This is a genomic window from Muriventricola aceti, from assembly GCF_025567565.1.
Lineage (GTDB): Bacteria > Bacillota > Clostridia > Oscillospirales > Oscillospiraceae > Lawsonibacter > Lawsonibacter aceti.
The window spans coordinates 1-44,917 of sequence record NZ_JAOQKF010000018.1 but is presented as its reverse complement, the minus strand read 5'-3'; the positions used below and the strand labels follow the sequence as shown (position 1 = coordinate 44,917).

Annotated in this window: 40 protein-coding genes and 3 tRNA genes; 27 read left to right on the top strand and 16 right to left on the bottom strand. The window is 52.7% G+C overall.

Features of this window, described 5'->3' with window-relative positions:
- The first annotated feature begins 356 nt into the window (after positions 1-356).
- Both OCV64_RS15500 and OCV64_RS15495 read left to right on the top strand, forming a co-directional pair.
- Positions 357-2,018: a M20/M25/M40 family metallo-hydrolase gene (locus OCV64_RS15500; RefSeq protein WP_262670487.1), complete on the top strand. Its 1,662-nt coding sequence runs from the start codon at positions 357-359 to the stop codon at positions 2,016-2,018.
- A gap of 73 nt (positions 2,019-2,091) precedes the next feature.
- Positions 2,092-2,763 (top strand): GntR family transcriptional regulator, encoded by a 672-nt coding sequence (locus OCV64_RS15495; protein WP_147573400.1) that lies wholly within the window; start codon positions 2,092-2,094, stop codon positions 2,761-2,763.
- Positions 2,764-3,067: 304 nt separating this feature from the next.
- Here the strand turns inward: OCV64_RS15495 and OCV64_RS15490 are convergent, their stop codons facing one another.
- From OCV64_RS15490 to OCV64_RS15465, 6 genes are all read right to left on the bottom strand, one after another.
- Positions 3,068-3,883: a putative hydro-lyase gene (locus OCV64_RS15490; RefSeq protein WP_147573401.1), complete on the bottom strand. Its 816-nt coding sequence runs from the start codon at positions 3,881-3,883 to the stop codon at positions 3,068-3,070.
- A gap of 55 nt (positions 3,884-3,938) precedes the next feature.
- The gene (locus OCV64_RS15485) at positions 3,939-4,880 is read right to left on the bottom strand and encodes a 5-oxoprolinase subunit C family protein (RefSeq protein WP_147573402.1); all 942 of its coding nucleotides are present in this window, start codon (positions 4,878-4,880) and stop codon (positions 3,939-3,941) included.
- Positions 4,877-5,614, bottom strand: a complete 738-nt coding sequence (gene pxpB, locus OCV64_RS15480) for a 5-oxoprolinase subunit PxpB (RefSeq protein ID WP_147573403.1) — start codon at positions 5,612-5,614, stop codon at positions 4,877-4,879. Before pxpB ends, OCV64_RS15485 begins: the two co-directional genes overlap by 4 nt.
- A gap of 69 nt (positions 5,615-5,683) precedes the next feature.
- A complete protein-coding gene (locus OCV64_RS15475; protein WP_147573404.1) occupies positions 5,684-6,958 on the bottom strand; it encodes an NRAMP family divalent metal transporter in 1,275 nt (424 codons plus the stop codon).
- A 52-nt stretch (positions 6,959-7,010) separates the two neighbouring features.
- Positions 7,011-7,778 carry a LamB/YcsF family protein gene (locus OCV64_RS15470; protein ID WP_147573405.1) on the bottom strand — a complete coding sequence of 256 codons (768 nt, stop codon included), beginning with the start codon at positions 7,776-7,778 and terminating at the stop codon, positions 7,011-7,013.
- Between the two features lie 394 nt (positions 7,779-8,172).
- A tRNA-Val gene (locus OCV64_RS15465) sits at positions 8,173-8,248 on the bottom strand.
- Positions 8,249-8,421: 173 nt separating this feature from the next.
- On the opposite strand from OCV64_RS15465, the gene OCV64_RS15460 reads away from it, so the two are divergent.
- Positions 8,422-9,747 (top strand): glucose-6-phosphate isomerase, encoded by a 1,326-nt coding sequence (locus OCV64_RS15460; protein WP_262670486.1) that lies wholly within the window; start codon positions 8,422-8,424, stop codon positions 9,745-9,747.
- A 113-nt stretch (positions 9,748-9,860) separates the two neighbouring features.
- Positions 9,861-10,271, top strand: coding sequence for a hypothetical protein (locus OCV64_RS15455; RefSeq protein WP_147573407.1), 411 nt, complete (start codon positions 9,861-9,863; stop codon positions 10,269-10,271).
- 353 nt (positions 10,272-10,624) lie between these two features.
- On the opposite strand, the gene OCV64_RS15450 is transcribed toward OCV64_RS15455, so the two are convergent.
- A tRNA-Tyr gene (locus OCV64_RS15450) sits at positions 10,625-10,708 on the bottom strand.
- Positions 10,709-10,717: 9 nt separating this feature from the next.
- Positions 10,718-10,793 (bottom strand) — tRNA-Thr (locus OCV64_RS15445).
- Positions 10,794-11,116: 323 nt separating this feature from the next.
- Here OCV64_RS15445 and OCV64_RS15440 point away from each other — a divergent pair.
- The 8 genes from OCV64_RS15440 to OCV64_RS15405 all read left to right on the top strand — a co-directional run bounded on the left by OCV64_RS15440 (position 11,117) and on the right by OCV64_RS15405 (position 17,992).
- Positions 11,117-11,350, top strand: coding sequence for a hypothetical protein (locus OCV64_RS15440; RefSeq protein ID WP_262670485.1), 234 nt, complete (start codon positions 11,117-11,119; stop codon positions 11,348-11,350).
- Positions 11,331-11,654 (top strand): sigma-70 family RNA polymerase sigma factor, encoded by a 324-nt coding sequence (locus tag OCV64_RS15435; RefSeq protein WP_186853403.1) that lies wholly within the window; start codon positions 11,331-11,333, stop codon positions 11,652-11,654. Before OCV64_RS15440 ends, OCV64_RS15435 begins: the two co-directional genes overlap by 20 nt.
- Before the next feature lie 109 nt (positions 11,655-11,763).
- Complete coding sequence (locus OCV64_RS15430; protein ID WP_186853402.1) at positions 11,764-12,426, top strand: HAD family hydrolase; 663 nt, start codon at positions 11,764-11,766, stop codon at positions 12,424-12,426.
- Positions 12,427-12,554: 128 nt separating this feature from the next.
- A complete protein-coding gene (locus tag OCV64_RS15425; RefSeq protein ID WP_240286621.1) occupies positions 12,555-13,661 on the top strand; it encodes a DUF3048 domain-containing protein in 1,107 nt (368 codons plus the stop codon).
- Positions 13,662-13,933: 272 nt separating this feature from the next.
- A complete protein-coding gene (locus OCV64_RS15420) occupies positions 13,934-14,071 on the top strand; it encodes a hypothetical protein (RefSeq protein ID WP_186853400.1) in 138 nt (45 codons plus the stop codon).
- A gap of 168 nt (positions 14,072-14,239) precedes the next feature.
- Positions 14,240-15,610 (top strand): magnesium transporter, encoded by a 1,371-nt coding sequence (gene mgtE / locus OCV64_RS15415; RefSeq protein WP_147573412.1) that lies wholly within the window; start codon positions 14,240-14,242, stop codon positions 15,608-15,610.
- Between the two features lie 470 nt (positions 15,611-16,080).
- Positions 16,081-17,400, top strand: a complete 1,320-nt coding sequence (locus OCV64_RS15410) for a phosphoadenosine phosphosulfate reductase (RefSeq protein ID WP_147573413.1) — start codon at positions 16,081-16,083, stop codon at positions 17,398-17,400.
- Positions 17,390-17,992, top strand: a complete 603-nt coding sequence (locus OCV64_RS15405; protein ID WP_240286617.1) for an IbrB-like domain-containing protein — start codon at positions 17,390-17,392, stop codon at positions 17,990-17,992. The genes OCV64_RS15410 and OCV64_RS15405 overlap by 11 nt, the downstream gene beginning before the upstream one ends.
- Before the next feature lie 374 nt (positions 17,993-18,366).
- On the opposite strand, the gene OCV64_RS15400 is transcribed toward OCV64_RS15405, so the two are convergent.
- The 3 genes from OCV64_RS15400 to OCV64_RS15390 all read right to left on the bottom strand — a co-directional run bounded on the left by OCV64_RS15400 (position 18,367) and on the right by OCV64_RS15390 (position 22,666).
- Positions 18,367-20,280: an S-layer homology domain-containing protein gene (locus tag OCV64_RS15400; RefSeq protein WP_186853399.1), complete on the bottom strand. Its 1,914-nt coding sequence runs from the start codon at positions 20,278-20,280 to the stop codon at positions 18,367-18,369.
- A 290-nt stretch (positions 20,281-20,570) separates the two neighbouring features.
- Positions 20,571-21,920, bottom strand: a complete 1,350-nt coding sequence (locus OCV64_RS15395) for a sn-glycerol-1-phosphate dehydrogenase (RefSeq protein WP_262670484.1) — start codon at positions 21,918-21,920, stop codon at positions 20,571-20,573.
- A 23-nt stretch (positions 21,921-21,943) separates the two neighbouring features.
- Entirely contained in the window at positions 21,944-22,666 is a 723-nt protein-coding gene (locus tag OCV64_RS15390) for an HAD family hydrolase (protein WP_240286611.1), read from the bottom strand.
- Positions 22,667-22,797: 131 nt separating this feature from the next.
- Here OCV64_RS15390 and OCV64_RS15385 point away from each other — a divergent pair, with 131 nt between their 5' ends.
- Entirely contained in the window at positions 22,798-23,559 is a 762-nt protein-coding gene (locus tag OCV64_RS15385) for a DeoR/GlpR family DNA-binding transcription regulator (protein WP_186853397.1), read from the top strand.
- Between the two features lie 89 nt (positions 23,560-23,648).
- On the opposite strand, the gene OCV64_RS15380 is transcribed toward OCV64_RS15385, so the two are convergent.
- Positions 23,649-24,404, bottom strand: coding sequence for a DeoR/GlpR family DNA-binding transcription regulator (locus OCV64_RS15380; RefSeq protein ID WP_186853396.1), 756 nt, complete (start codon positions 24,402-24,404; stop codon positions 23,649-23,651).
- 220 nt (positions 24,405-24,624) lie between these two features.
- On the opposite strand from OCV64_RS15380, the gene OCV64_RS15375 reads away from it, so the two are divergent.
- From OCV64_RS15375 to OCV64_RS15345, 7 genes are all read left to right on the top strand, one after another.
- Positions 24,625-25,878, top strand: coding sequence for a sn-glycerol-1-phosphate dehydrogenase (locus OCV64_RS15375; protein WP_262670483.1), 1,254 nt, complete (start codon positions 24,625-24,627; stop codon positions 25,876-25,878).
- Between the two features lie 74 nt (positions 25,879-25,952).
- Positions 25,953-27,071 carry an ABC transporter ATP-binding protein gene (locus tag OCV64_RS15370; RefSeq protein WP_262670482.1) on the top strand — a complete coding sequence of 373 codons (1,119 nt, stop codon included), beginning with the start codon at positions 25,953-25,955 and terminating at the stop codon, positions 27,069-27,071.
- Positions 27,072-27,089: 18 nt separating this feature from the next.
- On the top strand, positions 27,090-28,742 hold the full coding sequence (locus OCV64_RS15365) for an ABC transporter permease (RefSeq protein WP_147573426.1): 1,653 nt from the start codon (positions 27,090-27,092) through the stop codon (positions 28,740-28,742).
- Positions 28,743-28,822: 80 nt separating this feature from the next.
- Positions 28,823-29,935 carry an extracellular solute-binding protein gene (locus OCV64_RS15360; protein ID WP_147573427.1) on the top strand — a complete coding sequence of 371 codons (1,113 nt, stop codon included), beginning with the start codon at positions 28,823-28,825 and terminating at the stop codon, positions 29,933-29,935.
- A 112-nt stretch (positions 29,936-30,047) separates the two neighbouring features.
- A complete protein-coding gene (locus tag OCV64_RS15355; protein ID WP_317246522.1) occupies positions 30,048-30,743 on the top strand; it encodes an L-ribulose-5-phosphate 4-epimerase in 696 nt (231 codons plus the stop codon).
- Positions 30,744-30,776: 33 nt separating this feature from the next.
- A complete protein-coding gene (locus OCV64_RS15350; RefSeq protein WP_240286607.1) occupies positions 30,777-31,487 on the top strand; it encodes an MgtC/SapB family protein in 711 nt (236 codons plus the stop codon).
- A gap of 14 nt (positions 31,488-31,501) precedes the next feature.
- Positions 31,502-32,194 carry an MgtC/SapB family protein gene (locus tag OCV64_RS15345; RefSeq protein ID WP_240286606.1) on the top strand — a complete coding sequence of 231 codons (693 nt, stop codon included), beginning with the start codon at positions 31,502-31,504 and terminating at the stop codon, positions 32,192-32,194.
- A gap of 223 nt (positions 32,195-32,417) precedes the next feature.
- On the opposite strand, the gene OCV64_RS15340 is transcribed toward OCV64_RS15345, so the two are convergent.
- Positions 32,418-34,214, bottom strand: coding sequence for a sigma-54-dependent Fis family transcriptional regulator (locus OCV64_RS15340; protein ID WP_240286603.1), 1,797 nt, complete (start codon positions 34,212-34,214; stop codon positions 32,418-32,420).
- 254 nt (positions 34,215-34,468) lie between these two features.
- Here OCV64_RS15340 and OCV64_RS15335 point away from each other — a divergent pair, with 254 nt between their 5' ends.
- The 4 genes from OCV64_RS15335 to OCV64_RS15320 are packed head-to-tail and all read left to right on the top strand — an operon-like array spanning position 34,469 to position 38,104.
- Positions 34,469-35,194 carry an N-acyl homoserine lactonase family protein gene (locus tag OCV64_RS15335; RefSeq protein ID WP_262670481.1) on the top strand — a complete coding sequence of 242 codons (726 nt, stop codon included), beginning with the start codon at positions 34,469-34,471 and terminating at the stop codon, positions 35,192-35,194.
- 24 nt (positions 35,195-35,218) lie between these two features.
- Positions 35,219-36,526 (top strand): GntP family permease, encoded by a 1,308-nt coding sequence (locus OCV64_RS15330; RefSeq protein WP_240286601.1) that lies wholly within the window; start codon positions 35,219-35,221, stop codon positions 36,524-36,526.
- Between the two features lie 60 nt (positions 36,527-36,586).
- Positions 36,587-36,859 (top strand): UxaA family hydrolase, encoded by a 273-nt coding sequence (locus OCV64_RS15325; RefSeq protein WP_240286599.1) that lies wholly within the window; start codon positions 36,587-36,589, stop codon positions 36,857-36,859.
- A gap of 15 nt (positions 36,860-36,874) precedes the next feature.
- Positions 36,875-38,104: a UxaA family hydrolase gene (locus OCV64_RS15320; RefSeq protein WP_186853389.1), complete on the top strand. Its 1,230-nt coding sequence runs from the start codon at positions 36,875-36,877 to the stop codon at positions 38,102-38,104.
- A gap of 352 nt (positions 38,105-38,456) precedes the next feature.
- Here the strand turns inward: OCV64_RS15320 and OCV64_RS15315 are convergent, their stop codons facing one another.
- The 3 genes from OCV64_RS15315 to OCV64_RS15305 all read right to left on the bottom strand — a co-directional run bounded on the left by OCV64_RS15315 (position 38,457) and on the right by OCV64_RS15305 (position 41,314).
- On the bottom strand, positions 38,457-39,410 hold the full coding sequence (locus OCV64_RS15315) for a LysR family transcriptional regulator (protein ID WP_147573431.1): 954 nt from the start codon (positions 39,408-39,410) through the stop codon (positions 38,457-38,459).
- Positions 39,411-39,696: 286 nt separating this feature from the next.
- The gene (locus OCV64_RS15310) at positions 39,697-39,933 is read right to left on the bottom strand and encodes a hypothetical protein (protein ID WP_262670480.1); all 237 of its coding nucleotides are present in this window, start codon (positions 39,931-39,933) and stop codon (positions 39,697-39,699) included.
- 13 nt (positions 39,934-39,946) lie between these two features.
- Positions 39,947-41,314 (bottom strand): TRAP transporter large permease subunit, encoded by a 1,368-nt coding sequence (locus OCV64_RS15305; protein ID WP_147573433.1) that lies wholly within the window; start codon positions 41,312-41,314, stop codon positions 39,947-39,949.
- Positions 41,315-42,028: 714 nt separating this feature from the next.
- On the opposite strand from OCV64_RS15305, the gene OCV64_RS15300 reads away from it, so the two are divergent.
- The 3 genes from OCV64_RS15300 to OCV64_RS15290 all read left to right on the top strand — a co-directional run bounded on the left by OCV64_RS15300 (position 42,029) and on the right by OCV64_RS15290 (position 44,857).
- The gene (locus OCV64_RS15300; protein ID WP_262670479.1) at positions 42,029-42,964 is read left to right on the top strand and encodes a hydroxyacid dehydrogenase; all 936 of its coding nucleotides are present in this window, start codon (positions 42,029-42,031) and stop codon (positions 42,962-42,964) included.
- A 61-nt stretch (positions 42,965-43,025) separates the two neighbouring features.
- The gene (locus OCV64_RS15295; RefSeq protein WP_262670478.1) at positions 43,026-43,952 is read left to right on the top strand and encodes a fumarylacetoacetate hydrolase family protein; all 927 of its coding nucleotides are present in this window, start codon (positions 43,026-43,028) and stop codon (positions 43,950-43,952) included.
- 44 nt (positions 43,953-43,996) lie between these two features.
- A complete protein-coding gene (locus tag OCV64_RS15290; protein ID WP_147571170.1) occupies positions 43,997-44,857 on the top strand; it encodes a hypothetical protein in 861 nt (286 codons plus the stop codon).
- The last annotated feature ends 60 nt before the right edge of the window (positions 44,858-44,917 follow it).

Here is a 44,917-nt window from a genome sequence, read left to right as displayed (position 1 = left end):
CGCCCAGGACGGAAGCCAGCGGCTTCCATCCTGACCGACGCTCTGATTCACTAAGTTCTACCGTGCAGGTGTCCAACTTACACTTGCAATTTGCGCAAGATTTTTGTTTATAGTGTACAGCGATTAATGGTAACAGACTGGCAAAAATCATTTGTATTATATCAACAAAAAGATGTTCTTATTTTCTTGCTATTTATCATAATCGTGATATTTGGGTTGACATTCAACTTTCTTTCAACTATAATATTTATGTTCTGTATACAAAGTACAAATGGCCAACTCTCAAACAAAGACATCAGGGTAATGTTTCTATTATATTCGTCCCATCTTTCTGGGACAAAGGAGGCATACCCGCCATGCAAAATTATCCTTTCTATGATGAGGCACTGGCCCTCACAAAAAAGCTGGTTTCCATTCCCAGCATGAATAACTCCGATGGTGGGGAGCGTGCGGTGGCTGATTATATGGCCGCCTGGATTCGTGAGCTCCCCTACTTTAAGGCACATCCGGATCAAGTCATCACCCAGCCCCTAAAGAACGACCCTTATGACCGCATCAACGTGGTCGCCATCGCTTTTGGTTCCCGTAGTAACAGCAACCAGACTATCATCCTCCACGGCCACCACGATACTGTGGGTATCGATGACTACGGCTCCATCAAGGAGTACGCCTTTGACTGCGACGCCCTGCCAGAGAAGATCAAGTCCATTACTAGCGACCCAGAGGTCCTGGCGGATATTGAGTCTGGAGAATGGATGTTTGGTCGCGGTTCTTCTGATATGAAATCGGGCGATGCGGTCAATATGGTGCTGATGCGGTATTTTACAGAACACCTGGATCAGTTTGATGGAAATTTGATCTTCATGACCAATCCTGTGGAAGAAAACCAGCATACCGGAATTATTGAGTCTCTAAATGTGCTGGAGGAGCTGAAGGCCAAGTATGGCTTAACCTACAAGATGGCCATGAACACCGACTTCATCTCCCCCGCCTTCCCCGGCGATACCGCCCACTACTTCCATGCCGGAGCGGTGGGAAAAATTCTGCCTTGCTTCTACATCATTGGTAAGCCCACCCATTCCGGTCAGGGCTTTGAGGGGTTTAGCGCCTCTATGGTAGCCGCTGAGATCACCCGGAACATAGATATGCGTGCCGAGTTCAGCGACGTTTACAACGGCGAGTTCGCTATGCCCCCCACGGTGCTGAAGATGAGGGACCTGAAGCCTTCCTACGACGTGCAGACCGCCTTCTCCGCTTTTGTGTACTTCAACTACTTCATCCATAATATGGAGATGGATGAGATTTTTGCCCGCCTGCGCAAGGTGGCCGAGGATGCCCTGAACACTGTGGATACCTACACAGATGAGCAGAATAAGGTCTACTGCAAGATGACCGGTGCCGACTACTACAAGCGTGAGTACCAACTGAAGGTCATGGAATACAGTGAGCTGTATGAGAAGGCCAAGGCCCTCAAGCCTGACGTGGACGAGGATATCCGTGCAATCACCAAACAATCGCTTGAGGAAAACATGGACCGCCGCGAGCTGTGTCTGAAGATTGTAGAATATCTGGCAAATAATATTTTGAGTATTAATACACCCACAGTCATTTTGTTCCTGGCACCGCCCTACTGCCCCCGAAATACACTGAAGCGCGAAATTCCGGAGGAAGGCGCGTTGTTAGACAGCGTAGTCGATCTGCTGAATCAGTTGGGCCAGGAGATGGGCGAGGAGCTGAAGATGATGCAGTTCTTCCCAGTGCTCACTGACAGCAGCTATCTGAAGCTGGATGACACCGACACCTCTATCAAGACTCTGGTGGACAACTTCCCTGACATGAAGGGCCACTATGACGTGCCCCTGGACCAAATTAAGCGGCTGAATATCCCCGCCTTCAACTTCGGCTGTCACGGCAAGGACGCCCATAAGTGGACAGAGCGAGTCCATAAGGAGTATTCCTTCGGCAAATTACCCATTATTATGCTGCGCGTCTTGGAGAAATATCTTAACGAAAAATGATACCACCGCCTTGTCGGTAATATTCTGATCCCCAGTGCGTTTTTGGATACTAAGTTTAAGGAGCGAGTATTTCATGCTGGAACCCCTGAAGAAAAATATGAAACTGTCAGACAAGGCATATCATGTACTGAGAAACGCCATTGTCTACAATGAGCTGGCTCCTGATGATGTATTGACAGAGGAAAAACTTTGCGCGGAACTGTCAATCAGCCGCACTACCGTTCGGGTTGCACTTCACCGACTGGTAGACGACGGATTGGCTGAAGTGCGCGGAAAAAGTGTGACAGTCTCCCGTCTAACGGAGGAGGACGCGGCAAGCATTAATGTTATTCGCCGGCCAATGGAGCTTCTGACTATAAACGAGCTGAGGGGACGAGTCACCCCCATGCTGATTCGCAAATTGCGCAATAGTATTGAGGAACAGCAAAATTGCAAGATGGCCGATGCCGATGACTATATGTACTATATTCAGCAGGACTATGTCTTCCATACCGCGCTGGCAGAGGCGACCGGAAATCGCTTCCTTTGCGATGTGGTGGAACGGCTTAACACACACAGCACCCGCTGTCTGATACTCAGTACCACACTGCTTTCCTCCTATAAACCGGCTGTAGTTGAGCACACCGCCATTGTGGACGCCCTGGAACGAAAAGAATATGATCACGCCTATCAGGCAATGGATAACCATTTGCGACAAATTGAGAAGAGGTACATCGACCGGACGGAGCGAAAGAAGTTAGAATAAATATTATTCAATTAAGAGGTAAGCTTTAAGATATCGTTCCGGAATATGAAACGAGAGCAGCAATCCATATCAGATTGCTGCTCTCGTTCTCTTATAACACTTCAAATTCATATTCTTCAGACTGAAAGAAAGATTGCGCGATATGATTCAGAGCCTCCACAAAGGCGTTTGTCACAGATCCATTGAAGTAATTCAATGCTCTGTTATGTACTGCCGATGCAGGTTATTTGCGCTGCCTGATATTCCAAATCACAGGCAGCTCTTTCTCCAAATTATTTGAGGCAATCATGCCTTATACTCAGCTTCACTTGTTTTTTTCCAGATAATCGTTTAGCTCTGTGTTGAGGATATCGGTAATAAACATATGCCCAGGGGCATGTGTAATGACAACGGGTGGCTTCGCGTTCTCTACTGCAGCTTGAGGAGTGACTCCGCAGGGCCAAAATACCGGTATTTCTCCCTCCCGAATTTCGACAGGATCGCCGTAGTCTGGCTTCATCACATCCTTAACGCCTACCTTCTCAGGATCACCGATCTGGACCGGAGCACCGTGAACATTCGGCATTTTTACTGTAATGTCGTAGGCTACTTTGGCCTGTTCCGGGGTCATAGGGCGCATGGAGCACACCATGGGTCCTTCAAACGGTCCCGCCTTTACAGTCTGAATATTGGTCTTGTACATAGGCACATTGCAGCCCTGCTCAATATGACGCACGGGGAGGCCCGCGGCCATGAGCGCCTCCTCAAAGGAAAAGGAGCACCCGATTAGGAAGCCCACATACCCAGCCTTCCAGTATGCAGAGGCATCAGTCAGCTCCTTGGTAAACACCCCGTTCTCATACACTCGGTAACGGGGGATGTCGGTGACAATGTTTCCGCCCTGTCCCATGGCGTGGGTCTCTGGGGTGCCTCGAATGATTTCCAGCACCGGGCAGGGAAATGGGTTTTTCCGCGTGTACTCCTCAAAGTCGTCGGCGTACTCCGGAGGTAGGATCACCAAGTTAGCCTGGGCGTAGCCCCGGCACATACCGGCGGTAGGAAAGTCAATGACACCCTGACGAATTAACTGGCGGACTTCAGAGGGTTTCTTGTCTATATAAGGGGTAATGTCAAAGGCCATAATTATCATCCTTTCTGTCCTGTGGCCCCACCCGACAGAGGCAGGGCCACATTGATCACATATCCAGGGACCGGCGCAGGGTGCGCAGGGCAGCGCGTTGGTTGAGGAGAGCCTCCTGCGCGGTCTGAATGGACACTCTCTCAAACTTCACCTTGTCCCCCGCCTTTATCTGGCTCAGGAGGCGGAAGTCGGCGGAGATCACGTTCGCGATCTTGGTATAGCCACCAGTGGTCTGACGGTCAGCCATCATGATGATGGGTTTCCCCTCCGTGGGCACCTGAATGGCTCCAAAGGCGATGCCATCAGAAATAATGTTGCCATCGGTAACATGCTGGATGGGCATTCCGTCCAAGCGGCAGCCCATACGGTCAAACTCATTGGTCACCGAGTAGGTTTCCCTCAGAAATGTGGCAATACCTGAGTCAGTAAACGCATCGTCCTGAGGTCCCATAACTACCCGCAGGGTGTACACGGGGTGTGGGATGAACTCTGGGTAGATATACCGCTCGGACAGGTTCTTAGGGATGCCGGGGGCCCGGAAGCCTATTACATCGTCCTTTTGAAGCTTTCTCCCCCCTAGGCCTCCGATCTTGGCCTTCAAGTAGGTGGAGCGACTGCCCATGACCTCGGGAATGTCCAAACCTCCGGCAAAAGCGATGTAGGCCCGGCAACCTGTCTTAGGGGCCTGAAAACGGAGTGTCTGACCTGCCTGGACAGTTACCGCTCGATAGGTTGGTACCACCTGTCCATCTAGAGCGGCCATCAGGTCCCCGCCAGTGATGGCGATGGTGTTGGCCGCGTCAAAGCGCAGCTGTGGGCCCAGCATAGTGCACTCCAGCACCGCTTCATCCTCCGGGTTTCCCACCAAAATATTAGCGACGGCCGCCGCTCGGGGGTCCATGACTCCGGAAACGGGCACGCCGAACTGCTGATAGCCAACGCGCCCCATGTCCTGCACCGTAGTTAACAAGCCGGGGTTCAATACCATGATGCTCATTGTCCCCCCTCCTTTCTGGGGTGGCGCTTGCACACATAGGTGCCCGCCGCCTCTTGGGCGGCGATGGCGTCAAACTCCGCCTGGGTAATGGAATAGAATTTGATGTACTCACCAGCCTTGGGGAGGATGGGCTCCGCCCGGTCCGGTTGGTACATACGCACCGGGGTCTTACCGATGAGCTGCCAGCCGCCTGGGGAGTCGATGGGGTACACGCCGGTCTGAGAACCCGCGATCCCCACTGACCCAGCGGGGATCTTCACCCGTGGTTGCTTCAGGCGGGGGGCAGCGATCTCCTCGCTCATGCCGCCCAGGTAGGTAAAGCCTGGGGTGAAGCCCAGCATATAGATGAGGTATTCGGTGGAGGTATGAATTTTGATGACCTCCTCCGGGGTTTTTTTGTTATGCTCTGCGACAAACTCCAAATCAGGCCCAGCTTCCCCGCCATAGAGGACAGGAATCTCCAGCACGTCGCTGGGGGGAATCTGAATGTTGGAAAGCTGGCCCATCAGCCCCTTGAGTTCCTTCACCAGGTCATCATAGAGAATGATGCCAGGATCGTAATGGACCATGAGGGAGCGGTAGGTGGGAACCGTCTCGGTAATGCCAGGGATCCTGCTCTCCTCCAGGGCAATGTTAAAGGCGCGGATCTGAGCGTTAATAGCCGGGCTAATCTCATTGCCGAACTCCACCGTCACAGAGGTATCCCCGGAGAGGAGAAATTTCACTTCAGCCATATACGGCTCCTTTCTGTTCCAGTCCGGCAAGCCCGCATAACGCAGGTTTTCCGGATATCTGTTATCCTCTTAGCCAAATAGCTGCAAAATATTGGGAACAGTCTGTATACCAGAGTACAAGGAGACAGCCACCACTACTACGCCCAGCACGATCAGCGGCATGGGGTGTTTGTACTCCTCACCCACAATACGCTTGCTGCGGCTGGCGATAAGCATGACACCCAAAGTAATAGGCAGAATCAGGCCATTAAAGGCGCCGGCGACAATCAAAAGCCCAGCAGCATTGCCCACAATCACCATCATCAGGGTGGAGAAGGCAATAAAGCCCACCACAAATTGCCGCTCATATTTAGCGATGAAGGGGTGCAGGGTTTTCAGAAACGAGACTGAGGTATATGCCGCGCCCACCACAGAGGACACGCCGGCGGAGAATAGGCACAGACCAAATAAGCGGTAACCAAAGTCACCGGCGGCCAGGCGAAATGCCTCGGCAGCGGGATTGCCGCCACTGGCAGCGTCAGTAATAATTTTAGCGTTTTCCGCCAGCCACTGGGAACCCTCCATGCAGGTGCCTAATACCGCCAGGAACAGCAGAATCCTCACGATGCCAGAGGTACCACAGCCTTGGATGACACTTTTACGTACATGGCCCACGTTCTCCGGGCCAGAGATACCAGCGTCCAGCAGGCGGTGCGCGCCTGAGAACGCGATGTAACCGCCACAGGATCCGCCCAATAGAGTGGTCAGCGCAGTAAACATCTTGTTATCCGGATTAAACAAATAGTCCACACGTGTCAGCCCATGGGCAACCTGGTCCATGGGGGGCTGAGAGATGATGGCCACCACCAGAACAGTGACAAGGATAACAGCAGCTAGAATCGTGGCTACCTTATCCATGATAGTTTTGGCATTCTTATTGATAAAAATGATGATCCCCAAACAGCCCGCAACAACGGCCCCTGCCTTCTGGTCCAAACCAATCATGGCGTTGAATCCCAAGGCCACACCGCCTACGTTGCCTACGTTGAAGGCTAAACCGCCAATGGCCACCAAAATGGCAATGACCACGCCCAAACCAGGCAGCAGCTTGTTAGCTACATCCTGGGCGCGCATTTGGGAGACAGAAACCACAGACCAAATGTTCATCTGGGCGGTGATATCCATGACAATAGCCAGCACAATGACTAGGGCTAAAGCCGCTCCGTGCTGGGCGGTAAAGGTGGACGTCTGGGTTAGGAAGCCGGGGCCAATGGCCGAGGTGGCCATCAGGAAGGCGGCACCGAAGAGCACCGATCGGCTGGGTTTTGCCGAGGACTGATTCAGGATGTTAGGCTCCTTACTCATAATGTACCTCCCATGATATGAAATTTAGGGATTTCTCTCCTCATACACTCGGTCACACAATCTCAGCAATGGGGGCAATCTCCACCCCCTGGGCGCTGAGGGAGGCCCGGATGTTCTTGACAAATTCCACCGCAGAGGGGTTGTCACCGTGGACACAGATAGAGTGGGCGTCAATGGATACCTCCTCGCCGGTGATGGCGGTGACCTTGCCCTCAGTGACCATGCGGATGGTGCGGGCAATGGCCTCGTCCTTGTCATGGATCACCGCGCCAGGCTGTTTCCGGGGTACTAGGGAGCCGTCCGCCTGATAGGCTCGGTCGGCGAAAACCTCACTGGCTACCCGTAGGCCCATCTGCCTTCCAGCCTCCAGCATCTTGCTTCCCGCCAGCCCCATGAGAATGATATTTTTGTCCACCTCAACGATGGCCTCAGCAATGGCCAAGGACAGATCCATATCCTTGGCAGCCATATTGTACAAGGAGCCATGAGGCTTGCAGTGCTGCAACTTTACTCCGTGGGCCGCAGTGAACGCCATCAGCGCGCCCAACTGATACTGGATGTACGCTTTGACCTCTTTGGGAGAACACACCATGTTCCGGCGGCCAAAGCCCATAAGATCGGGGTAGCCGGGATGCGCGCCTACCGCCACGCCAGCAGATTTGGCGGCGGCCACCGTCTTGTCCATCACTAGAGGATCGCCGGCGTGATAGCCACAGGCCACATTAGCAGAGGATACATACTGGATAACCTCGCTGTCCAGGCCAATGGTATAGGCACCGAAACTCTCGCCCAAGTCGCTGTTCAGATCTACTTTGCACATAAACATACCTCCTTTTTTCTTAATATATATAAATTTAGCACAAAACCAGCATATAAGCAAGAGCTAAAAATGATGAATTTAAACTAATCTCGTTTTATTGTCCAAGGGCACAATTTAGGCAGGGCGTCTGTCTCGATCAGTGTTTCATCATCCGCTCTTTTCTTTTAACTTTTTCTTAAATTCTTTACCCAATTATATTAAAAAAATAGTGAATTCACTTAAAAACGAATCGTAGTCAAGATATGGACACCATTCAAAAAATTGTATCATCTTCATCTTAACATATGCAGTCATGGGGGCCCATAGCTGGCCAATAAAGTTATGGTAAGGCATACTACTTTTTAACAGACGCAAAGAAGCCCTGGCACCATTTTATGGTTCCAGGGCTTCTTGTTGGTGGACGATACAGGACTTGAACCTGTGACCTCCCGCACGTCAAGCGGATGCTCTACCAGCTGAGCTAATCGTCCAGACAGCGAAGATTATTATAACTGCTGTTCCCCTCCTTGTCAACCTATTTCCAAAGAATTTCCACAAATCTTTTTTTGGTATCCCGGTACCGGGAAAATTCTCTGTAAAAAGGAGACGAGCTGTGGTATAATTTGTTTTGTAGGATCTCATTTTCTCACAGGAGGAATACGATATGTTGAAATTGGACCTATCCAAGGCATCCCCCTTCCTGCCACAGGACTATGTGACCAGCCGGCAGGCCAGGCTTGAAAAAGCTGCCTCCATGTTGTCCAGCCACAGCGGACCTGGCGGCGAATTTACCGGCTGGGTGGACCTGCCCCGGGACTATGATAAAGAGGAATTTGCCCGCATCAAGGCCGCCGCGCGGAAGATCCAGCAGCAGTCCCAGGTACTGGTGGTCATCGGGATCGGTGGTTCCTATCTGGGCGCCCGGGCCGTCATTGAGCTACTGGCCTCTCCCAACTATAATCTGAAGAAAAAGGACACGCCCGATATTTACTTTGCTGGCAATGGACTGTCTACTGACAGCTTGCTGGAGCTCATCGCCCTCATCGGTGACCGGGACTTTTCTGTCAACGTCATCTCTAAGTCTGGTACTACCACGGAACCAGCTGTGGCCTTCCGTATCTTCAAAGCCATGCTGGAGGAGAAATACGGCAAAGAGGGAGCCCGTGGGCGTATCTATGCCACTACAGATGCCCGCCGCGGCGCCCTGAAGGGGCTGGCCGACGCGGAAGGATATGAGGAGTTCGTTGTACCCGACGCGGTGGGAGGCCGGTATTCTGTCCTTACCGCCGTGGGTCTGCTGCCCATCGCCGCCGCCGGTATCGACATCGACGCCCTGATGGGCGGCGCCCGTCTGGCTATGGAGGAGCTCTCCGCGGGTGGGCCGGAAAACCCCGCCTGGCAGTACGCCGCCGCCCGGCACGGCCTGTATCAGGCCGGAAAGAAGGTAGAGCTACTGGCCTGCTACGAGCCTCCCTTCCGCTTCTTTGCCGAGTGGTGGAAGCAGCTGTACGGAGAGAGTGAGGGCAAGGAGGGCAAAGGCCTCTTCCCTGCCAGCGTAGAATTTACTGCCGACCTCCACTCCATGGGCCAATATATCCAGGAGGGAGAGCGGCTCATGTTTGAAACTGTAGTTAAGTTTGCCCCCAAGGGGCAATTCATCATCCCCAACGATCCGGACAACGTGGACGGCCTCAATTTCCTGTCTGGAAAGCCCCTCTCCTTTGTGGCGGAGCAGGCTATGCGAGGCACTATCCTGGCCCATGTAGACGGCGGCGTCCCCAATGTGCTGATTGAACTGCCCGCCATTGGTGAGGCCTCGGTGGGATATCTCATCTATTTCTTCGAGTATGTGTGCGGCCTGTCCGGTCATCTGCTAGAGGTCAACCCCTTTGACCAGCCCGGTGTGGAGGCATATAAAAAGAATATGTTTGCTCTTTTAGGCAAGCCCGGTTATGAGGACTTGAAAGCCCAGTTAGAGACACGGCTCTAAGCTTGTTACAAAAAATTCACGATAATCCGGTTGAAAAACTGGGCGTGATATGGTAAAGTGTTATACAAGAACGGGGAGGTTCCCCACGTCAATTCGTTTAAGGAGTGATACACATGATTCGAGTTATCATGGGCAAGAAGGGCTCCGGCAAGACCAAGCAGATGATTGAGATGATCAATGCCGCCGCTCAGACCGAGCATGGCAATGTGATCTGCATCGAGAAAGGCAACAAGCTGACCCTGGATATCCATTACCACATTCGTCTGGTGGAAGCCAGCGACTATGATATCGGCAGCTATACTGCTTTGAAGGGCTTTATCAGCGGTATGTACGCCAGCAACTATGACATCACCCATATCTTTATCGACAGTCTGACCAAGATCGCAGGCGGCGAGTGCGACAATGAGACCGAGAATTTCCTGGATTGGCTGAATAAGTTTGGTGAGCAGCATAATATCAAATTCACCATCACCATCAGCGATGATGCTGATTTGGCTCCTGACGGCGTCAAAAAATATTTCTGAGTTCGGACAGGCAGCGCCCCGCGGGTTTTCCCCGCGGGGCGCTTTTATTTTCGAAGGTCCCTTTTTCCGGCCTTTTCCACACAAAAATATGGGAGGAAATAGTTGACACCAGAAGAAAAAAGGAGTATCCTATGTCCGAAATAGAACATATGTTCTATTTCTGATTGCTCTTATCAAGCTGGAAAGGACGGTCGGGCGCCATATTTTATACACAAAAGGCCGCCCATGGGGCGGCCAGCAAAATCGAGTCCCAACGAAGCGGGTCCGTTTTGGAAAGGAGGAGCAGCAAAATGAACGCGCTCTGACTTTTTATAAAAAAGTCGGAGCAAACGATATGACCGTTTGCTCCGGCTTGGTGGAGGAGGGTGGATTCGAACCACCGAAGCTAACGCAACAGATTTACAGTCTGCCCCCTTTGGCCACTCGGGAACTCCTCCATATGAAATTGGAGCTGGTGGACGGATTCGAACCCCCGACCTGCTGATTACAAATCAGCTGCTCTACCAGCTGAGCTACACCAGCATCTCAGGTTTCTGTCCAGCAGCAAGTGGTATTTTACCAAAGGAACCGTCACTTGTCAAGCAGATTTCAAAAAAACTTTTCCAGGGCGGCTGTTTCTTTGCTCCAAAGACTACCGGACCTGGATATGAGGAGGAGAGGGCCACGACATATTCCCCAAACCGGCGGCTGCGTCCCCCGCTGGAGGACCGCCAGCAGGAGAGGGCACGCTGCCTGTGCGCTCTGTGCGGCGGGGAGCAATACCATTGGGACAGAGTCTGGCAGTGGCGCGGCAGATGGATCTGCCGCCTTTGCTGGGCCAGGCTGGAAAAAGAGGAGGAGATCACATGACGCTGATGGAACTGTCTGTCGAATACCGGGCCCATGCTCGGTCCCTGGACCTAAGGATCTGCCAACTGGAGTGCTGGCTGGAACGGACGCAGGACCCGGACGCCCGCAACCAGCTTCAGGAGCGGATCAAGCTGCTGGCCACCATGCTTCGGGAGGCCAGAGAGCTGGCCGTCCTTACCGAACGCTACTATGACAGGGGGTACCGCCGGAATGCCAAATACACGATATAGGAGGGGCAAGGTATACGCCGCTGACATGGCGGTGTATACCCGGCAGATGGCGGCGGACAACAGCCAGGAGGTCAGCCGCCTCAAGCGCAATCTGATCCGTGCCCTGAAAGAGGACGTGACCGCCAAGCAGCGGCAGGTCCTCCTGCTGTATTACGCCGAGGGGCTGAATATGCGGGAGATCGGTGAGCGGCTGGGGGTGGACAAATCCACTATTTCCCGGACCATCAAGCGGGGAGAGCGGCGGCTCCAACGCTGCCTGCGCTATGGGGCGGAGGCCTATTTGAAAAGCATGGACCAGGAGTAAGGGCCGCCCTCTTGTGGCTCCGTGGCCGCCTGTGTTATAATTGTGATCTCCTGTCTGGGGCTTCATGCCTCTAGGGGACAGGCTGACTAAATGGGAAAGAAGGGTAACAATGGTGCCGTATCAAGCCATATTTTTTGATTTTGACTACACTCTGGGAGATGCTACCCCCTCTATTCTGGCAGGCTTTGCCTACGGCCTGGACCAGCTCGGCTGGCCCGCCCCCGACGCGGATGAGATCCGTCGGACTGTTGGCTATCCTCTGGAGGAGTCCTATACCAAGCTCACCGGGGATCGTGACCCGATTCACCGCGAGCAGTTCCGCGCCTATTTCACCCAAGCAGCTCAGGCCCGCCAGAGGGAAGAAGCTGTCCTGCTGCCCGGCGCCACAGAACTGCTCCGCTGGCTGGGTCAGAAGGGCGTCAAGAGAGCCGTCGTCAGCACCAAGCGGGCGGACACTCTGCGGGGCATTCTGGAGCACAGGGGTGTGGCAAACCAGTTTGAGGTGGTACTCGGCGGCGACGATGTCTCCAACAGTAAGCCGGACCCCGAGGGGCTTCTGCTTGCTATGGAACAATTGGAAGTCTCGGCCTCCCAGGTGCTATACTGTGGGGACACCGTTCTGGACGCGGAGGCGGCCCAGCGGGCCGGATGCCATTTTTCGGCAGTCCTCAACGGGACCACCCCAAGGCAGGATTTTTTCCCCTTTCCCCATGTCCATATCGCTCCGGACTTGTCAGAGCTACTGGATTGGCTTAGAAAACAGGCCAGATGATCCTGTGGGGACGGCGGCATGGGCAGGACACTCCCGCCCCTTTTGTTTATAGACAGGGTTGACAGCACCGCTGAAAAAACAGTATGATAAGCACAGCGATATATACAAAAACGCAAGGGGGACCAGCTATGACTGTGAAACGTATGGGCGCGCTCCTGCTGGCGGCCGCGTTGTCCGCCGCTCTGACATCCTGTGGAAAGCCGGCAGAGGACCCAGGCAGCGGTTCTGGAGGAGAGATATCCTCCCAGGAGCCTTCTGTCTCCGTCATCGCCCCGATAGATCCAGAACCGGAACCCGTCTATCCCTATCATAATCCCCTCACCGGAGAGGGGCTGGAGGAGGATATCAGCGGGCAGCGGCCCTTCGCGGTCATGCTCAACAATTTGTCAAAGGCTCTGCCACAACTCGGCGTATCCCAGGCCGACGTGATCTATGAGATTGTAGCTGAGGGCGGTATCACTCGGATGCTGGCCGTGTTCCAGGATATAGAGGGGGTGGGCGACCTGGGCAGCGTCCGTTCAGCCCGGGACTATTACGTCAGTCTGGCCTGCGGGCACGACGCTATCTACGTCCATGCCGGCGGCAGTCCCCAGGCCTATGATGCCCTTCAGGGCTGGGGGATGTCCTACATTGACTTTGTCAACGGGCCCTATGGCGATATGTGCTGGCGGGACCCAGGCCGGCGAAAGACTGCCGGCCTGGAGCACTCCCTGCTCACCTCCAGCGAGAAAATGCTGGATCAGCTGCCCAAGCGCATCGAGCGGGAACACGACCAGGACTTCCAGGTGGGCTGGAGTTTCTCCAAGGAGGCCCCCGCCGGCGATCAGCAGCATGTGACTTGGCTGACCGTTCCCTTCTCCCATTATAAGACGGGCCACTTCACCTACAATTCTGACAGCGGCCTGTATATGGTGGAGCAGCATATCAACGGCAAGGATATACCATATGTCGATGGCAGCACCGGCCAGGAGGTTGGCTTCCGCAACGTGCTTGTGCTGTACACTGACGTAGCCCAGATCAATGGCGACTCCGCGGGCCGGATGAAGGTACGCACCACCGGCAATGGGGAAGGTCTCCTCCTCCGGGACGGTATGCTCTATGAGATTACCTGGCAGCGGGACAGCCGAAATGACTGCTTGTCTTTCTTAGACCAGTCCGGGGCCCCGGTAAGCCTGGGCGTCGGGACCAGCTATATCAATCTGGTAGACACATCGGCCGAGGTCAGTTGGGGCTGACCTCTCTGTTCGGTTTTGGAGTGGTACCAAAAGAGAGGGGCTCCCATGCCGGCAGCCATGATAGGTCTGCAATCCAGGGCCGTCCGGCGGCGATCTGTCGGACGGCCCTTTTATGAAATAGATAATTTCCTGTTTTCCGGTATCTTCAAAGGAAAATTCCCTGGCGACCGCTTGCAAAGGATGTGCGTACAATGGTATAATGAAACAAAAATGGCGGTCATGTTTGACTGATGTCGTTTGATCCTCTCCCAAATGGTATTGGGAGGGAGTTTTTGTGCGGAAAGGAAGTGGGATCCAGCGTGGACGGTCGAAGTCGCCATCAGGACACAGAGATATGCTGCCACAGACAGCAGGCGGCGGGCTTGGCCGGGTTGATCCGGATGCTGGTCCGCCGCCGGAACAATGTTTAGCCAGGCCTTACGGTTCTGGCTTTGGTCTGTCCGTGCGCAGCCACAGGCGCTGAGATCATTTTGAAGATGATAAAGGGGCTTCTCCCCTATCTGTCAGTTTCAAAATGACCTCTGGCCTGTGGTTTTTTGTGCCCCACTTTCACATAAATTCGGAAAGGGGAGAGCCATATGCACGAAAACTATGACTTGGAGCTGCTGATGGAACTGGTCCGCCAAAAAAAGTTTCGCCAGTTGAAAGAAGCCCTGGGCCAGATGAATGAGGTAGACATCGCCGAGTTTTTGGATGAACTGGATGTAGAACAGGAGATCCTGGTCTTTCGCCTTCTGCCCAAAGACTTAGCCGCGGAGGTCTTCACCTATCTGGAGAATACCGAAGACCAAGAGAAGCTGATTGGCGCCCTCAGCGATAAGGAGCTTCGGGAGGTGCTGGACGAGCTGTTTCTGGACGACACGGTAGATATCATTGAGGATATGCCCGCTAATGTGGTGTCCCGTATTCTGCGGAATACCGATACCTCTACCCGCAGCCAGATCAATCAGCTTCTCAATTATCCCAAGGACTCCGCCGGTTCCATTATGACCACAGAGTTCGTATACCTCCATCCAGACGCCACAGTGGAGCAGTCCTTTGCCCGCATCCGCCGTGTCGGACTGGACAAGGAGACTGTGTATACCTGCTATGTTACCCAGAACCGTGTCCTGCTCGGCGTAGTCACCGTCAAGACTATGCTCTTGTCCGCCTATGAAACCCGTATTGGCGATATTATGGAAACCAATGTCCTCTCCGTGACCACCCATGAGGATAAAGAGGATGTCGCCCAGATGTTCTCCAAATATGGTCTGACCGCCCTGCCCGTGGTGGATGGCGAAGACCGCCTGGTGGGCATCATCACCGTTGACGACGCCATGGACGTCATTGAGGAGGAGACCACTGAGGACTTCGAAAAGATGGCGGCCATTCTGCCCTCTGACAAGCCCTATCTTCGTACCGGCGTCTTTGAGACCTGGAAATCCCGCATTCCATGGCTTATGCTGTTGATGCTGTCCGCCACCTTCACCGGCATCATCATCACCAGCTTTGAATCAGCCTTGAACGCCTGCGTGATCCTCACTTCTTTTATCCCCATGCTGTCTGGCACCGGGGGCAACTCCGGCTCTCAGTCCTCGGTGGCGGTAATCCGTGCCCTGTCCCTGGACGAGGTGGAGTTTTCCGATGTGCTCGCCGTTTTGTGGAAAGAGATCCGGGTGGCCGTGCTGTGCGGCGTCTGTCTGGGGGGCGCCAATTTCATTAAAATGATGGTGGTGGACCGCTGGCTTATGCACAATCCAGAGGTCACCCCTCTGGTGGCTCTGGTAGTCTGTCTGACTCTGATGTTGACCGTGGTTTGCGCCAAAATAGTAGGCTGTACTCTGCCTATGGCCGCCGAGAAAGTCGGCATCGACCCAGCAGTCATGGCTGCGCCTTTTATAACCACCATCGTGGACGCTCTATCCCTGCTCATCTATTTTGCTATCGCTACTCATGTGCTGGGCATATGAAGCGCAGTAAGGCAGCCGCAGGCCAGTCTGGCTTGCGGCTGCCTTTTTATTGTCCTGACTTTGAGATAGATAACGGCGCAAAATCATCTTTATCTTTCCCTTCATGGTTTGTGTCTTCAACCGCGATTATGGAATGCTTTGGACCGCCCGCTTTCTATACGAACTGTATTATTTATCCGCTTATTTTCTTTTTGTTATAAATCGGAAAGGACATTTTTTACAGGACTCCTATCGGAAAATATATTTTGTCCGCAGGATCTCTCTCCTCACACGGATATGGTATTGAAGAAAATTTTGGATGTGATACAATATATAGGAAATTACTCCAAAAAAAGGAACCCTTTTTCAGCAGGACAGTCCGCTTTTCGTCCATGTCTATGGATTTCGCCGCTTTCAGTTAGGAGATTCCATAGGTACCCGCTTCCCACAGTATCAGTAATGTTGTCATATTGTTAGATAGAGAGATTGATATGAAGCGAGAATACCTGGATCGGTCCGTCTACGACGCTGTTCAGGACCGGTTTGATTATCTGTTTCAGGAATTTGAGAACATCTATGTTTCCTTCAGCGGTGGCAAGGACAGCGGCCTGCTGCTAAATCTGCTGATGGACTATAAACGCGCTCATTATCCGCACCGGGTCATTGGCCTGTTCCACCAGGATTTTGAAGCCCAGTATACCGTAACGACCGAGTATGTCACACGGACCTTCGAGCGGCTGCTGCCGGAAGTAGCCCCCTACTGGGTCTGTCTTCCTATGGCCACCCGTACCGCCCTTTCTAGCTACGAGATGTTCTGGTATCCTTGGGATGATAGGCACCCTGAGCTTTGGGTGCGGCCTATGCCAAACTACCCCTATGTAATCAACATGGAGCGGCCCTTTAACCACTACCGCTATCGGATGCATCAGGAAGACCTGGCTAAACAGTTTGGCCGCTTTTACAAAGAGCAGCAAGGGGGTGGAAAAACGGTCTGCCTGTTGGGAATGCGAGCCAGCGAATCCCTGCAGCGGTATAGTGCCTTCCTCAATAAAAAATACGGATATAAGGGCGAGTGCTGGATATCCAAGCAGTTCAAGGATGTATGGTGCGCTTCCCCGCTTTACGACTGGACCAATAGCGATGTATGGGTAGCCAACGCTCGTTTCGGCTACGACTATAATCGACTTTACGACCTTTATTATCAGGCGGGGCTGAAAATCGACCAGATGCGTGTAGCTTCTCCTTTCAACGACTACTCCAAGGATGCGCTGAACCTGTACCGGGTAATTGATCCAGAGATCTGGACTAAGTTGGTAGGTCGGGTTAGAGGTGCCAATTTTGGCGCTATCTACAGCCGCACCAAGGCCATGGGTTACCGCAATATCTCTCTTCCTGAGGGCCATACATGGAAGTCCTATACTCTATTTTTATTGGATACCCTGCCAAGTCGGCTTCGGAACAACTATGTCAAAAAATTTAAGACCTCTATCCGATTCTGGCGTGAAACAGGGGGTGGCCTATCTGAAGAAACCATCCGGGAGCTTGAGGAACACGGGTATCAGATTCAAAGAAATGGCGTGTCCAACTATACATTGGACAAGAAGTCCCGTGTTATCTTTGCCGGGCCCATTCCGGACCATACAGATGATATTAAAAGCACCAAGGATATACCCAGTTGGAAAAGGATGTGTTACTGCATCCTAAAAAATGACCATACCTGTCGCTTTATGGGCTTCGGGCTGACCCGCCAGGAGCAGAAACGTATCGACCTGATTAAACGAAAATATGGGGGGATCATGGATGATAATTGATGGATTTTCTAGCCCAGCATACCATATTATCGCTGTGCCCTTTGAAAAGATCGTCCCCAATACATACAATCCCAACAGCGTCGCTCCGCCGGAAATGAAACTTCTCTACCTTAGTATTTTGGAGGATGGCTATACCCAGCCTATCGTCTGCTATTATTCCAAAAAACAGGACTTGTACGCTATCGTGGATGGGTTCCATCGCTGGCGTATTATGAAGGAGCACCGGGACATTTATGAGCGGGAACACGGGATGTTGCCCGTAGCCGTGATTGATAAGCCGCTGTCTAATCGAATGGCCAGCACGATACGTCACAACCGAGCCAGAGGTTCTCATAACGTGGACCTGATGAGCAATATTATCAAAGAGCTACACGAGTTGGGGCGGTCAGATGCCTGGATCGCCCGCCACTTAGGTATGGATCGGGACGAGATCCTGCGGCTCAAGCAGATCACAGGTCTTGCCGCTCTGTTCCGAGACGTACACTTCGGTCAGGCGTGGCGACCTGTGGACGAGGATGAGGAGTCATTGTCTCCAGAGAACAGACCAACTGTACCCGCCCTGTCAGAGAACAACGAAAAGCAGCCAGTGTGAAACTTTTTTCCTTCACACGGAACGCACCAACGTAATGGTCCTATTTTTACGCACCGGTATTCAAGTTGTCTTGTGTGCCTTCTGCTTCTGGGTATAGCCCGCAGTATATTGATTGGTATTCCAAGCATCCATCTTCCCTCTTGCGGATCTTGCCCCCACCACTGCTTTCTTGTTTTCCATGGCAGCTTCCCGCGCTTGTAGATGTATGCAATACCATAACATCTAAAAATAGGATAAGTTTCTAAAATTATTACTTCTGTTTTATGGAGTCTTTCATAAGATTAATTTTGAACCGTCGGCCATCTTCCAAAGTATCTATTAATAGTAGGGGCCCAGGGACGTATCTCGTCCCTGGGCCCCCACTGTTCTCTGCTTTATTTTGATTGCTTCGCCACTTCCTGACAGAACATCATAAAGATTTGTGCTACCTCGGCACGGGTGGCCCCGGCGGTAGGCACCAGGGTGTTGTTCCCCTTGCCGGACAGCAGACCGGCGTTCACCGCCCAGTCCAGACCTTCCAGCGCCCAGCCGGAGATGGAGGTGTAGTCGCTAAACTCCCGGATGGACATACCGCCCTGGGTGGTGTCATACTCTTTCATCTGGGCATAGCCGTATAGGATCAGGGCCAGTTGTTCCCGTGTAATGGGATCGTTGGGACCGAAGGTGTCGCCATAGCCGGACACGATGCCCTCACCAGCCGCCCAGGAAATGGCGTCAGCGTACCAGGCGCCCTCCGCCACGTCAGCGAAGTCAGCCCTGCCGGCCGCGGGCTTGCCCTCCAGGCTGTACAGCATCTGGGCCACCATAGCACGGGTCAGGGTGGCGTTTGGCGCAAAGGTGTCTGTGCTAGTACCGGACATAATACCCTCGGTCAGCGCATAATCCACAGCCTTGTAATACCAGTCTCCCTCAACGATATCGTTGAATGCATTGATAGGTCGGTCCAGAGTGACCCGGGTGAAGTTATAGTTATCATCCCGCTTAAACAGGCTGGCAGTCGTGGCGCCATCTACGATATAATAATATCCACCACCGATGGAGGCGATACCGTAGGTAGCGGTTTCAGGCAGTGCTCCGCCACAGACCATAGCGGTGATGCCGGTGTCGCCGCAGACAGTAGGTTGACAATCGTTGCCGCAGATACACTTAAGCACTCCATGCTTACCGATGGGATATTTGCCGTCCACCTTATACTCCTCGGCCTTGGCCACAGCGGCGTCATGGGCATCCTGGTCAGAGTTTGTGTTGCTCTGTCCCACCTCGATCTCCCGCTCCACGGGGACCTTGCTGCCGTCGATCACATAGAGGGTGTGGCCCTTGCTCCATTCCTGCTGGGGCGCATAGGTATAAAGGACAATATCGCCTGTGTCTTTATCGTACTCCATATTCTGGGCACCGTAGCTAGTAGTTCCAGTCCAGGCATAAAGGGTATCGGTGGCTGTGAGCACTTCGCTCTCCTCATAATCAGTACTCAGTCCCCGCTCATAGGTAAAGCGGCGGAGTACAGAGTCTCCGGTTCCCTTTGACTCGTTATATGGCTGGTCAAAATCTTCGGGGTCATAGACTTGGAGAACATTGTAATTGTTATCATAACGGCCCTTCCAGTAGTCATTGTTGCCATATACGCCATAAGCTACAAAGAGGTACATCTTGTCGTCATCGCTGCCGGGCATGGGGGCGAAGGTAACGCCGTCGATGCCGGAGCAGCCAAATTTATGCCCCGCCTTCTCCTCATTAACCGCAAAGCCGTTCGCGCCGCTGACGACATCGTTCAGAGGATCACGGAAGTCAGAGGTTGGCTCCTCCAGTAGGATGCCGTACACGCCGGTATCCATCTCCTTCATATCCATGCCTACTTCAGTAATGGCATCCTCGTCAAAGACGGCAATAAAGAATTTTGCTCCTGGCTCTTTATATTCTAAAGAACCGTAAATCTTACCGTCATAGTAGGCCAGACAGCCCAAGTGGGCGCCGCCAGGGGTACCGAAGCTTCCCTCGCCGAAGCCACCTACGGAACCGACCACCTTGCCAGTCTTCATGTCTACCTTGGCCAGCGCACTGGTATAGGAGAAATACATGTATTCCATCTTGTCATCCACACAAATTCCCTGCATATGGGAGTTGCCACCGCACAGGTCGATGGTATCATAGTGGGTATAGCCATTTTCCAGGGCGATTTCCCACATCTCTTTGATCTCGTCTTCTGGCAGTTCAACGGCCGACGCTGATTGGGCCATCCCTGCCGGAAACAGGCCAACTACCAGTGCCAATGCCATGACGCGAGCCATGACGCGCCTCCACAAGTTTTGGGTATGATACTTCTTTTTCACGTTTGTCCCTCCATCATTCAAAAATTTCTTATATAACCGTCTGTCAGTCCCACATCGTCGTTTTTCCTTCAGCGGTTGGGTAACTGCCGGCTTCTTTTTTTACTTTGGGTCGCCCCCGCCATTTTGGCGGAGACGCTTTCCGCACCTCCTCTCTCACCCTGTTTCACAATACAACAACTACCCAGCTGAAGAAAGTTCCGTTGTGTTAAATCTAGGGCAAATTATTTGTGTGCCCTTCTATTCCCTGCTCACCCGATCTCTTCGATCACCTGATCAGAGATAGAGTCCAACAGGTCCAGATCCCACATCATCTGAAGAATCGTATATCTAGCCCTTATTTCTTTGCAGTAGAGGAATGTATCCTTCAACAGCTTCTGGTCGATGCCAATTCCCTCCGGCCGGCAGGGCGCCCCCAAGCCGGACAGCAGGTCCGCCACATAGTCGGAAGTGGGTAAGGTCCGAAGCAGGGCCGAGATCTCGCTCCAGCGGCGCTCCATGGTATCGATGCGCGCTAGCCGGCCGGCGGAGGCATTCTTACCCGCCTCTTCTTCCATCTCAATCACTCCAGGGGCGGCAGGGCCGTAGGCTCTCTGGATCTCCTCGCGCCACTTGACCGGGTCATATACCTCCGCCGCCCTGCGGGCGGCATCAAAATCCACCTTCCGCTCCAGCAGCAGTTCCACCGCTTTCAGGACCAGAACAGTACCTACGCCTACCTGAGCTCCATGGGGGGCTGGCCGCTGGCCCCGCTGCTCCAGGATGGTTTCCCAATAATGAGACATATGGTGCTCACAGCCGGAGGCAGGTCTGGAATTGCCGTACAAGCTCATAGCCACACCGGTTAAGACAAGCCCCTCCATGATATCTCCCAACACCTTTGGGTCCCGTTCCTTGGCCCGACCAGCCACCGGAAGCAGGTCCTGGACACAGTTCTCCACCAGCTCCATGATCCGCTCACACTGATGCTCCCCCGTAATGATATGGGACAGCCGCCAGTCACACAGGCAGGTACATTTTCCAAGCAGATCACCCAGTCCGGCCGCTATCATTGGATAGGGGGCATTTTTCAAAATCTCTGTGTCCCCAATGACCGCAAGCGGGGTCTGTGCCTGGAAGGTGGTCTTTAGATGGTTCACATGGATGGCCGCTATGCTGGACGCGAATCCATCCATAGGGGCCGCTGTGGCAACAGTAAAGAAGGGCCTCCCTAGCTTAAAGCTGAAATACCGGGTCATATCGTTAATGGTTCCGGTGCCTACGGCCACCACCAGGTCACAGTCCTGGGGCATATGAATGACCAACTCCCCCAGGGTAGCCTCGTCAAACTCCAAATGGGTCAGTTGGATGATCTCAGCCCGGATACCCGCCTGAGCCAGGATATCCATGCATTTTTGGCCAGCGATCCCATAGGTGATGTGGTCACTGACCAGATAAAGACTGTGGAACCCCAATTCCTTTACAAATTTCGGCAGGTCCGAAAGGGCATCCTTCCTCACACTTACATACTTTAAGGGAGCGCTGTGGGTCTTTCCACAGGGACAGGTAAATGTCCGATTCAAATAGTCGTTCAGCCCATGAGGAGTATGATATAATTCCATTTCTCGATTCTCCTTTTTCGCCTTTATCTCAAAAATTCATTGAGCACCGTCCCCAGCTGGCGGTAGTCGTCGATAGTATAAAATGTAAAGTCAGAGCGGTATATGCTCTCGTCATTGCCACCGGGGCCGTAGTCATCCCCCACATAGACCACTTGGTCATGGGACAGCCCCCGCTCCTCACAGTAGCGGTCTAAGGCATAATATTTACTGTATGGCCGGGGAGCCAAGTCAAAGGAGGAGGATCCACCCACATACACTGTATAGTCCAAGAACAGTTCCTTCACATAGGGGTAGATGGCTCGGCGGCGGCTCCGGTCCGGGTCAAAGGACAGCTTTTCCCTGCTGTCCGCTTCAGTTCCAAGCAGTGGGAGGGTGACACATCCAGAAGGATGGTACTCCACCGATTCCCCCGCATAGTTCATGTAACCAAACTGTCGGCGCAGCTGGTCCATTCGCCGGTCAACCGACTCCCGGTCACAGCGCACCGATATGTTCCGGACTACCTCCATCTCTCCTCGTTCCTGACAGTATTCCCATTCCTGCATCCCGTAATTGGCCAGGATATCAATGGGATAGCCGCCCATCTGTCGAAAAATCCTGGAGCCTGAACCGGCCCCCACAATTAGCAGCCGGTAGAGCTGGGCTAGACGATCCAGCACTTTTTTATTCTCCTCCCCTAAAGGGCATTTGTGCTGCGTTATCGTACCGTCCATATCAAAGGCGATCATCTGGATCCTTTTCCCCACTTTTTCTCCTCCCAGCCGCTTGCATTTTTCTGTTATTTCATTTATACTGAAACTATACACTATTGTGCATTTTTGTCAATGACCGGCGCAAAAAAGCAAAAACAATCACAAATGTTCAAGAGGAAATGATTATGTCGAGAAAGGACCGGTTGCTAAACATCCTGGATTTCTTAAATGACCACAGCTTTGTCACCGTAGATACCCTGAGCCGCCACTTCTTTATCAGTCCCCCCACGGTCTATCGAGACTTAAGGGAGCTGGAAGAACAGATGTTGATTATCCGTGGCAATGGCGGGGCAATGCGCATCTCCGCTGACAGGACCAGTATGCCGCTGGACATCCGCCGGACCATCCACGCCAAGGCCAAAGCCGCCATCGCCCACCGGGCCATGGAGCTAGTCCGCCCACATACCTTTCTCTTTTTGGACGCCTCCTCCACCACTGGCTATCTCATTGACTGCTTCAGTCCCAGTTTGGATCTGACTGTACTCACAAACGGGGTTTCCGCCGCGGTACAACTTACACAGAGGGGGATCCGAACCTATTATACTGGCGGCCGCTTTTTTGGCAGTTCTACTGCGGCCGGGGGCAAGATATCCTATGACTCTTTGGACCGCTTTCATATTGATATGCTTTTTTTCTCCTGTTATGGTGTAGAGCCCAAAGGGGCCATTGTTGATCCCTCTGAGGAGGAAACGCTTCTGCGCCGCCACCTTCTTCGCCGGCCGATCACAAGCGTCTTTTTGTGTGATGGGAGCAAATTTGGCAAGGGATCCATTTTTCGGGTCGCTTCTTTAGATCAGGTGGACTATATGGTCACCGATTCCCCGCTCCCCCCCGCCTACCCATTGCCCCGTCGGGGCATCCTGGTCGCCTCTCAGGACGGAACATAAACAGGCGGCGGAGCGGATCACCCGGACAGGTGTTCCAGCTCCACCGCCTTTTTTGTCTCAAAACGCGCTTGATCCGCCCTTCTGCCTGTTCACTTCTCCTCAACTAAGATTATTTCCTTTTTGGGGGAAGGATAAGATTCTGGCACCGGGCTGTCGGTAATCATATAGTCTATCTCTGATAGAGACGCGATATTATATACCGCTGAGTGGCCAAATTTACTCCCATCGCATAGAAACACGCTGACCGCCGCGTTTTTCAGCAGGAAAGCCCTCAACTCCGTTTCTTTCTCTGAGGTATCCACGATCATTCCCTTCTCATTTACTCCTGATGCTGAGAAGAACATTACGTCGATATTAAAGTTCGCGGCTGTTTCAATGGCCATGGCCCCCCCCACAGAGGAGGAGCTTCCGATTACCTCGCCCCCAAGGCAGTAGGTTCGCAGGCCCAGGCTTTTCAAATGGGCGCCAGTCGTCAAGCTGTTGGTAATGACAATGATATCAGGACGCCCTTTTAAATAGTCGCACAGATAAGAAGCAGTGGTGGAACCGTCGAGAAAGACCACCATATTGTTAAGAGCAAATTTTACGGCCTCCCGGGCCAAAAGATTCTTTTTCTTGTAGTTGACGCTCTTTCGGAAGTCCACCGGAGCTATCACATTCTCCGTCGGAATGTGCATAGCTCCGCCGTGATTGCGAATGATCAGCTTTCGGCGGGCCAGCTCAGTCAGATCACGCCGGATAGTAGGCATACTAACCAAAAGGCTTTTGCTCAGTTCCTCTACCGTGGCAAATTCCTTCTCCGCCAGGACCTTTAGTAGTTTTTGATGTCGTTCTTCTTTCAGCATAGTCCCCTTCTCCATGAGCGAAAATGATTTTTTATTGTTCTATATTAACACTGTTGACAGAAATGCTCACTTCAGTTATTATAGTGGCTATAAAATATGTACAAATCACGAGCCATTTTCCTCCCTTTTGTTTATATATTAACAAAAGGAAATGTTGAAGTCAATGCGCTTGTCTTGTTTCCCTTTCGTTTCTGTTCGAATACCCAGGAGGTCCTGAAATGTGAAAATAGACGCCAACCATTTGAGCGGCCCCTGCTCTTGCGGCGGGGAACACCTCCTTGCGACCCAGATATGTGTCATTCAGGAAGGGGCTCTTTTCCATCTGGAGGAAATTCTTTCCAGCATTCCCGTTGTTGGAAAGCGTTGTGCGGTCTACGATGAAAATACTTACCGCGCCATCCCAAATTCCATACACCCTAGAGCGGAGCAGGAAATCATCCTATCCCCCTCTGGGCTCCATGCCGATGAGAACTCTACCGCCAGCGTGTTAGCTCGTCTGGAACCAGATATTCAAGTGATGCTGGCCATTGGCGGGGGTACTGTCCACGATATCACCCGCTATTGCTCGACGGAGCGGGGTATTCCATTCATTTCTATCCCTACCGCCGCCAGTTGCGATGGTTTCTGCTCCAATGTGGCGGCCATGACTTGGCATGGATATAAAAAAACGATACCCTGTCAGGCACCGCTCCTTGTCGTGGCCGATCTTGATGTGATCTCCGCCGCCCCCTGGCGGCTCACCGCAAGCGGGATTGGCGATATGCTGGGCAAATTCATTGCTTTGACTGATTGGCGCATCTCCCATCTCCTCACTGGAGAAAAGCTTTGCCCAGTCATCTATCAAATTATGGAGGATGCTGTTGACAGCATTTGGACCAGATGCCGCGACCTGCGCAGCGGCGGCTCCGCCGCTTACGAGGCGGTAGTCTACGGGCTTTTGATGAGCGGACTTGCCATGCAGATGATTGGCACCTCCCGCCCTGCCTCTGGAGCGGAACACCATGTATCCCATTTCATTGAGGTGGAGCCAGCGGCCCTGCGCACTCATAGCAGCGCTCTCCACGGAGAGAAGGTTGGCGTCGGCACGCTTCTCATCGCTCAGGAATATCAGCGCCTATCCCAGATAGAGAACATCGCCTCACTGGCGCTGCCCTATGCCCCTGTGTCAGATGAGCGGCTGATGGAAGTGTTTGGCCCCAGGCTTTTCTCCGCCTGCCGGGAGGAAAACCTCCATGACTGTCTGGCCCAGGTAACGCCGGAGCGGCTGATACAGCAGTGGCCTCAGATACGGCAAATCATTGCGAAAATCCCTCCCGCCGCTCAGATCCATCAGTTTTTAACGGACCTGAAGGCAAGTGCCTCCCTGTCTGACCTGGGCGTCCCTGAAGCGGCTCTGGAACTGATTTTGGAGGCCTCCCCTCTGATCCGGAACCGGCTCACTTTTATGCGCGTCCGGCGGATGATCCGCCATTAAAAGATAAAAAAGCAGATACAGACAAAAAGCAGACCGCCTGCCGGCCATGTGTGTATTTGAGAGGAGAATGTACTGTGAGTGTGACCATTTCGATCAAGCACGCCTTAAAGAAGTACGGGGAGAATGTGATAATCCCTGACCTGAACCTAGATATCAAGGAGGGAGAATTCTTCACTCTGCTGGGGCCCTCTGGCTGTGGTAAAACCACCCTGCTTCGGATGATCGCCGGTTTTAACTCCATCGAGGGAGGAGACTTCTATTTCAGCGATCGACGCATCAATGACCTGGATCCCGCTAAACGCAACATTGGCATGGTGTTTCAAAACTACGCCATCTTCCCCCACATGACTGTGCGTAAAAACGTGGAGTTCGGTCTGAAGAACAAAAAGCTCCCAAAAGCTGAAATTGCCTCCAAAACCGACGAGTTCATGAAGCTGATGCAGATTGACCAGTATGCCGACCGCCTGCCGGAACGTCTGTCTGGCGGACAGCAGCAGCGTGTTGCTCTAGCTCGTGCCCTGTGTATCCAGCCCGACGTTCTGCTTTTTGATGAGCCGCTCTCCAATCTGGACGCCAAGCTCCGGGTGGAGATGCGGACCGTCATCAAGAACATCCAGCACAGCGTCAATATCACTACTGTTTACGTCACCCATGACCAGGAGGAGGCCATGGCCGTTTCCGACCGGATCGCTGTCATGAAGGATGGCGTTATCCAGCACGTCGGAACGCCCAAGAATATCTACCAGCGGCCTGCCAACTTGTTCGTATCTACCTTTATTGGCCGCTCCAATGTGATGAACGCCAAGCTGGTAGTCGAGGGCGGCAGAACCTATCTGCTTACGCAGAAGGGGCATCGGGCCGAGATCCAGAACGTGATGGACCAATACCGCCAGAACCAGGACGTGATCATGTCCGTCCGGCCGGAGGAATTCCTGCTCACCCAGGATGCCACTGTGGATGGCATTGACGGAGTGGTGGATGACTGTGTGTTCCTCGGCCTGAACACACACTATTTTGTCCATTTGGATTCCGGCGAGGAAGTGGAGATCATCCAGGAGTCCTCTATCGACAGCATCATCCGCCCTGGCACTCACATTAAGCTGCAGCTAAACACAGAAAAAGTCAATGTGTTCACCGCCGATGGCTCCGCCAATATCCTCGCCGGCGTGTGCAACGACTGCGCTGCATCCTGACAGAGGAGGGCGCATAGTATGACAGTAAAAAAGAAAAAGTTTGAGCTATGGACGGTGGTCTCTCTGGTCCTGCTGGCCACCTTCCTGCTCTTCCTGGTCTACCCCATGTTTGGTCTGCTGAAGCAGTCAGTCATCACACCCGAGGGCCAGTTCTCCCTGGCGGAGTTCACCAAATTTTTCAGCAAGTCCTACTACACAGACACCATGGTCAACAGTATGCTGGTGACCGTCTCCGTCACCGCAGTCTCCCTGATCCTGGGCATCCCTATCGCCTATTTTTACTCCTTTTATAAGATCAAGGGCGCCAAAGCCCTGTTTGTCATCTCCATCTTGTGCTCCATGTCCGCCCCCTTCATCGGGGCCTACTCCTGGATCATGTTGTTGGGCCGTTCCGGCGTCATTACCCAGTTCCTGCTTGGTCTAGGCATTGACATTGGAAGCATCTATGGCTTTAAAGGTATCTTGTTGGTCCAGTCGCTCAAGTTCTTCCCCCTGGTGTTCATCTATATGAACGGCGCATTCAAGAATATCGACAACACCTTGATGGAGGCCTCCGCCAACATGGGCTGCACTGGTGTCAGCCGTCTGTTCCGCATCGTGCTGGCTCTGTCCATGCCCACCATCCTAGCCGCCGGCCTGATGGTGTTCATGCAGGCCTTTGCCGACTTCGGCACCCCTATGCTCATGGGCGAGGGCTTCCAGACCTTCCCCGTGCTGATCTACAACCAGTACCTGGGTGAGGGCGGCCAGAACTTCAACTTCGCCGCAGCCCTTGCTATGATTGCGGTCATTATCACCGCTGTGGTCTTCGGCATTCAGAAGTTCGCCACCAGCCGCTTCAAGTTTTCCATGAACGCCCTGCACCCCGTGGAAAAGAAGGACGCCAAGGGCCTGTCCGGTTTCCTGATGCATCTGTACTGCTATGTGCTGGTGGCTGTGGCCTTCCTGCCCCAGCTGTACATTATTTACCTGTCCTTCCGCAACTGCTCTGGCGCAGTCTTCAAGCCCGGCTTCTCTCTGGGCAACTACGAGGCCGCCACCAAGAAGCTGCTGGGCCGCTCTATTAAAAACACCACCGTTATGGGTATCCTGGCACTGGTCATCATCATCGTGATTGCGGTGCTCATCGCCTATCTGGTGGTCCGCCGCTCCAGCGCCCTGAACAACACCATCGATACTCTGTCTATGCTGCCCTACATTATGCCAGGCGCTGTCATTGGCTTGGCCCTGCTGATTGCTTTTGGCAAGAAGCCCTTTGCCCTCACCGGTACCATGACCATCATGATCATCGCCCTGGTCATCCGCCGTCTGCCCTACACCATCCGTTCAGCAACGGCCACGCTGATGCAGATCTCCATGAGTATCGAGGAAGCAGCCATCAGCCTAGGCGCCTCCAAGGCCAAGACCTTCGTAAAAATCACCGTCCCCATGATGGCAAACGGCATCTTCTCCGGCGCCATCCTCAGCTGGGTAGCCATTGTGACGGAGCTTTCCTCCTCCATCATCCTATATAACCAGAAGAGCATTACCCTGACTATGTCCACCTATGTGGCCATCAGCCGAGGCAACTACGGTCTGGCCGCCGCCTTCGCCGCCATCCTGACGCTGATCACCACCATCTCCCTGCTCATCTATCTGGCTGTGACCAAGTCGGAAGACGTCCGTCTCTAACCCCCTTCCCGGCTTATCTGCGGCCCTGCCGCATGTAAGTATACACCTTATTCTGAGAAGAATGAAAAGGAGAATGAACCATGAAAAAGTTACTTGCCCTTGCCCTGGCCTCTGCCATGGCCCTGTCTCTGGTTGCCTGTGGCTCCAGCGATGACAACAAGAGCGGCGGAACCTCCACCCCCAGCACCGGATCCAGCACCAGCACTGGTGCCGGCTCCAGCGCCGAGGAGCCCGTTGAGCTGTCCGGCGACCTGGTCCTCTACTCCTCCATGACCGACCCCGACCTGGATGCTCTAATCACCTGCTTCAATGAGAAATACCCCGATATTGAGGTGGAGGTCGTCAACGGCTCCGCCGGCGAGCTGACCACCCGTCTGACTGGCGAGGCATCCAACCCCGTGGGCGACCTGGTCTGGGGCGGCATGGCCGACTCCGACGGCGACCGCTACGCTGACATCTTCGAGTCCTGGGTCTCCGTGCATGATGCCGAGAATATGCCCGGCTACACCTCCCCCAACGGCCTGTACTCCATGGACCATCTGTCCACTGTCGTCTTCTGCATCAACAAGGATCTGGAGGCCGAACTGGGCCTGGAGATCAACTCCTACGAGGACCTGCTGGATCCCAAGCTGAAGGGTCAGATTGTCACCGCCGATCCCAACAGCTCCTCCTCCGCCTGGAACAACCTGTCCAACATCATGGCCGTCTACGGCATGGACTCCGACGAGGCCTGGGCCTACATCGAGAAGCTGATGCCCAACCTGGTCATCGCCGGCTCCTCCTCCGCTGGCTTCAAGAGCGTCCAGCAGGGCGAGTACGCCGTGGGTCTGACCTACGAGGACGGCGCTGTTACCCTGATCAAGGATGGCGCTGACAACATCCGTCTGCAGTACCCCGAGGAGGGCACCTCCGCCACCGCTTTCGGCGTGGCTCTGGTCAAGAACGGCCCCAACCCCGAGAACGCCAAGGCTATGATCGACTTCATCTGCTCCGCCGAGGGTCAGACCGCTCTGGCCGCCTATCAGGAGGGCACCCTGCGCTACACCAACGCTAACTATGAGGCTCCCGAGAATGCCTGGCTGGCCCCCTCCTCCGACATCAAGTGGGTGGACCGCGATGTGTCTTACCTGACTGAAAATAAGGACGCCATTCTGGAGCACTGGAATGAGCTGTGGGCTGAGGTCATGGGCTAATCCCTTTTTGGGGAAACACCTAGCTAACCTCTTCGTTTTACCTTGTAAGGATCGGGGTGGTCAGTGTTCTGACCACCCCGGTCTTTCTTGATACATCAGGGAGGATCTATTTATGCTGGAAACACTGAAACGGGAGGTCTGCGACGCCAATCTGAAGCTGGTAGAGTATGGCCTTGTTATTCTTACCTGGGGGAATGTTTCCGCTCTGTCTGAGGACGGCAAATTCGTCGTCATTAAGCCCAGCGGGGTGGATTATTCCTCCATGTGTCCAGAACAGATGGTCGTCACCGATCTGTCCGGAACCGTGGTGGAGGGCGAGCTTCGCCCCTCCTCCGACCTATTGACCCACCTAGAATTGTACCGTAGCTTTGCTGGCGTAGGCGCCGTGGTTCACACCCACTCTCCTTATGCTACGGCGCGGGCTCAGGCAGAACTGGATCTGCCGTGCTATGGAACTACTCATGCCGACTCCTTTTACGGTGCCATCCCCTGCACACGCCACCTGACCAAGCAGGAGGTGGACCAAGCGTATGAGGCCAATACCGGCCTTGTCATCGCAGAGACCTTTCGCCATCGGAAATTGGACCCCATGGCCATCCCAGGAGTGTTAGTATGCAAGCATGGTCCCTTCTCCTGGGGCGCCAACTGCAAAAAAGCTGTGGAAAATGCCCTTATCCTGGAGGAAACAGCCCGCATGGCATTGATTACGACCCAGTTCTCCCCCCAGGCCGAGCCAGCTCCCCAGTATCTTTTGGATAAGCACTATTTCCGGAAACATGGGGCCAACGCCTACTACGGGCAAAATTAACCTTTGAGCTGTTCTTGAAAGGGCGGTGAGCCTATGATCGAAGCATTGGACTATTTCCGAGAGCTGAATACAGTATCTGTTTTGCTGAGGCTGACGCTCGCCATGCTGCTCGGTGGTATGATAGGTCTGAACCGGGGTCGTAAACGGCGGCCGGCTGGCTTTCGCACCTATATGCTGGTATGCCTTGGCGCCGCCCTGACCATGATCCTGGGGCAGTACGAGCACTATATCCTCAACACCCTCTGGGAAGGACGCTATGGCCTGCGCACCGATATTTCCCGCATCGGCGCCCAGGTTATCAACGGCATCGGCTTTTTAGGTGCCGGGACCGTTCTGGTCACTGGAAAGCAGGAGGCAAAGGGCCTGACCACTGCCGCCGGTCTGTGGGCTTCGGCCTCCATGGGGTTGACCATTGGAGCTGGCTTCTACGAGTGTGTGGCTCTGGCATTTCTGCTGATCTTTCTTGCAGTCTGGCTGCTCCCCCGTCTGGAAGTTTTTATCATAGAGCGCTCCCGAAACATCAATATCTACGTGGAGTTCACCTCACTAGATGATATTGGTCAAATCATTGCCTGCATCAAAGCCCATAACTCCCATATTTATGATGTTGACATCAACCGTGACAAGGAGAGGGCTCGCCCCAGTGCCATTCTCTCCATCCGGCTGGAGGAGCGGATGCCCCACACCAAGCTTCTGGCTGATATCTCGGCGCTGGACTGCATTTATTCCATTGAAGAAACATGAGGGGGGAAGCCGCCGTGTTATCCATATTTCATGAATTGCGTGATGTCACCCTGCTCTCTGTCGCTCTGCGTATGCTGCTGGCTTCTCTCTGTGGTGGAGTCATCGGCATCGAGCGAGAGTATAAACGCCGTCCAGCCGGCTTCCGCACCCATATTCTGATCTGCCTGGGTGCCGCCATCACTACTCTGACAAGCCAGTATCTCTATATGTACATGGGCTATGATACAGATATTTCCCGCTTGGGGGCCCAGGTAGTGGCCGGAATCGGCTTTATCGGAGCTGGCACAATTATTGTCACCCGTCGTCAGCGGGTCAAGGGGCTCACCACCGCCGCCGGCCTCTGGACCACTGCCATTGTTGGTCTGGCTATCGGCAGCGGGTTTTATGAAGGGGGGCTTTTCGCCACCATTCTTGTCATGATCGCCGAGTTGGTTTTCTCCAAGTTAGAATACCGCATCCTAAACCATGCCCCCGAAATCAACCTGTACATGGAATACACAGATTCCCAATGTCTGGACCAGGTATTAGTCCTGTTCCGGGATCTGGCCGTGAAGGTGCGAAACATGGAAATCACCCGTTCAACCGGCAGCGAGCGCCATAATGCCTGCGCCATCTTTACTCTGGCGCTCAATAAAAAGCACACTGTAGAAAGTGTGCTCAACTCAGTGCTCATGGTAGAGGGAGTTATTTCCGTGGAAGAGCTGTGACCCTGAAAGCCCATCTCTGCTTCCGGCCATATGGACAGTAAGTCTTACATCGTGGGAGAGGTAACGCAAAAGAGTTACCTCTCCCACAATCTTTTAAGGTCACAGGAACCTCGCTATGCTGTCGTAGCAGATGTGAGGCGTGGGTTTTGCCTGTTAGCGCCGGATCAAATACCTTTTCCCGCACAATAATGAAAGAAACAGTGGAACCAGGACAGGGATAACGTCAACTTTCTTTGTTACGCTTAAGCATATTCCAAACAGTAGACCGGCACACGTCTAACCGCTTTGCGGCCCGGCAACGGTTGCCCGCTTCTTCCTCTAATACGAGACGCACGATGTCGTAATTGATAGCCTCCAAACTCTGATTTAGATTGACGGCGGCGAAGCCTCGAGGCAGTAACTGACTGCGTTGAGGAAGTTCCTCACGAATTAACTTGCGGACTTCTTCTGCCTGGATATAGGGACCAGGGGTAGTAAGCATCAAGGTGCGCATCATGCGGCTAAGTTGAGCCAAATTTCCATCAAATCCAAATTGCTGGAGCAGAGCCATGGCCTCGGAGGCAAATCCAATAATTCCTTTTCCCAGCTCCATATTCAGCTGGTTAATATACAACGCGGTGATACCCGGTATATCCTGACGGCGCTGACGCAAGGCAGGCAGACGCAGTACAACAGTAGAAAAATGATTTTTCAGATATGTAAGCACATATTCATCTTCTATATCAGGGCGGTCCAGCACACCAGAAAACAATAGACGGTTACGTTGGCACAGATTGCTTTGCTCCATAAAACGGAACAGCTCCTCCGCAGTTTCATTTTCCAGCCGATCCACTGAGCGTAGATAAATTGTAATTCCTGTGCGAAAGAACGGCGAACTGTCCCGGCTGAGAAGCGCCTTCCATCGCCGGGGAGTTAGCACCTGGCAGTCCACTGTCACCATCATCCGCTCATGAAAGGGCCCATTCCGGTATAGGATAGAGGCCACCGTGTCTTTTCCCGTTCCAGTCTCTCCGAGGATCAGAACGGGCCAGATACTCTGGTAATAGGCGGGTATCCTTCGGCCGATCTCCCCTACCAGCACCGCACACCCCACTCGAGATACATCGTTAAATAAGGGTTCGTTTCGGTGCGTGATGGTTACTCCCTTTCCCGTCTCCACAGGCATAGTCTGTGCCTGCCGCACCTGAATACACAGACATCGTTGTCCACAATGCTCCAATCCAAATGCCGACAGAAACAGCAGCTCTCCCTTCCATTCTAATTCTCGCTGCACGGGCTCATTTCCCACAGTCAGACAGGGAAGCATCATTTGTATCTGCTCCACCAGGCCCACCCAACCCGGTTGCTGCTCTAGGTTGGAGAAAATTAGTCTTCCGCCAGGTGTAAACAGAGATGTACCGGGTGCCAACACCCCTAGTAACTTTTGCAGCGCAGCGTTCTGCTTCTGAAAGTGTCCATATTTTGCGCACACATGGACGGCCTCATCAAAAGCGGCCGCAATGCTGGCCTCATCAGACGAGAGAAACATGGCGTTCATACCTAGTTCTTCAGCGTTGACCATACTCACCCGATCACACAGGATCAGTTCTACTCCCTGGTCCCGTAATCTCTGCAGCTCCCCCTTGATGTCGCTCTCAGCAGTGATGGTACATACCGTAAAATCATACTGCATCATAGCCGAAAGCTGCACCGCGCACTCCGTGATGCCGGAAAAGCCTACTACCGCAAACTTTTCTAAGTAATGCTGCGCTGACTTCAGACAGCGCAGCACATCATATACTGATACATCAATCTCCACTACCGGGATAGACGCGGCTGTACGCAACAATTCCGCTGTGCCCCCTCTGGAAACGATAGCATCATAGCGGTAATCAGGCTCCTCCCGTAATACCTCAAGGCAAGTCTTATAGTTACCCAGCTTTACAGTCAATTCAATATCATTGCGATTCTGTCCTACTTGTTTCATAACAGATGCCATACCCCAATAAGGCGCAATGGCCAAAATCTTGATCTTGTCCATCTCCGTCCCCTCCATCTGTCTAAATTTCAAACATTTTTTGATATTTTAACATATAGAATCACTTTTGAAAAGAAAAAATAATTCATTTTGTTTAAAAAATAGTCATTTTTTCTCATTTTCCATGTTGTTACTTTCTTTTCTAAGCTACTATACTCTATACAGTGGTAGTCCATAACGACGGATATACCAAAGAGTGTATCTCTGCGCATGAGATTCGATGTTGTCTGATTACTTTTCAAGGGAGGAACGATATTTTGAACTACCAAATTGATTTGCTAACCAAAGTATTTCCTGGCAAGTCCAGTGCCGGTGCGCTGGGACTGAGTACCTGCGCACTACTTCGTGCCCCGGGACACACCCTCCTGTTTGACACAGCGGCTCATGGGGTTATTAAGACCATCCAAAATTCTCTGGCAAGATTGGAGGTCGCACCAGAGACTGTGGACACTATTTTTCTCAGCCATATGCACTATGACCATCTGAACAATGCAGCCTATTATCCAAACGCCCAAATCATTGTGGGGCGCAGTGAATGGGAATACGCTACCACCTCCAAGGACGAGTGGACCCCATTAGAGAGCGTGCTGTACTTACAACATTGCCGTCAAGTGCGTCTGGTAGATGATGGTGAGGAAATCCTACCTGGAATCCGAGCAATCTGGACTCCGGGCCACACGCCAGGACACATGAGTCTGGCCGTTGACACTCCGAATGGTGTAGTAGTCCTGGCTGGCGACGCAGTGAAAAACCGCAGTGAACTGGAATTGGAGTATTCCGACCAGTATGTAGATCAGCAAGCCAGCACCGCCAGCATCAAAAAGATTAAGTCGATGGCTTATAAGGTTTTGCCTGGCCACGACGGCTATTTGCTGGTTCAGGACGGAAAAGTCGTTCCTGAGCAAGAATTGGTTTTGGACATTATGCTTCCGCGCGGATGTATGGACGGCGACAACGGCGTATACCATCTGTCAGTAAAGTAATTGAGAAAGGAGCGTGTATCTTCTATGGACAATACTCCGGTTATGATTTTCGGTATTATTTTCGCCTTTGTCCTTTTGGCCTATATGTGTATGAAGGGCTGGAGCGTCTTTATTTCTGCCCCCATTTGTGCTATCATTGTTTCTATCACCTCCGGGATGAACCCCCTAACCTCTATTACCGATACCTTTTTGTCCGGTACTGGAAATTATCTGGCCCAGTGGTTTGGGCTATTTATGCTAGGCGCTCTATTTGGTAAGATTATGGAGGCTTCGGGAGCGGCCGCCTCCATTGCCCGCTCTGTTACCGAACTGATTGGCCCTCAAAATGCTGTACTGGCTGTAATCCTGGCAACTTCTGTAATGACCTATGGCGGCATCAGCCTATTTGTAGTGGTATTTGTGGTCTATCCTTTTGCAGTGGATTTGTTTAAAGAAGCTGACTTACCCAAACGTCTGCTTCCTGGCTGTATTGCCACTGGTGCTTTCAGCTATACCGCCATGGCTATTCCCGGGTCTCCCCAAAATCAGAACATCATTCCTACCAATTATTTTGGAACTGACCCTACCGCCGCCCCCGTCTTGGGCTGCATTGTCGCTATCTACATTTTAGTTGTCAGCGTTTTGTATATGAATCACCGCGCCAATCAGGCCCGGAAAAATCAGGAGCACTTTGTAGCCAGCGAAAAGGATCTGGCTATTATGGAGTCCACCAAAAATATGTCCTTACCCAATGTGTGGTTGTCCATCCTCCCTTTGCTGGTAGTGGTATGTACTATCATCTTCGTGAAGTGGAATACCATGGTCTGCCTATTGCTGGGCGTACTTTTGGCCACTCTGCTGTTCTTCCCTCGGTTGAAGGGATGTATGCGTGAAACATTCAATCAAGGCGCTGCCAACTCCATGACCGCTATCATGAACACCTCCCTTACAGTTGGTATGGGCAATGTAATCCAAGCCTCTGCGGCCTTTACTATTATTTGTAACGCCATTGATACTCTTTCCAGCGGAAATGGGCTGATCTACGAGTTTATTTCTGTCAATATCCTGGCTGGAGTTACTGGTTCTGCTTCCGGCGGTCTGAGTATTGCCCTAGAAACCTTATCCGAGCGCCTGCTGGCCACCGGTCTCAACCCAGAAATTCTTCACCGTGTAGCCTCCATCTCCGCTAATGGCTTAGACTCCATGCCCTGGTGTGGAGCGGTCATGACCATGTTTGCCGTATGCGGCGTCACTCACAAAGACTCCTATCGTGATGTGGCAGTAGTTAATATTGCTATTACCGCCAGTGGTGCTATTCTGGCTATCATTTTGGGATCCATGGGTGTTTGCTGATGTCCTGCTTTGGCCAAGCTATACGGCCTTTACAAGTATTTTTTTAGAAGGGATGCTGTTATGCTTCGAAAAAGTCTTATTATCAATCCCACTGATACTGTGGCCATGGTTCTAGAGGATGCCCTCAAGGGGGACACTATCCAGACTCCTCAGGGGCAAACTGTCACTTTGTTGTCTGATGTGGAGTTTGCTCACAAGGTCAGCATTTTGGATCAGAAAAAGGGTGATCCCGTCATAAAATACGGGGAGGAGATCGGCTATCTATTGGAAGATACTCCGGCTGGTAGTTGGATTCATACCCATAATATGGACTGCGACCGTGGCACAAAATAAGGAGGGCCCTTCACTATGGAAACAACATTTATGGGATACCGTCGTCCTGACCACACAGTGGGCGTAAGAAACTATTTGGCAATCATTCCATCTGTTTTCTGCGCCAATACTACAGTGGAAAAAATTGCTTCTCAGATTCCCGGTTCCGTTCCAATGCCTCATGTAGTAGGCTGTGCTCAGGTGGGCTTTGACTTGGAGCTGACTGCCAGGACTTTGAAATCTATGGCCTGTCATCCTAACGTAGGCGCTGTATTAATTATTGGCCTAGGTTGCGAACGATTTAATCCCCAGGAGTTGCTGGATGCTGTTCGGGAAACACAAAAGCCTGTGGCTATGTTTATTATCCAAAACGAGGGAGGTACCAGCGCTACTATCCGCCGGGCCGTTGAAGCCGGGAAGGAAATGAAAGCAACGCTGGATCAGATGAAGCGAGAGCCCTGCCCCTTGTCCGCCTTGATGGTAGCCACCAAATGTGGAGGTACCGATGCTACCAGCGGCTTGGCTGCCAACCCAGCCGTGGGATGTGCGATGGACCGTCTGGTTGCAGCTGGAGGCAGTGCTATCCTTTCAGAGTGTAACGAGCTGCTTGGTACCGAGGACTATTTGGCCCGGCGGGCGGTTAGCCCAGAAGTGGCAAGAAAGGTCTATGATGCCATCTACGGAATTGAAGATGTACTGCGCAGCGGCCTGGATCCGACTTTGCCTGCCAACAGAAATTTCCTTATTTCCCGTGGCAACTTCGATGGGGGAGTGAGCAGCATCGTGGAAAAGGCCCTAGGCGGTGTACACAAGTCTGGTACCTCGCCTATCGTGGACGTCATCGAATATGCTACCCGCCCCGAATTAGATAAACATGGTTTATTCCTAATGGATTACGAGAGTCATGATGGAGAAGTAGTCACCGGTATGATTGGCTGCGGTGCCCAGCTTGTGGCATTTACCACCGGCCGGGGAAATCCTACCGGCCACCCAATCGCCCCAGTAATCAAGATCACGGGCAACTCCAGAACCTTCCACAGCATGGAAGAAAACTTTGACTTTGACGCCAGTTCGATCATCTCTGAAGGTCGGCCTGTGGATGAAGTAGGCCATCAACTGCTGGATTTGATTGTCCGGGTAGCAAGTGGTGAGTTAACCAGCGCTGAACGGTTTGGTGGCACAGAATTATTCTGTGTAGGTCGTCGTCATGGCTACCGCAGAAAGACCCGCGAAGAGCTCTGGGCAGGCCATAGTTGTCCTTTGTAATATGGAGAAATTGTTTTGCGGCCTTTTATAGCTCCATAGGCGCTACGGGATAAGATCAGTGAGGAGAGCCTCAACCACTACAAGGGAGACGTGCTTTTCTGCGGCACCCGCAATATACATAGCACCATCAATACTACGCGGGGTGTTCACCGCGGGCAAGCACATCTCTTGTCCGGAATATTACACAGCCAAAGATTTTTAAAACCACCGGCACAGCCGGTGGTTTTTTGTTGTATTAAAAGGTTGGAGAGGCAGTTGTATGCCTCTCCCGTCTTAGCAACTGGGTTCCATCTCTATTTTCTCACATATATCCTGGGTAATAGCAGGATCAAAGAGTCCTTACCTGAACGGTTCAGGTAAGCTGAAGGGGGTGATTATTTTGGAAAAGATCCAAGTAGTAGTTACGAACTAGGTCCATGGCATCCTGAATCAAGGGAGTGAGATAACCGTTTTTCTTGTAGATCAGAGAGAGCGGAATCATCAAATCTTGGGACCGCAGGTCAAAAGCCACCAATTCCGGTCGAGACATAGCATCCTTCAGCCCAGTCTCCACCATAAAGCAGAACCCCAACCCCTTAGCCACCAGCCCCAAAGCTGTACTGTTGTTGGTAGTATAAAGCCGGTCAGGAAAAAGGAGTCGGTTTCGCTCTAGAAAATTGTTCACTTGCCGGCCCACAGTCAGGCTGCGGCTGAGAGAGATCAAACGTTGTCTACTGAGAGGCTGCAGATCGAGATGCCTACCCGCCGACCACTGATCGAGAAAGTTCTGTGTTGCCTCGTTGTAACGGTTCATCACCAACAAAATGCGCTCATGGGCAATGACCTCCTGAACCAGGGTGTCTGGGATCCCAATCACAGCAGTGTTCATGATGGAAAAATCGACTTGCTCGTTGATCGTAAGGGTTGCCAGCTCGCTCACTGGAAATTCAAAGAGTGTCACCTGAGCCTGGGGATGCTGTGCCAAAAAATCGGGGAGAATTTCGGGAAGGAGGAGTGATCCCCGCCAAGTACCCAAGCCAATATTGAGCTCCTGACTGCGATTGCTGTTTAGACTACACAGGTCGGACTGGAGTTTCTGATACAAATGGTCGTTGCTCTCCAAATAACTCTGGTAAATACGTCCCGCTTCAGTAAGCTGAATGGGGTTCCGGGATCGGTCAAAGAGTTTGACTTCCAGGGCGTCCTCCAGCTTCGCAATGTACTGGCTGAGAGAGGACTGAGAAATATACAGCTTCTCCGCCGCTCTGGATATGCTTTTTTCTCTGGCGATGGTTAAAAAATATTCCGGATTTCGATTGATAACCATAAAATAAATCTCCTTCCCAGAGCAAAGCGGATACCTTGGGGCACTAAAAAAATTAACTTATATGTCTATGACTTTAACCATTGTATCACGATGTTGATTGACTGACAAGGAGGCACTTATCTGCTGCGCATTTGTTCTCATGAGCCATTTTTCATGCCAAATATCTTCTTATGTGTCCAAAATTAAATTTTTTTATGGACCCTCACCCTGTACAGAGCAGAAAAGGATAGCAGGATGAAAACACGCTCCGGCATATCATGCCGGAGCGCTGCTAATTGATTTCAATTTAATCGTTCGTTTTCTTATTGGGGCGCAAATAACTGAGGAGAACCACTGCAACCACCATCACCGCGGCCACAACGCCAGCTTTTGGCATGATAAAATCATAGATCCATACAGAGGCAGGACCGTTCATGATGAACAGGCAGACAACCTGAACCAACAGCATGGCGATTAAGCTCAACACAAAGGCAGTCAGGCAAACAGTATATATCACATCGAGCAGCTTACAAAATCCCTTCATATCTTACCCTCCCTTAAGCGTTTGCAATAGGCAGGACTCCCAGAGCAATCAGTCCGCCCAGGATTGTAATCGGAATAACGTAATGGAACACGAGTGGGAAGAAGGTTTTACCTACGTCTTTCACATCGGCTAGGCTGCAGGCGACAAAGATCGGCGGAGAACTGGGAGGAGACGCGCCCTCAGTGGACATCCAAATGAGGAAGGCGGCCAGCGCGGCCACAGGGCTGCAGCCCACACCCACCAGAGCGGTAAAAGCCACAAGGCCCGTAGCCATGGTGGTGGCTACACCGCCCAGAGGGCCTCCAACCAACGCTACCAGAGCACCCACAATGAACACCATAACCACCTTGGGCAGATCCAAAGCGGCCAGCAGAGCACTCAGATCGTCGCCAAAGCCGATGCTGGACAAAGCGCTGCTGCCGGCGATGGCGAACAAGAACACACCGCCCACTCCAAGGAAGTTGCTCTGTGTTTCTTTCAGCAGCCCGATCCAGCCGCTGACGCTGTGAGGCAGACGCTTCCAGCCCTCAATGATGGCAATAATGCTCATAAGAATGGGGACCCAGACGACAATGCTGATAGAACCAACGCCATCTTCACCAAAGGATGGAATAGATTCCAGTACGCCAGCCAAGGGGCTCAAAGTGAGAACCAGGGGGACAATAATGCTGACAAACATCATCAGTGCGGGCCAATTTTTCTTCAGGGACTCGCCCAGAGGAAGAATTTGATCCTGTGGGGTGGCCTGGATATGGTTGCGTCCGACATAAAAGCGAACCACAAGCAGACGGTAGGCCACACACCAAAGGCCTGCAGTAAGCATGGCTACATAGAAAGTATCAATGGTGACCAGAGCAGCCACCTCGGCCATACCCAGCATCAGGAACATAGCCGAACTTGCGGGGAAAGACTGACCAGAGCCGGCGTTTCCAGCAGTCAGAGTAGCGGCAAGCTCTCTGGGCCAGCCGGTCTTAACCAGCCAGGGGATAGTAATGGTACCCACAGTCGCGGCGTTGGCGGTAGAGTTGCCTGACACCAGACCCAGCATTCCACTGGCCAGTACAGCCACATAGCCTGGGCCACCGCGCAGACGACCGACAAGGGAATTAAGAATCTCAATCAATTCACCGATAATCCCTGTTTTTGTCATGATGGCCGACATAAAGACGAACATCATAGTGGCCACGAAAATTTCGTCAGTAGCTGCCGCACAGAATGCCTCTACAACCGTTGTAATGTAATTGTCGATTCCTCCAAATGCGGCCGCAACGAGAAAGCCCAGCAACATGGCCTCTGTGATAGACCGTTTGATTACTGCGTTCCACACAATAACGACAGCCAGATACACCACAAATGCCCATACGCCAATTCCAATTTCCAAAAGAACCCCTCCTTGTTATCATACTGGTACATTCAGGTTAAGGAAGCAATACACTTCCTACTCTTCTACGGTTTCACTTTTACGCGGATAGGCAATCCCCCTTTTTCTATCTACCAATCGCCTTTTGTGTCCCCTTGCCGACCATAGTTTTGTATCGTCAGCATCCCGGTTTCAGCTGGAAGCACAAAGTCGATAGTGGCTGTCATCATAACGTGTAGTCCAACATACCCCCGGCAGGCGCAGCCTGACCGGCTCTCCGCCCCTGTGCCTCAGTATTCCATAGGGTGGTCGTTGGCTTGAATATCTGCAATATTTACAGATTGACATATAAATTTTATAACATCTTTACACGTACTAAGACGGAGCAAGTTTTCCTCTCTACCCGTATGCTGCAGGGTAACAGGAGGCTATATAATGGATATTATGCACAAACTTGTCCGCTTTTAATTGTGCATTTTCATGCTTTATGGTAGCAGTAACGAGAGATAAAGTCAATTTTAAAGTTGCCAATGGCGATATTAGTAAACTCTTATAATGCCACGGCAAACCCGCACACTATAAGTTCTCGCTTATAGAAACATGTGCATTAAAGTATTGGAAAAGACGGTATCTATCAGGTATGCTGAAAAGCAGAACGAGGATGTTCACAGGCTGCCCGTGGCAATGCCAGACTGGGACTCAAAATCAATCAAATCTGGAAAGGAAGCAATCAGCATGGGAAAAATCTTAATTACAGAATCCGTTCACGCTGTAGGGCCTGACATTCTATCGAAAGCAGGACATCAGGCGGTCTATGCCGATCGGGATATGGATGTGATCCGCCGTGAAATCGTTGACGCGGACGCTGTCTTTGTTCGCATCATCGAGTTGCCCCAATCATTGCTGGAGACTGGGAAAAACCTGAAAATAGTCAGCAAGCACGGCGTGGGTGTGGATAACATCGACCTGGAATACTGCAAGAAGGCAGGGATCGCGGTCACCATTACCCCGGATGCCAACGGCCTGTCAGTCGCTGAACACGCCTTTGCTCTGATGATGTCCCTGTCTAAAAAAATCATTCCTGTCTCTAAGGCTTACAAGGAGATTGGATTTGCCGCTAAGAACACCTCCCCCTGCATGGAGATCTCCGGCAAGACTGTAGGCGTGGTAGGGCTTGGGAAAATCGGCACACGCTTTGCCAAAATGTGTCTCTACGGATTCGGCATGGAAGTGCTGGCTTATGACCCCTTTGTCACGGAGGCTCCTGAGGGAATTACACTGGTTTCCGACCTAAACGATCTGCTTTGCCGGTCTGATGTTGTCTCCCTCCACTGCTCCCTGGTAGATGGCACTCGTAAGATCATCAATCAAGAGCGGCTGTCCGTCATGAAGCCCTCCGCCCTACTTATCAACTGCGCACGGGGACCTCTGGTTGATGAAGCGGCATTGATCAGCGCGCTTCAGAGCGGCAAGCTAGCTGGCGCCGGCCTGGACGTCACCGATCCGGAGCCCGCCTCCCCAGACAGCCCTCTGTTCCAAATGGACAATGTCATCGTCACTCCTCACTATGCCCCCACCACCTTGGAGGCAGCCATGCGAGTATCCACGATTGCCGCAGAAAACATTGTGTCTTATCTTTCTGGCCGTGAGCCTGTGGGACGACTCATATAAGAGTTCTAAAACGTGAACAAACTCAATTATTTTTAACAGGTATACGAAGGAGGAAATAATTATGAGACTGGCAACTATCAAGTGGAACGATACGGAGATGGCCGGCATCGTAGCCAAGAACGGCATTCTTCCCATCCGCGCCCTGAACGCGGCCAAGGGCACCGCGTGGAAGACCGATATGCTGTCCCTGATCCAGGAGCAGCAGATCCCCGGCCTGACCGCCTGGTATAACGCCGGCGGTAAGGAGGAGCTGGAGTCCATCCCCGGCCTTGTCCCCGCTGACCAGGTGGTCTATGCTCCCCTGTACCGCAACCCGAAGCGGATCTTCGGCATCGGGCTGAACTATGTAGACCATGCCGGCGACATCGGCTCTGCCGCCCCCACCGGGTTCCCCGGCAGCTTCTTTAAGATGGCTGACACTCTGATTGGCCCCGCCGATGAAATCAAGCTTCCTACCCTGAAGGAAGCCCAGAAGACTACCGCCGAGGCGGAGCTGGGGATCATCATGGGCAAGGACTGCCGCGATGTGTCCGAGGAGAACTGGCAGGACGCCATCGTGGGCTATACCACCATCCTGGACATGACCGAGGAGTCCATCCTGAAGGGCAACGACTATGTCAGCGGCAACCCCCGCTACCTGTGTATCGTGAAAAACTTCCCCACCTTTTTCTCCTTCGGTCCCCAGCTGGTCACACCCGATGAGGTGCCCGATGTGCTGAAGCTGGAGGTCCAGTCCGTGCGCAACGGCGAGGTATACGCCAAAAATCTGGTGAGCAACATGACCCACCGTCCGGCCCGGCTGGTGTCCCTGCACAGCAGCATCCAGGGCTGGTACGCCGGCGACATTCTGTCCACCGGCACCCCCCGCGCCTTTGAGATCAACGACGGGGACATGGCCGAGTGCCGGATCTACGGTCCCGACGGCTTTGAGATGGAACCCCTGGTGAACCCCGTTGTAGACTTGAAGAAGCACCCTGAGAAAGCCTGAATCTGTACTTAAGTATTGCCAATTCTGTAAGGAGGATGAAACCCATGAAAGCCACCTTTGTTTTAACTCCCGCTGAGGCCCGCCGTCTGATCGCCAAGACGGTCATCCAGATGCCTGAATTCCAGAAGGCATGGAAGGAGGCCTATGTGCTGCTGGCCGGCGGCACCACCAACGCCTTCATCGCCCAGGAACTGCTGGGCGATAAGTCCATCGAGCCCGGACTGTGCACGGTGGGCAACAGCACCGATGGAATGCTCTGCGTCACTGAGCCCTCCAGCCGCAAGAGCTTCCCCAACGTATTCTATAAGGGACAGCCTGTGGATAAGAAGATCGACGAGGCCCTTCAGGACTACCACGCCGACACCGTCATCATCAAGGGCGCCAACGCCTTTGACCAGGATGGCCATGTGGGCATCATTACCTCCGGCTTCAATGGCGGCACCGTGCCCAACTTCATCGGCTATATGACCAGCAAGGGCCTGAAGTGGATCTGCCCTGTGGGCTATGAGAAGATGGTGCCCAGCGTGCCCGCCGCCAGCCGCGCTCTGGGCGGCGCCAACCATATCGACATCTCCATGGGTGCCGACCCCGGCCTGTACTGCCTGTCCAGCGCCGACATCGTCACCGAGGTGGAGGCCATCAAGATGATGTTCAACTGCGAGGCCAAGGTAGTTTGCGCCGGCGGCATCGGCGGAAACGAGGGCGCCCACTACTGGGCTGTGGACGGCGATGAGGCGGACATCAAGGCTCTGGTGGACTATTTGGAGAAGGAGATCAAGGGCGAGCCCCCTGTCAAGGGCAACAAGGGCAACTGCTCTAATTGCCGGTATCCTGGCTGCCGCTACAATGGCCTGCAGCCTGACCAACTGCCTGACTGGATGAAGAAGCGGGGCATCAAGAAGTAATATCGCTGACTTTTAGGGCCGCCTCGGTCGTCACACGCGACGGCCGGGCGGCCCGCCCCT

What these genes read in the sequence shown, in the direction of transcription:
- OCV64_RS15430 (WP_186853402.1), top strand. Translation starts at nt 11,764, where the DNA reads ATGGTGCCGTATCAAGCCATATTTTTTGATTTTGACTACACTCTGGGA.
- OCV64_RS15295 (WP_262670478.1), top strand. Translation starts at nt 43,026, where the DNA reads ATGAGACTGGCAACTATCAAGTGGAACGATACGGAGATGGCCGGCATC.
- OCV64_RS15405 (WP_240286617.1), top strand. Translation starts at nt 17,390, where the DNA reads ATGATAATTGATGGATTTTCTAGCCCAGCATACCATATTATCGCTGTG.
- OCV64_RS15400 (WP_186853399.1), bottom strand. Translation starts at nt 20,280, where the DNA reads ATGGCTCGCGTCATGGCATTGGCACTGGTAGTTGGCCTGTTTCCGGCA.
- OCV64_RS15315 (WP_147573431.1), bottom strand. Translation starts at nt 39,410, where the DNA reads ATGGTTATCAATCGAAATCCGGAATATTTTTTAACCATCGCCAGAGAA.
- OCV64_RS15500 (WP_262670487.1), top strand. Translation starts at nt 357, where the DNA reads ATGCAAAATTATCCTTTCTATGATGAGGCACTGGCCCTCACAAAAAAG.
- OCV64_RS15360 (WP_147573427.1), top strand. Translation starts at nt 28,823, where the DNA reads ATGAAAAAGTTACTTGCCCTTGCCCTGGCCTCTGCCATGGCCCTGTCT.
- OCV64_RS15495 (WP_147573400.1), top strand. Translation starts at nt 2,092, where the DNA reads ATGCTGGAACCCCTGAAGAAAAATATGAAACTGTCAGACAAGGCATAT.
- OCV64_RS15340 (WP_240286603.1), bottom strand. Translation starts at nt 34,214, where the DNA reads ATGGACAAGATCAAGATTTTGGCCATTGCGCCTTATTGGGGTATGGCA.
- OCV64_RS15350 (WP_240286607.1), top strand. Translation starts at nt 30,777, where the DNA reads ATGATCGAAGCATTGGACTATTTCCGAGAGCTGAATACAGTATCTGTT.
- OCV64_RS15395 (WP_262670484.1), bottom strand. Translation starts at nt 21,920, where the DNA reads ATGGAATTATATCATACTCCTCATGGGCTGAACGACTATTTGAATCGG.
- OCV64_RS15300 (WP_262670479.1), top strand. Translation starts at nt 42,029, where the DNA reads ATGGGAAAAATCTTAATTACAGAATCCGTTCACGCTGTAGGGCCTGAC.
- OCV64_RS15460 (WP_262670486.1), top strand. Translation starts at nt 8,422, where the DNA reads ATGTTGAAATTGGACCTATCCAAGGCATCCCCCTTCCTGCCACAGGAC.
- OCV64_RS15470 (WP_147573405.1), bottom strand. Translation starts at nt 7,778, where the DNA reads ATGTGCAAAGTAGATCTGAACAGCGACTTGGGCGAGAGTTTCGGTGCC.
- pxpB (WP_147573403.1), bottom strand. Translation starts at nt 5,614, where the DNA reads ATGGCTGAAGTGAAATTTCTCCTCTCCGGGGATACCTCTGTGACGGTG.
- OCV64_RS15310 (WP_262670480.1), bottom strand. Translation starts at nt 39,933, where the DNA reads ATGAAGGGATTTTGTAAGCTGCTCGATGTGATATATACTGTTTGCCTG.
- OCV64_RS15355 (WP_317246522.1), top strand. Translation starts at nt 30,048, where the DNA reads ATGCTGGAAACACTGAAACGGGAGGTCTGCGACGCCAATCTGAAGCTG.
- mgtE (WP_147573412.1), top strand. Translation starts at nt 14,240, where the DNA reads ATGCACGAAAACTATGACTTGGAGCTGCTGATGGAACTGGTCCGCCAA.
- OCV64_RS15330 (WP_240286601.1), top strand. Translation starts at nt 35,219, where the DNA reads ATGGACAATACTCCGGTTATGATTTTCGGTATTATTTTCGCCTTTGTC.
- OCV64_RS15290 (WP_147571170.1), top strand. Translation starts at nt 43,997, where the DNA reads ATGAAAGCCACCTTTGTTTTAACTCCCGCTGAGGCCCGCCGTCTGATC.
- OCV64_RS15435 (WP_186853403.1), top strand. Translation starts at nt 11,331, where the DNA reads ATGCCAAATACACGATATAGGAGGGGCAAGGTATACGCCGCTGACATG.
- OCV64_RS15410 (WP_147573413.1), top strand. Translation starts at nt 16,081, where the DNA reads ATGAAGCGAGAATACCTGGATCGGTCCGTCTACGACGCTGTTCAGGAC.
- OCV64_RS15475 (WP_147573404.1), bottom strand. Translation starts at nt 6,958, where the DNA reads ATGAGTAAGGAGCCTAACATCCTGAATCAGTCCTCGGCAAAACCCAGC.
- OCV64_RS15320 (WP_186853389.1), top strand. Translation starts at nt 36,875, where the DNA reads ATGGAAACAACATTTATGGGATACCGTCGTCCTGACCACACAGTGGGC.
- OCV64_RS15455 (WP_147573407.1), top strand. Translation starts at nt 9,861, where the DNA reads ATGATTCGAGTTATCATGGGCAAGAAGGGCTCCGGCAAGACCAAGCAG.
- OCV64_RS15365 (WP_147573426.1), top strand. Translation starts at nt 27,090, where the DNA reads ATGACAGTAAAAAAGAAAAAGTTTGAGCTATGGACGGTGGTCTCTCTG.
- OCV64_RS15485 (WP_147573402.1), bottom strand. Translation starts at nt 4,880, where the DNA reads ATGAGCATCATGGTATTGAACCCCGGCTTGTTAACTACGGTGCAGGAC.
- OCV64_RS15380 (WP_186853396.1), bottom strand. Translation starts at nt 24,404, where the DNA reads ATGCTGAAAGAAGAACGACATCAAAAACTACTAAAGGTCCTGGCGGAG.
- OCV64_RS15325 (WP_240286599.1), top strand. Translation starts at nt 36,587, where the DNA reads ATGCTTCGAAAAAGTCTTATTATCAATCCCACTGATACTGTGGCCATG.
- OCV64_RS15440 (WP_262670485.1), top strand. Translation starts at nt 11,117, where the DNA reads ATGACGCTGATGGAACTGTCTGTCGAATACCGGGCCCATGCTCGGTCC.
- OCV64_RS15425 (WP_240286621.1), top strand. Translation starts at nt 12,555, where the DNA reads ATGACTGTGAAACGTATGGGCGCGCTCCTGCTGGCGGCCGCGTTGTCC.
- OCV64_RS15490 (WP_147573401.1), bottom strand. Translation starts at nt 3,883, where the DNA reads ATGGCCTTTGACATTACCCCTTATATAGACAAGAAACCCTCTGAAGTC.
- OCV64_RS15385 (WP_186853397.1), top strand. Translation starts at nt 22,798, where the DNA reads ATGTCGAGAAAGGACCGGTTGCTAAACATCCTGGATTTCTTAAATGAC.